Source organism: Streptomyces sp. NPDC021019, assembly GCF_044333295.1.
Classification (GTDB): domain Bacteria; phylum Actinomycetota; class Actinomycetes; order Streptomycetales; family Streptomycetaceae; genus Streptomyces.
On the sequence record NZ_JBIRQR010000001.1, the window covers coordinates 2,079,965 to 2,137,635 of the forward strand.

A 57,671-nucleotide genomic window follows, 5' to 3' on the forward strand; every position below is an offset into this window, starting at 1 on the left:
GGTCAGGGCCTCGCGCCCGACGAAGTCGCCCTCCTTCTCGAACTTCACGACCCGGCCCAGACCCGCGTCGAACGGGGTGAGCGCGGTCGTCAGCTCGTGCCCGTACAGCGGCATGCCCGCCTCCAGGCGCAGCGTGTCCCGGCAGGAGAGCCCGCAGGGGATCAGGCCGTGCGGGGCGCCGGCCTCGGTCAGCGCCCGCCACAGCTGCTCGGCGTGCTCGGGCGCCACGAAGAGTTCGAAGCCGTCCTCGCCGGTGTAGCCGGTACGGGCGATGAGCGCCGGAACCCCGGCGACCGTGCCTGGGAGGCCCGCGTAGTACTTCAGCCCGTCCAGGTCGGCGTCGGTGACGGCCTTCATGATGGCGGGCGACTCGGGTCCCTGGACCGCGAGCAGCGCGTACGCGTCCCGGTCGTCGCGCACCTCGGCGTCGAACCCGCCGACCCGGGCGGTCAGCGCGTCCAGGACGACCTGCGCGTTGCCCGCGTTGGCGACGACCATGTACTCGGGGGCCTCGGTCTCGCCCAAGCGGTAGACGATCAGGTCGTCGACGATCCCGCCGTCCTCCTGGACGATCATCGTGTAGCGGGCCCGCCCGTTGCCGATGGTGGCGATGTTGCCCACCAGCGCGTAGCTCAGGAAGGCGGCGGCCTCGGGCCCGGTGACGGTGATCTCGCCCATGTGCGACAGGTCGAAGAGACCGGCCCGGGTGCGTACGGCGTGGTGCTCGTCGCGCTCACTGGCGTACCGCAGGGGCATGTCCCAGCCCGCGAAGTCGGTCATGGTGGCGCCGAGCGAGCGGTGCAGTGCGTCGAGGGCGGTAAGACGGGGGGCAGTGCTCATGGATACGGCTCCAGGGCATGACGACGTCAGGACGAATCCTCCCCATCTGTCATCGGAACCTGAGAGGTTCGCCGATAGCCCCCGACGGGGTATGCCCTGGAGGGCGCCCCGGATCAGGGGGCTCGGCTTGCACCTTGGGTGGAGCCGCGGAACGGCTCGCTTTTCAGATCTGCCTCATCCACGCGGTACGGGGCCTGAGAGATTCAAGGGAGGATCTTGCTCCTTCGGCGCCCGGCTCACACTGTGGCCGGAACTCTCCCGCGCGGATTCGAACGGCCGGTATGCAGTTGGCGGGGTCATCATCGCATGCATGGGGGGAGAGTGGGGGGTCAGGCCCCCGCGCAGGTGAAGACGGCGACGACAGGCCCTAAGCCGCTTGTGCCGCATTGCCTTTTCTTTACACTTCAGGGGCAGGCGTGGGGGACACGACGGCAGGGGGATGGGCGATGACGTTGCAGCGGTCGGCACCGACCGCGGGGGTCGCGCACGGCGCGATGCCCGCACAGCCCGGCGCTCCCGCGCGGGAGCTGCTGCCGGAGGGTGCGCCGGTGGTACGCGACCTGCGCGGGCGCACCGCCTGCGGCCCGTACAGCCTCGACCTCCCCGCCGGTGACGTCGTCGTGGTCTCCGGGCTCCCCGGCAGCGGGAAGTCGACCCTCATCCGGCGGGCCGCACAGGGCCGCGCCATCGACTCCCAGAACACCCGCGACAGCTGGGCCGCCGCCCTGCCCCGCTTACTGCCCTACGCCCTCTACCGCCCCCTGGTCCGCGCCGCGCACTACCTCGGCCTCTGGAACGCCCTGCGCTCCGGTGAATCCGTCGTCGTGCACGACTGCGGCACCCAGACGTGGGTACGCCGCTGGCTCGCCCGGCACGCCGTGAGCCGGGGCCGCACCCTCCATCTGATCCTGCTCGACGTGACGCCCGAGGTGGCACGGCAGGGGCAGCGCGAGCGGGGGCGCGGCGTCTCCGGCTATGCCTTCGCCCGCCACCGGCACGCGGTCGCCCGGCTGCTCCGCGACACCGAGCAGGGGCTGCTGCCCGCCGGCTGCACCTCCGCGGTGCTGCTGGACCGCGAGGCCGCGGGAGCGCTCGACCGGATCTCCTTCACGGCCGCCGAGGCCTCCACCGCCCGCTGACGGTTAAGGTGCTGGCCGGAGCAGAGGCCGCCGGGCGCGGCCGAGGCGGTGGAGAGAGGGCACAGAGGCAGTGGACATTCCGGCACCCGCACCGGCACACCCCCAGCAGGGGTGGCCCGCCAACGAGCTCGAAGAGGTGCTGACGGCCTCGCTCGGCGTCCCCGACGCGGGCGGCCGCCTCGTCGAAGTGCTCGGCCGCAGCTCCGTCTGGGTGCCGCTGCCGAACGGCGGCACCCCCGCCAGCGCGGACCTCGACCTGCCGATGATGGAGATCGACGGCGCGGCCTTCGTCCCCGTCTTCAGCTCCGAGGCCCAGTTCCTCAGCTGCGTCGGCGGCCACATGTCCTTCACCGTCGCCCCCGCCCGCGACTTCGCCCGGGGCCTGCCCCCGCAGGTCGGCATCGCCGTGAATCCGGGCGGCGCGGTCGGCATACCGCTTCCGCCGCCCGCCGTCGCCGAACTCTGCCGGGCCGGCCGTACCGCCCTGGACGGGCCCGCCACCGGCGGCCGGGTCCGGCTGTTCGAGCCGGACTGGCAGCACGACCCGGTCGACTTCCTCACCGCGGTCTCCGAGGAGTTCGAGGCCTCCGCGGTGGTGAGCACCGCACGCAGGGCGTTGGCCAGCATCGAGGGCGGCGACCCGGTCCTCTTCGTCGGCGTCGAGTTCGCCACCTGGGACGGCGCGGGACAGAGCGCGCCCATGGACGCCATCGGCCGCGCGCTCGGCCGGATCCAGGTGCCGTGGCCGGTCAACCTGGTCCTGCTGGATGTGGCGGAGGACCTCGTCGGCGACTGGATGCGGGAGAAGGTGCGTCCGTTCTACCGGCGCGAGGGCCACTGACCCACCGGTACGACGCCCACGGACGACCAGGGTGGGCGGCCGGGCGACGGTGCCGCCGGACCGTGGCGTCAAGTCGGTGTCAGAAGTGGCGCATAAGCTGGTTTGATGGCGTGGTCGCTCCCGTGCGCCCGGGAGCGACGGCGCGAACGCGACGGATCGACACGCGACGGATCGACGAGGGGCGGAACCCAGGGTGAGTGCGTCAGGCACTGCGGCGGCCGGGAAGGTCGAGCACATGCTGCGCCAGGTGACCCCCGGGCGTTACGACGCCTACGAGGCGCTGCTCGCCTCGGTCGCCGAGGGCCGGATCTGGATGCTGCTCTGGCACGGCAGGGCCGGCTCACCGGACGCCCAGTACGGGAACATGGAGATCGACGGCCTGGGCTACGCCCCCTGCGTCACCTCCGCCCAGGAGCTCTCCGCCAGTGGCTGGAACCGGGCCCACGAGCTGGTCACCGGACGCGACATCGCCCGCGCCCTGTTCCCCGACCGCTGGGGCATCTGGCTCAATCCGCACGCCCCCGGCGGCGGCGTCGGCATTCCCTGGCTCGACCTGCGGCGCATCGCCACGGGCCTGGACCGGTTGCCCGCCGGACCGCTCCGGCTCTCCGACCCCGCCATCGAACTCCCCCAGTTCTACGCCCTGCTCACCCAGAACGCCCACCGCACCCCCGCGATCCGCTCCCTGCGCCGCGCCTGGGTGCATCCCGCGGTCGGCGTCCCGTATCTCGCGATCGGCCTCGACCTCTACGACACCGGCCGCGCCTCCGTCGAATCGGTGCGGGAGATGATGCGGCAGTCGGTCGGCGCGGTCCCCGAGGGGCTGCCCGTCTCCACCGTCGCCCTGTCCGACGAGTACGACCCGGTCGGCATGTGGCTGCGCGCGAACGCCCGCCCCTTCTACGACCGCGAGGCCCATGCCCCCGCCGGTCCGCCGCCCCTCGCCGCCCCCGGCTACGGCTACCCGCCCCAGCCCCGCTGAGCCCCGAGGTGACGGCCGGCCGGGCACTCGGCCAGGGCCTCCACCCTTCCCGGACCCCACCTCTGTTCGCGCACTCCGCGCCCTGCGGAACTCCCTGTCGTACACCTGAGCGTGTGAACTGATGAGCGGAAGCGTGAGGGGGAAGCTGTCGCAGCCGTCCGGTCCCTGGATCAGGGCCGAGTGGTCGGGCGCGCCCTCGGCACTCGGTCACGCTCCGTCGAACGCCCCTCGATGTCCGGCTTGTTGACTTCCCCCGTGAGGATGTCCCGGAACTGGGCGGTTTGTTAACTGTCCGGGTCTCGACTAGGTCTCACCGCTATCCGGACTGTTCTCTTGCGGCAGGCACCGTCTGTAGTGTGCGGCCATCAAACCTCACCACATGGCGAACCAGGGGTGGACCCATGCGAATATTCAAGTCCCGGGCTGTCCGGGCGGTCACGACAGCGGTCGCTGTCGCTCTGATCGCCACGGGCTGTTCCAGCGAGCGGGACGAGGGCGGCTCCAAGGGGGGCGACAAGGACACCTTCGTCTTCGCCGGAGCCGGTGACCCCGGTTCCCTCGACCCGGCCCTCGCGAGCGACGGCGAGACGTTCCGCGTCACCCGTCAGGCCTTCGAGGCGCTCCTGGAGCACGAGCCCGGTGGGAGCAAGCTCGTCGGCGGCCTCGCCGAGAAGTGGTCGAGCGATCCGGCCGGCAAGGTCTGGACGTTCAACCTGCGCCAGGGCGTGAAGTTCCACGACGGCGAGGCGTTCAACGCCGCCGCGGTCTGCGCGAACTACGACCACTGGTTCAACTGGAAGGGCACGTACCAGTCCAGCGCGGTCTCCTACTACTGGCAGACCATCATGGGCGGGTTCGCGAAGAACGAGGACGCCGAGGCGCCCAAGCCCAACTACAAGTCCTGCACCGCCAAGGACGACAACACGGCCGTCATCGAGGTGAACGAGCCCTCGGCGAACCTGCCGGGCGGGTTCTCGCTCCAGGCGCTGGCGATCCACTCGCCGAAGGCCATCAAGGAGTACGAGAAGCAGGACGCGAGCGCCAAGGGCGACGCGATCACGTACCCCAAGTACAGCCAGGAGGCCGGCACGGTCGCCGGCACCGGCCCGTACAAGATCACGAAGTGGAACAAGGGGAACAAGGAAGTCTCCCTCACGCGCTTCGACGGCTACTGGGGCGACAAGGCCAAGGTGAAGAACCTGGTCTTCCGCACCATCTCCACCGAGGAGACCCGCCGCCAGGCGCTCCAGGCGGGCGACATCGACGGCTACGACCTGGTCGCGCCGGCCGATGTGACGACGCTGGAGAAGGAGGGTTACGAGGTCCCGACCCGTGACGTCTTCAACATCTTCTACCTCGGCATGAGCCAGTCGGCGAACCCGGCGCTGAAGAAGCCCGAGGTCCGTCAGGCGATCACGCACGCCATCGACCGCGAGAACCTCGTCAACACCCAGCTGCCCGAGGGCGGCAAGGTCGCGACCCAGTTCATGCCCGACACGGTCGCCGGCTACTCGGACAAGGTGAAGACGTACCCGTTCGACACCGCCAAGGCGAAGGACCTCCTCAAGCAGGCCGGTGCGGAGAAGCTCACCATCGACTTCTGCTACCCGACCGAGGTCACCCGTCCCTACATGCCCGCCCCGCAGGACATGTTCGAGCTGATGAAGGCCGACCTGGAGAAGGCCGGCATCACCGTCAAGCCGAAGGCCATGAAGTGGGCCCCGGACTACCTGGACGCCACCGAGGCGGGCTCCTGCGCCCTGCACATGCTCGGCTGGACCGGTGACTTCAACGACGGCTACAACTTCATCGGCACCTGGTTCGCCGGGCCCGACAAGCAGTGGGGCTTCAAGGACCAGAAGGTCTTCGACGCCGTGAACGCCGCTTCCAAGGTCACCGACCCGGCCGCCCGCACCGCGGCGTACCAGAAGGCCAACGAGGCGATCGCGGAGTACGTCCCGGGCGTGCCGATCTCGTCGTCGCCGCCGGCCATCGCGTTCGCCAAGAACGTCAACCCGCCGAAGGTCTCCCCGCTGACACAGGAGAACTTCGCCGAGGTCTCCTTCAAGTAATCGCACACCAGCGGGTCCGCCCGGCCACAGCAACCAGGTGGCCGGGCGGACCCGCATCGACGCACGTGAGAAAGGGGCATGCGGGGTGCTGCGACTCGTCGTCAGAAGACTTCTCCAGCTCATTCCCACCCTGCTCGGCCTGTCGGTCCTGCTGTTCCTCTGGCTGAACCGACTGCCCGGCGGACCCGCCTCAGCGATCCTGGGCGAGCGGGCCACCGAAGCCGAAGTAGCGAGAATCAACAGGGCACTCGGGCTCGACGAGCCGGTCCACGTCCAGTACTGGCGGTTCCTCAAGCGCATCTTCGAGCTCGACCTCGGAACCTCCACCCAGACCGGCCAGCCGGTGTGGGACGAATTCACCCTGCGCTTCCCGGCCACCGTGGAGCTCAGCGTCGCCGCGATCCTGATCGCCGTGGTCGTGGGCATCCCGATGGGCTACCTGGCGGCCAAGCACCGCGGTGGCTGGCTGGACGTCGCCTCCGTCTCCGGATCGCTGCTCGGCATCTGCATCCCGGTCTTCTTCCTGGCCATGCTGCTGCGCGGGATCTTCTCCGTGGAGCTGGGCTGGTTCCCGAGCCAGGGCCGGCTCGACACCGGCATCAACGCCACCGACGTCACCGGATTCGCGGTCCTGGACGGCCTGTTGACAGGCGAGTTCGACGCCAGCTGGGACGCGCTCATGCACCTGGTCCTGCCCGCCGTCGCCCTCGCCTCGATCCCGCTCGCCGTCATCGTCCGGATGACCCGCGCCAGCGTCCTGGAGGTACTCGGCGAGGACTACATCCGCACCGCCGAGTCCAAGGGCCTCGACAAGAAGACCGTCCGCGGGCGCCACGTACTGCGCAACGCCCTGCTGCCCGTGATCACCGCGGTCGGCCTGCTGACCGGCAGCCTGCTCTCCGGTGCGGTGCTCACCGAGTCCGTCTTCGACTTCGGCGGCATCGGCTCCTTCATCCGTACCGCGATCGACGGCCGCGACTACCCGGTCCTCGTCGGGTTCATTCTCTTCATCGCGATGGTGTACGTGCTGATCAACCTGCTGGTCGACCTCGCGTACAGCATCATCGACCCGAGAGTGCGGGTGCACTGACGTGACGATCCTGACCAACAAAGCAGACAAGATCGACCGTCTCGCCGAGCTCACCCAGAGCTCCGAGACCGTCACCGGCACCAGCCTGTGGCGCGAGGCGTTCCGCCGCATGCGCTCCAGCAAGATGGCGATCATCGGCGCGGCGATCATCGCCACGTTCGTTCTCGTCGCCATCGTCGGACCGATGCTGGCCCCGCACGGAGCCACCGCGCAGAACTGGCGCAGCGAGGTCTTCCCCAACCAGGGCAAGTTCATCGGCATGCGCGGCGAGAACTGGTTCGGCCTGGACCACCTGGGCCGCGACATGTTCTCCCGCTGGCTCGTCGGGGCCCGGCAGACGCTGCTCGTCGGTGTCGTCTCCATGCTGATCGGGCTGATCATCGGCGCGCTGGTCGGTGTGGGCTCCGGAGCCGCCGCCACCCTCGGCGGCAAGGTCGGCCAGCGCGTCGACACCGTGATCATGCGTTTCACCGACATCATGCTGTCGCTGCCCTCGCTGCTGCTCGCGGTCTCCATCGCCGCGGTCCTCGGCCAGTCGCTGACCACCGTGATGATCGCCGTGGGTGTCGTCCAGATCCCCATCTTCGCCCGCCTGCTGCGCGGTTCGATGCTGGTCCAGGGCGGCGCGGACTACGTGCTCGCCGCGAAGGCGGTCGGCATCCGGCGCAAGCGGATCGTGCTCACGCAGATCCTGCCGAACTCGCTGAGCCCGGTGATCGTCCAGGCCACGCTGAGCCTGGCCACCGCGATCATCGAGGCCGCGGCCCTCTCCTACCTGGGCCTCGGCAACCCCGACCCGGCCGTTCCCGAGTGGGGCGTGATGCTCTCCCAGGCGCAGCGCTTCTTCGACAACGAGCCGATGATGGCCGCCTACCCGGCCGTCGGGATCATCATCACCGCCCTCGGCTTCACCCTGCTCGGCGAGGCCATGCGCGAAGCCCTCGACCCGAAGTTGCGAGGCTGAAGTCCCATGTCACTGCTCTCCGTTGAGGAACTCAGCGTCACCTTCACCGCCCGCGGCCGCAAGGACGCCACGGCCGTGGACGGTGTCTCCTTCGAGGTCGACCAGGGCCAGGTCGTGGGCCTGGTCGGCGAGTCGGGCTGCGGCAAGTCCGTCACCTCGCTCGCCCTGATGGGGCTGCTGCCCCGCAAGGGCGTGCGCGTCGGCGGCCGTGCCGAGTTCGACGGCCAGAACCTGCTGACCATGAACGAGCGCAAGCTCCGCGACCTGCGCGGCAGCCAGCTGGCGATGATCTTCCAGGATCCGCTCTCCTCGCTGAACCCGGTCGTCCCCATCGGGATCCAGGTCACCGAGATCCTCCAGCGCCACCGCGGGCTGAAGGGCGAGAAGGCCCGCAAGGAAGCCGCGTCCCTGCTCGACCGGGTCGGCATCCCCGACCCGGACCGGCGGCTCAAGGAGTACCCGCACCAGCTCTCCGGCGGTATGCGCCAGCGGGCGCTGATCGCCATGGCGGTCGCCTGCGCGCCCCGGCTGCTGATCGCCGACGAGCCGACGACCGCGCTGGACGTGACCATCCAGGCGCAGATCCTGGAGCTCCTGAAGGAGCTGGTCGACCAGGAGGGCACCGCCCTGCTGATGATCACGCACGACCTCGGCGTCGTCGCCGGCCTCTGCGACGAGGTCAACGTCCTGTACGCGGGACGGGCGGTGGAATCGGCGGGCCGCCGCGAGCTGTTCGCCCACCCCACCCATCCGTACGCGCACGGGCTGCTCGGCTCCATCCCGCGGCTGGACGCGCCGCGCGGCGAGCCGTTGCGCCCGATCCGCGGGTCCATCAACGACAAGATCGCCTGGGCCGACGGCTGCGCGTTCGCACCCCGGTGCGACCACTACACGATGGAGTGCCTCACCGGCACTCCCGAACTGACCGAACCACGCACGGCCGGACACCAGGTGCGCTGCCTCAACCCGGTCCTGCCCGAGGCGGAGGTCCCGGCATGAGCCTTCTCGAACTGGACGGCGTCAAAGTCCACTTCCCGGTCAAGAAGGGCCTCCTCTTCGACCGTACGGTGGGCCACGTCTACGCGGTCGACGGCGTCTCGCTGAGCGTCGAGGCCGGTCAGACGTACGGGCTGGTCGGCGAGTCGGGCTGCGGCAAGACGACGCTCGGCCGTGCGGTCCTGCGGCTGAACGACATCACCGAGGGCGCGGTCGTCTTCGACGGCACCGACCTGGCGAAGCTGCCCTCCGAGGAGATGCGGGCCTTCCGCCGCCGCCTCCAGATGGTCTTCCAGGACCCGCTGGGAAGCCTCAACCCCCGGCAGAACATCGAGTCCATCCTCGCCGAGGGCATGGCAGCCCACGGCATCGGGAAGGACGCGGCGGAGCGCCGGAAGAAGATCGAGTCCATCCTCGCCAAGGTCGGCCTGCCGTCCAACGCGATGTCCCGCTACCCGCACGAGTTCTCCGGCGGCCAGCGCCAGCGCATCGGCATCGCCCGCGCGCTGGTGTTGGAGCCGGACGTGATCATCTGCGACGAGCCGGTCTCCGCGCTGGACGTCTCGGTCCAGGCGCAGGTGATCAACCTGCTGGAGGAGCTCCAGGAGTCCCTCGGCCTGACCTATCTGGTCATCGCGCACGACCTCGCCGTGGTCCGGCACATCTCGGACGTCATCGGGGTGATGTACCTCGGCGGGCTCGTCGAGGAGGCCCCGAGCGACGCGCTGTACGCGGGGCCCCGGCACCCGTACACCAAGGCGCTGATGTCGGCGGTCCCGGTGCCCGACCCCGAGGTCGAGGACCGCCGCGAGCGGATCCTCCTCCACGGTGACCTCCCCTCCCCGGCGAACCCGCCGGCCGGCTGCCGGTTCCACACCCGCTGCCCGTGGGTGCAGGAGACCAAGTGCGCCACGGAGCGCCCGCCGCTGCTGGACACCGGCGACGGGCACAAGGTGGCCTGCCACTTCACGGCCGAGATCGAGGCCGGGACGGTGAAGCAGACCCTGGCCACGGGCATCGAGGCGGTCATCGGCACGGAAGAGGTGGCGGCCGAAGCGGTGGAGACCGCGGAGAGCGAGGCCGGGGTTCCCGCGAAGGAGCCCGCGACCGTACCGGCCCAGGCCGACGCGGAGGCCACCGAGAAGGCCGCGGACACCACGGAGAGGGCTGCGGTCGGCACCGAGAAGGCCGCGGACGCCACGGAACGGACGGAGGGCGGCCCGAAGGCCTAGGGAGCGCCCGGCACCGGCACAATTGCCCGGTGCTCACCGAACTGTTCACGCCCTCCGTCCAGCATGCGCTCGACCTCGTCGGGATCTTCGTCTTCGCGATCTCGGGCGCCCTGCTCGCCGTCCGCAAGAACTTCGACGTCTTCGGCATCGCGGTTCTCGCGGAGGTGACAGCGCTGGGCGGAGGGCTGTTCCGTGACGTGATGATCGGCGCGATCCCACCCGCCGCCTTCACCGACCTCGGCTACTTCACCACCCCGCTGTTCGCCGCCGTCCTGGTCTTCTTCCTCCACCCGCACGTGGAGCGCATCCAGGCCGGCGTCAACGTCTTCGACGCGGCGGGGCTCGGCCTGTTCTGCGTGACCGGCACGGTGAAGGCGTACGAGTACGGCCTCGGGCTCACCGCGTCGGCGGCGCTGGGCCTGGCCACCGCGGTCGGTGGCGGTGTGCTGCGCGACGTGCTGGCCAACGAGGTGCCCTCCCTGTTGCGCTGGGACCGCGACCTGTACGCGGTGCCCGCGATCGTCGGCGCGACCATGGTCGCCCTGTGCATCCGCTTCGACACCCTCAACGCGCTGACCAGCGGAATGGCGGTGATCGCCGCGTTCGCCCTGCGACTGCTGGCGCTGCGCTTCCACTGGCGGGCGCCCCGCGCGTACAACCGCTCCTCCGCCCGCGCCGAGGAGGGCCCGGCGGCCACCTAGGATCTTCCGCGCGGTGATCCGACCCCCATAAAGCTACCGCTCAGTAGTCAGATCCATGTACCGTGCATGCCATGGCACAGGCAGCGACTGAGGCGGCGCAGACCGCACGGGCAACCATCGGCGACAGCGAGTTCGACCGGGACACCGCGGTCACCCTGCGCGAGGACGGGGTCTACGACGCCGAGCTCTCCGCGGGCTGGACCATCATCCACGCCGTCAACGGCGGTTATCTGCTGGCCCTGCTCGGCCGGGCCCTGGGCGAGGCGCTGCCGCACTCCGACCCGTTCTCCGTCTCGGCGCACTACCTCACCGCCTCCGCGCCCGGCCCCGCCGTGATCCGCACCCAGGTCGTCCGCACCGGCCGCACCCTCTCCACGGGCCAGGCCTCCCTCTTCCAGTACGCCGAGGACGGCAGCGAGATCGAGCGCATCCGGGTCCTGGCCACCTACGGAGACCTGGACGCCCTCCCCGACGACGTCCGCACGACGGCCCTGCCGCCGGCCATGCCCGACCGGGCCCGCTGCCTCGGCCCGAGCGACGGCGCGCCGAGGATTCCCGGCAGCTCCGCCATCACCGACCGCCTGGACATCAAGCTCGACCCGGCGACCGTCGGCTGGGCCGTCGGAGCCCCGTCCGGCAAGGGCGAGATGCGCGGCTGGTTCGGCCTGGCCGACGGCCGCGACCCGGACCCGCTGTCGCTGCTGCTGACGGTGGACGCCCTGCCGCCGACCTCGTTCGAGCTGGGCCTGTCCGGCTGGACCCCCACCGTCGAGCTGACCGCCCACATCCGCTGCCGCCCCGCCCCGGGCCCGCTGCGCGTCTCCATCACCACCCGCAACCTCGCGGGCGGCTTCCTGGAGGAGGACGCGGAGGTCTGGGACAGCGCCGACCGTCTCGTCGCCCAGTCCCGCCAGCTGGCCAAGGCGCCGCGCACCGCCTGACGGCCCTTCACTCCCAGACCGCGGACTCCGGATCGACGCCGTGGGCCCCGGCGTTCGCGGCGATCACCTCGCACAGCCAGTCGCCGAGTCCCGGCGCGATCGCGTCGTAGTGCGCGACGTAGCCGGGGTCGGTGGCATACGTCCGGCCGATGCAGACCTGCATGGCGTACGTGCAGTCGAAATACGTCGAGATCTGCGCGCGGTGCCGCTCCGCGAGGGCGTCCGCGACCCTCGACCCGGGAGCCACACCCGTACGGTACGCGGTGGCGAGGTCCGCGTTCAGGGCCTCGACCGCCGCCGCCACGTCCTTCCAGTCCTCGCGGCTCATCCGGGCCGCCCGCTCCGCGTACTGCGCCCACTGCTCCGTGCCGCCCCAGCGCTCCTCGGCCTCCTCGGTCCGGGCGGGCTCCCAGTCGGCCCCGAAGATCTCCACTTGTTCCTCGGGCGTCAGCCGGATCCCCGGCTTCGACTCCAGCAACATGCGGTCCACCGCGCCCACCATCCGCTCCAGCCGGGAGATCCGCTCCGCGAGCTGCCCCCGCTGCCGCCGCAGATGCTCGCGCGCGTCGACCTCCGGGTCGTCCAGGAGGCGCCCGATCGCGGCGAGCGGGATGCCGATCTCCCGGTAGACGAGGACCCGGTGGAGCCGGGCGACGTCGTCGTCCCCGTACACCCGGTACCCGGCCCTCGTACGCCCGCCCGGCCGCACCAGGCCGATCGCGTCCCAATGGTGCAGCGTCTTCACACTGACCCCGACGAGCCCGGCCGTCCGGCCGACGGTCAGGCCGTCGGCGGGCGGTACCTCGGGGCCCCGGTCCTCGCTCCTCATCGGTCCAGTCTCCCGGAACCGGAGTCGGAGGCCCCCGGGCCGGGTCACGCGATGGTCGCGACGCCCGCGTGTCGGAGAACCTCGCGCGCGGGCAGGGCGACGCTCGCGGCGGCGGTCAGCCCGGAGGCCGCGAGGTGGGCGTCGGCGAAGCGCAGCCCGGCCGCGTAGCCGGCGAAGTCCGGCAGCCCGACCGGCTGCTGACCCATCTGGAGGGCGGTGCGGTCGCCGAACACGTACGGGGACAGGTTCTGCATGCCCGCCACGTCGATCCCGGCCGCGACCTTCGCGCAGGCGTCGTCCAGCTCCGCGCCGGACAGCGAGGTCGCCCAGGGGCCCATGGCGCCCTCGCCCGCCAGCTCCCGTACGAAGGCCTCGGCCAGCCCCTCGGCCACGACCTGCTCGCCGACGGTGACCGCCATCGGGTCCCAGTCCACGTTGGCGTAGCGGACGTTGTGGTGCAGCTCGTGGGCGGCGGCGTGCTCGATCTTGGCGAGGCCGGTCGCGGTGGGCCACATCATCAGCAGGATCGCGCCCGGAATACCGCCGATGCCGAAGTAGCCCTGGTTGAGGCGCATCATCGGGTCGTCCGGGTCGCCGAGCACCAGGACCACGTGCACGGTGCCGGCGGTCCGCGCATCGGGCGCCGCCGCGCCCAGCCGCTCCCGCGCGGCGGCGAGGGAATCCTCGATCCGCTGCCACACCCGGGCCTCCCGCATCCGCTCCAGGGCCTCCCGGTGGCGGGAGTCGTCCCGGTCGAGCGGGAACCCGCTGCCCGCGCGGTGCCTCTCGACGAGGTCCCCGACCCCCACCCGGCCCATCACCTCCTGCAACGGGGCGAGCATCTCGCCCAGGGCGCCGGGTCGTTGGGCCACGGGGCGGCGCAGGAGGTCGAGGTGGGCGGAGGCGGTGTCATGGACGACGATCTTCATACCCGGGGACCGTAGGGCCTCCTGTTACGGGAGGGTCAAGCTGTTACCGGAGGGTCGAGCGGCTGTCTCCCGTCCAGCCAGTGCTCGCGGCCGATCGAGACCAGCCGCAGCCGACGCCGGGCCACCCGGACGACCTCCCGCTCGCCCGCCGGACCCGCCTCCAGCAGGGCCGAAGCGGTGATCACCATGTGGTCCACGTAGAGGCCGCCCAGCATCAGCAGGTCCTCCGTGCTCCACCCGGCCGACCCCGGCTCCTCGCGCAGCGCAAGCGCCACCTCCTCCGCGAACCGCAGCAGTTGGGCGGCGATGGCCGTGCGCACCGGTCCCACGCCGCCGTGCTGCTCACGGGCGATGAACCGGAAGTGCGCCGGCTGCGCGCCGACATGACGCGCTATCACCTCCACGCTGCGGTCCAGCCGTTCCTCGCTGTCACCCGTCTCCGCGAGCACCGCGCCGATGAGCCCGTGCAGGCTGCCCAGGGTCTCCTCGACCAGGGCCACGCCGAGCGCGGCGGTGTCCTCGAAGTGCCGGTAGAAGGCCGTCGGGGTGACCCCGGCGGCCCGGGTGACCTCCCGCAGCCCCAGGCTGCTCAGGCTCTGGTGCTCCAGCAGGGCGAGCGCCGCGTCCAGGAGGGACTGGCGCGTCCTGAGCTTCTGGGCCTGGCGGGCTCCGGTGGGGGTGTGACTCATGCCATTCAGTAAACAACCGTTCTCCGGGTCGAGGTAGGGGTCGGGGGTTTAGACTCGAAAGTCAGTGAACACTCGTACTCTGAATGGTTTCCCCGCACCTGCCGAACGGCTCCCGTCGCCGCACAGAGAGGTTCCGCCGTGCTCGTCCTCGTCGCCGCGCTGTTTCTGCTGGGCATCGTCCTCGGGACGGTCGCCCATGTCCCGCTGCCGCTCTCCCTGGCCGCCGCGACCGTGATCGGCTGCTGGCTGCTGATCTTCGCCGTGCGCGAGCGCGCGCCGCGCCGCCCCCGCTGACCCGACTGCCGTACCCGGCCTCGCTCCCGCACCCGCACCCGCACCCGCCGAGCCTGCCGTGCCCCGGACCGATCCGAAGGAGCTCGCACCATGCCCCCCACCGACGTCGCCCACCGCGCGGCCGATGCCGATTCCCAGGCCGGTACCGGCGCCATGACCGATAACCGTGCCGAGACGGGCGTGGCTTCCGCCCCCGCCCCCGTCGCGGGTACGGGTGCCGCCGTCGCCCCCCGGGCCATGGGCCGGGAGGCGGACGGTCTGGCCGTCGCCTCGTTCGTCCTCGGCCTCGTCGGGCTGCTGGTCTTCAACGTCCTGCTCGGGCCGACCGCGATCGTCATGGCCCTGCTGGCCCTGGCCCGCCGCACCAGCCGCCCGGGACGCGCCCGCCTGGGACTCGCCCTGGGCATCGCCGACCTCGCCGTGCTCGCCGTCCTGGTCACCGTCAACGGCACGCTCTCCTGGAGTCTCGGCGGCTGACGCACGACCCCGACGCGGCCCCGCGAGCCGCCCTCCCCCGTACCGGACCGGGCTCCGGGCCGGGCTTCCCGCCGGCCTCCGGGCCGGCCCACCGCGCCCGGGGCCGGGCGTCCGCGGGCGTGCGCGGGGGCCTGCCCGTGACGCGCCCGACATGCGCCCCACCCCGGGCTCGTAGAATCGGCTCCACCATGGCTTACCTCGACCACGCCGCGACCACCCCGATGCTTCCCGAAGCGATCGAGGCGATGACCGCCCAGCTCTCCGCCACCGGCAACGCGTCCTCACTGCACGCCGCCGGACGCCGGGCCCGCCGTACCGTCGAGGAGTCCAGAGAGGCACTCGCCGACGCCCTCGGCGCACGCCCCAGCGAGGTGGTTCTCACCTCCGGGGGGACGGAGGCCGACAACCTCGCGGTGAAGGGCCTCTACTGGTCCCGGCGCGACGCCGACCCCCGCCGCACCCGGGTCCTCGCCGGCCCCGTCGAGCACCACGCCGTCCTGGACGCCGTCGACTGGCTCGCGGAGCACGAGGGAGCGACCGTCGACTACCTCCCGGTCGACCGCCACGGCCGGGTCCACCCCGAAGACCTGCGCGAGGCGATCCTCCGCGACCCCGACGACATCGCGATGATCACCGTGATGTGGGCCAACAACGAGATCGGCACCATCATGCCGGTCCGAGAACTGGCGGCGGTGGCGGCCGAGTTCTCCATCCCCATGCACGCCGACGCGGTCCAGGCCTTCGGCCAGCTGGAGGTCGACTTCGCCCGCTCCGGGCTGGCCGCGATGACGGTCAGCGGGCACAAGATCGGCGGTCCGTTCGGCATCGGCGCGCTGCTGCTGGGCCGCGATCACACCCCCGTGCCCGTCCTGCACGGCGGCGGCCAGGAGCGGCATGTGCGCTCCGGCACCCTGGACGTGCCCGCCGTCGCCTCCTTCGCGGTCGCCGGACGGCTGGCGGCCGAGCGGCGCGAGCAGTTCGCCCGGCGCGTCGGCTCCCTGCGCGACGACCTCGTGGCCGCCGTGCGCCGTGCCGTGCCGGACGCCGTGCTCGGCGGCGACCCGGATCCGGCCGGACGCCTCCCGGCCAACGCCCACTTCAGCTTCCCGGGCTGCGAGGGCGACTCCCTCCTCCTGCTGCTGGACGCCCAGGGCATCGAATGCTCCACCGGCTCCGCCTGCACCGCCGGGATCGCCCAGCCCAGCCACGTCCTGCTCGCCACCGGCACCGATCCGGAGCTGGCCCGGGGCACCCTGCGCTTCTCGCTCGGCCACACCTCGACCGAGGACGACGTGAAGGCGCTGGCCGAGGCGATCGGCCCGGCGGTGGAGCGGGCGAGGACGGCCGGGCTCAGCTGACGGCGGGGCTCAGCCGGACGCCCGTGAGCCGTCGGGCGCCGCTACGCCTTCGCCGACGGCGTCGGGGAAGGGCTGGGCGGTGCCGTCGCGGCCCGGCGCACCAGCTCCAGGTACCGGTCCCAGTCCCAGTGCGGGCCCGGATCCGTGTGGTCGGTTCCCGGCACCTCCACGTGCCCGATGATGTGCTCCCGGTCGACGGGTATGCCGTGCCGCGCGCAGATCGACGCCGTGAGCCGCGCCGAGGACTCGTACATCGCCTTCGTGAGGTCCTTCGGCCGGTCCACGAACCCCTCGTGCTCGATGCCGACGCCGCGCTCGTTGTACGCGCGGTCGCCCGCCTGGTAGGCCACGTCGAGCTCGCGGATCATCTGCACCACCCGCCCGTCCTGCCCCACGATGTAGTGCGTAGCGGCCTGGTGGCCGGGGTCCTGGAACACCCGCACCGCACTGGCGAAGCTGCCCTGGGTGACGTGGATGATCACGCGGTCGATCGTGAAGTCGTCCGGCCGGTCCGCCCGCCGCCAGTTCGCCTCCGACGCGGCCACCCAGGTCGCCCCCGCGTAGTCCAGCTCGCCCGGCTTCCGGGGCTTCTCCACCCCGGGCACCTGCCACCACAGGCGCTTGACCCGGTCGCGCGCGAGCACGGCGGCGGTACCGGCGGCCGCCACCGCACCTCCGCCGATCAGCAGCGCGCGCCGGCTGACGCCGCTCGCCGGCTTCTTCCGCGAAGTCGAGCCCGAAGTCGAGCCCGAAGACTTTCCCGAGGGCTTTCGCGCGCCCCGGGTGCTCCCGTTGTTCCCCATGTGATCGTCAACGCATATCCGCGAGCGTTCGGTTCCCGGCGACCCGTACCCTGGAGGAGCTATGACTCAGACTTCCCAGCGCCCCCTGCGTGTCCTCGCCGCCATGTCGGGCGGCGTGGACTCCGCCGTCGCCGCGGCCCGCGCCGTCGAGGCGGGCCACGACGTGACCGGTGTCCACCTCGCCCTGTCCGCGAATCCCCAGTCCTTCCGGACCGGGGCGCGCGGCTGTTGCACCATCGAGGACTCCCGGGACGCCCGCCGCGCGGCCGACGTCATCGGTATCCCCTTCTACGTCTGGGACCTGGCGGAACGCTTCCGCGAGGACGTCGTCGAGGACTTCGTCGCGGAGTACGAGGCCGGGCGTACCCCCAACCCCTGCCTGCGCTGCAACGAGAAGATCAAGTTCGCCGCGCTGCTCGACAAGGCCCTCGCCCTGGGCTTCGACGCCGTGTGCACCGGCCACTACGCCACCGTCGTGCTCACCGAGGACGGCAGCCGCGAGCTGCACCGTGCCTCCGACATGGCCAAGGACCAGAGCTACGTGCTCGGCGTCCTGGACGAGAAGCAGCTCGCCCACGCCATGTTCCCCCTCGGCGACACCCTCACCACGAAGGACGAGATCCGCGCCGAGGCCGAGCGCCGGGGCCTGGCCGTCGCCAAGAAGCCCGACAGCCACGACATCTGCTTCATCGCCGACGGCGACACCCAGGGCTTCCTGGCGAACCGCCTCGGCGGCCCGGCCGAGGGCGACATCCTCGACGAGTCCGGTGCGAAGCTGGGCACCCACGAGGGCGCTTTCGGCTTCACCATCGGTCAGCGCAAGGGCCTGAAGATCGGCCACCCGGCCCCCGACGGCAAGCCGCGCTACGTCCTCGACATCTCCCCGGTGAACAACACCGTCACCGTCGGCCCCGTCGAGGCCCTCGACGTGACCTCGCTGACCGCCATCAAGCCCCGGTGGTGCGGAACGCCCCCGTCCGGCCCCGGCACGTACACCGCCCAGCTCCGCGCCCACGGCGGCGAGACCGAGGTCACGGCCGAGCTGGTGGACGGCACGGAGCTGAACGTCACCTTCACCGAGCCGGTCCGGGGGGTGGCCCCCGGCCAGGCGGTCGTCCTGTACGACGGCACCCGCGTGGTCGGCTCGGCCACCATCGCCACGACGTCCCGCCGCGAGCGGGCGGCGACGGGCGTCTGACGTCGGGGCCCTCCGGCCGGACCGGCCGGAGGGCGGCCCCGCGGCGGCCGGCGCGCGAGAAGGCCTACGACGCCTGCCGGTACGCGTACACGTCCTTGGCGAAGAACTCCGCCAGCACCGGCGCGAGCACCTGAGGCGCCACCTCGCGCATCTGGCCCGTCAGCGTGCGGTGCCGGCCGCGCGGCAGGGCCTCGGCCAGGGACCGGGTCGCCGCGCGCGCCGGAGGGCTGCTGAAGCCGCCGCAGATCACCAGCGTCCGGGCCGCGACGGCCGCGAACCGCTCGACCGGGACCGACCCGTCGCCCAGCAGGGCGTCGTCGTACGCCAGGGTATGCGCCATCGCCTCCAGCTCCGCCCAGTGCGGGGTGCGCCGCATCCGGGCGGCCGTCTCCTCCGCGACGCCCGTCATCGAGAGGAACAGCTCCACCGCCCCGCCCCGGTCCCCGACCGCCAGCAGCCGGTGCAACCGGGCCGTGCAGCGGGCCTTGAACAGCAGCCCCGACGCGCCCGGCGTATAGGGCGGCTCGTACACGGCGAGCAGCTCTACCGACAGCCCGACGGCGACCGCTTCCAGAGCCAGCGCCCCGCCCGACGACATCCCGAAGACGGACGCGCCCGCCCCGGCGACCCCGACGACGGCGGCCAGATCCTCGACCTCCCGCGCCACGGAACAGCGCCCGACGTCACCGCTGGCGCCCCGGCCCCGGCGGTCGTAGGTGAGCACCGTGAAGCGCGGAGCGAGCAGGGAGGCCAGCGGGGCGTCGGCCGCCGAGGCGCTCAGCGCCCCGCCGACCAGCACCAGCGGCGGGCCGTCGCCCTGGCGTCGGTAGGCGATCGGCGTCCCGTCGGCGGAGAGAATCCTGTCCATGGGAGAGGAGACCGGGGCGGTCCGGCAAACTCATCGCTCCACCCGGAAAAACTTTACGGGCGGGCGTCCGGCAGTCAGCCGGCCACCGTCTCCGCCGCGTAGAAGCAGAAGTGGTCCTTGATCGCGGCGACTTCGGGCTTCGGGTCCGGGTACGCCCAGACGAGATCGGCGGCCCCGGGGCGGGACCAGTAGGAGGCGTCCCCCTTGAACGGGCAGTGGGTGGAGGTGTCCGAGGGGGAGAGCAGGTCGGTGCGGACGTCCTCGGGCGGCAGGTAGTAGCGGGCCGGGCAGCCGGTCTCGCGGAGCACGAGCGGGCGGCGGCTCTCGGCCAGAAGCTGTCCGTCGTGCACCACCCGGACGTGCTCGGTGGCCGGCTCGACGGTGATGCGGTGTCCTCGCGTGGCAGTCATGCCGGTTCCAGCGGCGTACGCGCCCGTATTCTTCCCGCCCCGGCCGCCGTGACCGGAATTCTCCCCGGAACGAGGGAGCGAGCGGGGGAGTGTCCGAGGCGGATCGTACGGTTGGCCCATGAACATCTGCGTCTTTCTCTCCGCCGCCGACCTCGACGACCGCTACACCGTGCCCGCCCGGGAGTTCGCCGAGCTGCTCGGCAGGGGCGGGCACACCCTCGTCTGGGGCGGATCGGAGAGCGGGCTGATGAAGGTCGTCGCGGACGGCGTGCAGGCGGCGGGCGGGCGGCTCGTGGGCGTATCGGTCGACTTCCTCGCCGCGAAGGCCCGCACGAACGCCGACGAGATGGTGATCGCCCGTGACCTCGCGGAGCGCAAGGCGCTGCTCCTGGCGAAGGCCGACGCGGTCGTGATCATGGTCGGTGGGACCGGGACGCTCGACGAGGCCACCGAGATCCTGGAGCTGAAGAAGCACGGCAAGCACACCAAGCCGGTCGTCCTGCTGAACACGGCGGGCTTCTACGACGGCCTGCGCCAGCAGTTCCAGCGCATGGAGGACGAGGGCTTCCTGCCCATCCCGCTGACCGACCTGGTCTTCTTCGCCAAGGACGGCGTCGGCGCGCTCGCCTACCTGGAGGAGTCCGCCGGTCACCAGTGAGGAGTCCGCCGGTCACCGGCGACCAGGTGCGGTCCTAGGATCGCACCATGTCTACCCACCTCATCACCGGCGCCGGTTCCGGCATCGGGGCCGCTGTCGCCCGCCGTCTCCAGGAGCGCGGCGACGACGTCGTCCTGCTCGCCCGCGACGCCGGCCGCGCCAAGGAGTTCGCCGACCGCTACCCGGGCGCGCGCACCCTCGTCGGCGATCTCGGCAACCCCGACCGGCTGTCCTGGGCGTTCGGCCAGCAGCCCATGCCCGAGCGGATCGACACCCTGCTGCACATCGCGGGCGTCGTCGAGCTCGGCGAGGTCGGCGAGCTCACCCCCAAGGCCTGGCACTTCCAGCTCAACGCCAACCTGATCGCCCCCGCCGAGATCACCCGCCTCCTGCTCCCGCAGCTCCGCGTCTCCCAGGGCCAGGTCCTGTTCGTGAACTCCGGGGCGGGGCTCGCCGCCCACGCCGGCTGGAGCGCCTACGCCGCGAGCAAGCACGGCCTCAAGGCGCTCGCCGACTCCCTGCGCCACGAGGAGCACGGCAACGGGGTGCGCGTCACCACCGTCTACCCGGGCCGCACCGCCAGCCCCATGCAGGTCAAGGTGCACCAGCAGGAGGGCAAGGAGTACGACGCGGCCCGCTGGATCGACCCCGAGTCGGTGGCCACCACGATCCTGATGGCGATCGACCTGCCGCGCGACGCCGAGGTCAACGACCTCACCGTCCGCCCCGGCCGCTGACGTCCCGAGGAACTGCTGGCGTCCCGGGGGGCGGGCCTCCCGCCCCGGACCGTAGGCTTCCCGCGTGAGCGAGAAGAGCAAGTTCAGCGGGTGTCCGGCGACCGGCATCGGGTCGATGCCCGGGGGAGACGCGAGGGAGGCGGCGAAGACCGTCACCGGTTCCTTCGCCGACGGGCAGGGCATGCCGTACCTGGCGGAACTGCCCGCGCGCGGGCCGGGCGCCGACATGATCGGCCGGACCATCGGCATGCTCGTCGAGATGTACGGACACGTCGAGCCGAGCGGCTGGCGGATCAGCGACCGGCCCGGCCGCGACACCCGCCGTGCCCGTTCCTGGCTGGGGGAGGACCTGGACGCCCTGGAGGAGTTCACCCAGGGGTACGAAGGCCTGCTCAAGGTCCAGGCCGTCGGCCCCTGGACGCTGGCCGGAGCACTGGAACTGCGCGGCGGCGAGGCCATGCTGGCCGACCCCGGCGCCTGCCGCGACCTGGCCGGCTCCCTGGCCGAGGGGCTCCGCGCCCACCTCGCTGAGGTCCGCCGCCGGATGCCCGGGGCGCAGGTCGTCCTCCAGCTCGACGAACCCTCCCTGACCGCCGTCCTGCTGGGCCGGGTCCGCTCCGCCAGCGGCTACCGCACCTACCGCGCCGTCGACCGCCAGGTCGTCGAGGGAACCCTGCGCGACGTCCTCGCCGCGGCGGGCGAGGACGGCACGACGCTCGTCCACTCCTGCGCCCCCGAGGTGCCGTTCGCGCTGCTGCGCCGGGCCGGGGCCGACGGCATCTCCTTCGACTTCTCCTTGCTCACCGAGCGTGAGGAGGAGGCGATCGGGGAAGCCGTCGAGGGCGGCACCCAGCTCTTCCTCGGTGTGGTGCCCTCCACCGACGCGGCCTCGGAGGGATTGTCGGACCCGGGCGGTAGCGTCATGGGGGTCAGGACGTTGTGGAGCAGGCTGGGGCTGAATCCGGGGACTCTCGCCGAGTCCGTCACGATCACCCCGTCGTGCGGTCTCGCGGGTGCGTCGCCCGCGTACGCCCGCACCGCGCTCGCCCACAGCGCCCGGGCGGCGAGGTCGCTCGCGGACAACCCTGAGTGACGGGGACGACGGGTACACAGGAGGACGGGACGATGGCGGGCGAAGAGCGGGTGGAGCAGGAGAGCTCGGTTCCGGCGGACGTGCGGGAGAAGCACGCGCTGCTGGCCGAGCAGATCGAGGAGCACCGCTTCCGCTACTACGTGAAGGACCAGCCGGTCGTCAGCGACGGCGAGTTCGACCGGCAGCTGCGCTCCCTGGAGGCCCTGGAGGAGGAGCACCCGTCGCTGCGCACCCCGGACTCCCCGACCCAGAAGGTCGCCGGGCCCTATCGCACGGAGTTCACCTCCGTGGTCCACCGCGAACGCATGCTCTCCTTGGACAACGCCTTCGACGACGTGGAGCTGGCCGCCTGGGCGGACCGGGTCGCCAAGGACGTCGGCACCCCCGACCACCACTTCCTGTGCGAGCTCAAGGTCGACGGCCTCGCCGTCAACCTCACCTACGAGCAGGGCCGCCTGACCCGGGCGGCGACCCGCGGCGACGGCCGCACCGGCGAGGACATCACCCCCAACGTCCGGACGATCGCCGAGATCCCGCACCGCCTCCAGGGCGAGAACATCCCCGCGCTCGTCGAGATCCGCGGCGAGGTCTTCTTCCCCATGGAGGACTTCGAGGAGCTGAACGCCCGGCTGGTCGCCGCCGACGACAAGCCCTTCGCCAACCCGCGCAACGCGGCGGCCGGATCACTGCGCCAGAAGGACCCGAAGGTCACGGCCACCCGCCCGCTGCACATGGTGGTGCACGGCATCGGCGCCCACGAGGGCCTGAGCATCGACCGTCTCTCCGCCGCCTATGAGCTGCTCCACGCCTGGGGCCTGCCCACCGCCCAGCACAACAAGGTCGTCGACTCCCTCGCCGGCGTACGGGAGTTCATCGCGTACTACGGCGAGCACCGGCACTCCGTGGAGCACGAGATCGACGGCGTCGTCGTCAAGCTCGACGAGATCCCGCTCCAGGGACGCCTGGGCTCCACCTCGCGCGCCCCGCGCTGGGCCATCGCCTGGAAGTACGCCCCCGAGGAGGTCAACACCAAGCTGGTCAACATCCGCGTCGGCGTCGGACGCACCGGCCGCGTCACCCCGTACGCCCAGGTCGAACCGGTCGAAGTAGCCGGCTCCGAGGTCGAGTTCGCCACCCTGCACAACCAGAACGTGGTCAAGGCCAAGGGCGTCCTCATCGGCGACACCGTCGTCATCCGCAAGGCGGGCGAGGTCATCCCCGAGATCCTCGGCCCCGTCGTCGACCTGCGCGACGGCACCGAGAAGGCCTTCGAGATGCCGACCCACTGCCCCGAGTGCGGGACGGAACTGCGCCCGATGAAGGAGGCCGACATCGACCTCCGCTGCCCCAACGCCCGCACCTGCCCCGCCCAGTTGCGTGAACGCGTCTTCTACCTCGCCGGACGCAAGAGCCTGGACATCGACCACTTCGGTTATGTGGCCGCCGCCGCCCTGACCCGGCCCCTGGAGCCCGCCGAGCCCGTCCTGCGCGACGAGAGCGATCTGTTCTCCCTCACCGTCGACCAACTGCTGCCGATCCGGGCGTACGTGCTGGACCAGGACAGCGGGCTGCCCAAGCGCGACCCGAAGACCGGCGAGGAGAAGATCGCGACGGTCTTCGCCAACCAGCAGGGCGAGCCGAAGAAGAACGCGGTGGCCATGCTGGAAGGCATCGCCGCCGCCAAGGAAGCTCCGCTCGCTCGGATTCTCACCGGGCTCTCCATCCGGCACGTCGGCCCGGTCGCCGCCCAGGAGCTGGCCCGTCAGTTCCGCTCCATCGACCGGATCGACGAGGCGAGCGAGGAGGAGCTGGCCGCCGCCGACGGCGTGGGGCCGACCATCGCGGCCTCGGTCAAGCAGTGGTTCGCCGAGGACTGGCACCGCGAGATCGTGCGCAAGTGGCGCGAGGCCGGGGTGCGGATGGCGGACGAGGACTCCGGGGCGGACGAGGGCCCCCGCCCCCTCGAAGGACTCACCGTCGTCGTCACCGGCACCCTCGCGGGCCACACCCGCGACGGTGCGAAGGAGGCGCTCCAGGCGCTGGGCGCGAAGGTGGCCGGATCGGTGTCGAAGAAGACCGCGTTCGTGGTCGTCGGCGACAACCCCGGCTCCAAGTACGACAAGGCGATGCAGGTGAAGGTGCCCGTGCTGGACGAGGACGGATTCGCGATCCTGCTCGAGCAGGGGCCCGAACGTGCGAAGGAGGCGGCCCTGCCCGCCCCGGAATCCGCGCCCGGCACCGACCCGGAGGACAGCGGGGAGTAACCACCCGCCGGGCCTCCGTTCGCCCACTGTTCTCCGGATCGAGACGCCTTCGAGATGCCGTCCCGGCGTGGCGCGCCAGCCACGGGGAAGGAAACGGGGCAGAGGGGTGAAGAAGGGGCCGCCGTTCCTCGAATGGCCCTGCCGCGCCACCCGTTCGGGTCAATAGCAGATGGTGACGGGTGGTCGGTTCGCATTCGGGCAAGAGCTGTAGAGCGCTGCCCCTGGGAGCCTTCCGCGGCCTACTGTTGAGAGGTGCGCCCGCCGTGCACGGCTGCTCGACGGGGCCGTGGTGCCACGGGAGCGGGCGCCACCGAGGGACATCGGCACCGCCGGCTGTGAGAGGGACGGAATGAAACCGACCGAGAGCGCCGCACCGGTGTCGCGGCTGCAAGGTTTCGTCGGCCTCACGCCCCCCGTGGGCGCCGTCGTCGTGGGCATCGCCGCGGTGCTGCTGGCGGTCGGGTCCTACCGAACCGTTCAACAGGGACACGCGCTCTTCCCGGACGGTGCGGTGGGCTGGTCCCTCGCCGTGCTCACCGGGATCATCGTCGGCCATCTGGTGGCGCTCGGCCGCGACCGGTGGTGGGGCGGCACCGGCTCCGGGGCCGCCCTCACCCTCGCCGTGCTGCTGCTGTTCGGCTGGCTGCCGGCCGTGCTGGTCAGCCTCGCCGTCGTGGTGCTCGTCGGGACCGCCCGCCGACACCGCTGGTGGCAGGGGCTGCTGCACGGCGGGGTGGACATGCTGGGCATCGGCGCGGCGGCCCTCGTGCTGGCCGCGTTCGGCGAGGTTCCCACCGTCGAGGAACCCTGGCGGCCACTCGACTGGGGCATCGCCGCCGTCCCGGAACTGCTCCTGACGGCATCGACGTATCTGCTCGTCACCCGAGTCCTGCTGTGGTACGCCCAGGCCCCGCACAACGGCGGGCTGCCCACCATCGCCCGTACCGCGATGCTGCGACAGGGGCTCGTCGCCGTCGCGCTCCTCGGGCTCGCCCCGCTGATCTGCGCCGTCGCGATGTCCATGCCCGTCCTGCTGCCGCTCTTCGCGGTACCGCTGATCGCCCTCGACTCCACGCTCTGGATCGCCCGCGCCCGCGCCGAGGAGCAGCTGCGCGACCCGCTGACCGGGCTGCCCAACCGTCAGTGGCTGCTGGAGCGGACCTGGTCGGCGCTGGAGGACGCGGAGTCCATCGGCACCCGCTCCGCCCTGGTCCTCATCGACCTGGACCGCTTCCGCGCGGTCAACGACACCCTGGGCCACCTGGCCGGCGACCGGCTCCTGCTGCAGATAGCGGAGCGCCTGCGGCTCGCCCTGCCGCGCGGCGCGGAGGCCGCCCGGCTCGGCGGCGACGAGTTCGCCGTGCTGCTGCCGCACACCGACTCGACCACCAGCGCCCAGCAGGTCGCCCGCCATCTGGTGGCCGAGCTGTCCTCACCGCTCGACCTCGACGGGCTGACCCTCGTCCTGGAGGCCAGCGCCGGGGTCGCCGTCTACCCCGACCACGCCCTGGACGCCGAAGGCCTGCTGCGGCGGGCGGACGTCGCGATGTACCAGGCCAAGCGGGACCGCACGGGCGTGGAGGTCTACGAGTCCAAGCGGGACAGCAACACCCCCGACCGGCTCGGGCTCCTCGGCGACCTTCGCCGGGCGCTGGACGCGGGCGAGGTCGAGCTGCACTACCAGCCCAAGGTCCGCTTCGACGGGCAGGTCGCCGGCCTGGAGGCGCTGGTGCGCTGGGTGCACCCGGAGCGCGGCCGGGTCCCCCCGGACGAGTTCATCGCGATCGCCGAATCCTCCGGTCTGATGCCGCACCTCACGGAGTACGTCCTGGAGACGGCGCTCGCCCAGGTCGCCCGCTGGCGGGCGCAGGGCCTGTTCGTGCCCGTCGCGGTCAACGTCTCCCCGCGCGACGTGCACACTCCCGGCTTCGCGGGGGGCGTCGCGGCCCGTCTCGCCCGCCACGGCGTGCCCGCGGGAGCGCTCCAACTGGAGATCACCGAGCATGTGCTGCTGGAGGACCCGCAGCGCGCCGCCGACACCCTGGCCGGGCTCACCGCGCACGGCGTGAAGATGTCCCTGGACGACTTCGGCACCGGCTACTCCTCCCTGGTCCACCTGCGCAGACTGCCGGTCAGCGAGCTGAAGATCGACCGGTCCTTCGTGGCCCGGCTGGCGGTCGACCACGAGGACGCGGAGATCGTCCGCTGCACCATCGACCTGGCCCACTCGCTCGGTCTGGTCGTCGTCGCCGAGGGCGTCGAGGACGACGAGACGTGGGAGCGGTTGCGGGACCTCAGGTGCGACGCGGTGCAGGGCTGGCTGGTGGCGGCGGCGATGCCGCCGCAGGAGACGACGGCCTGGCTGCGGGCGCGCGGCGAGCACGGCTGGCGCAGGCCCGCCGAGCTGAAGGCCCAGGCGGCGGCCGCCACCGGGTCGGCCACCGGCTCGATGAACGCGTCGCTGAACGGCGTGGCGAACGGCGTGGTGAACGGCGTGGTGAACGGGACGGCGGAGACCGAGAGCTCCTGAGGGCCGCCCCGCTCTGACGCACTCCTCCGGGCCCCGGGCCGCAGCCCCAGGCGCACCCGTTTCCGGCCCCCACCGCCCGGAAAGGCGTAGCTCGATCGGGGCGGGGCACCCGGCCATGACGGACCCCATAGGATTGGGCTCAAAACCACACACCAACCCCTGAGGATCGCTGCATGCCTGGCATCACGCGCGAGGAGGTCGCCCACCTCGCCCGGCTGGCGCGTCTGGAGCTGAAGGGCGAAGAGCTCGATCACTTCGCCGGTCAGCTCGACGACATCATCGGCGCGGTCGCCCGCGTCTCCGAGGTCGCCGACCAAGACGTACCGCCGACCTCCCACCCGCTGCCGCTGACCAACGTCATGCGCGCGGACGAGGTCCGTCCGTCGCTCACCCCCGCGCAGGCGCTCTCCGGCGCCCCGGCCCAGGAGCAGCAGCGTTTCAAGGTGCCGCAGATCCTGGGGGAGGACTAACCGCCATGACGGACATCAGCACCATCATCAAGCTCACCGCGGCCGAGATCGCCGGGAAGATCGCCTCCGGCGAGCTGACCGCCGTCGAGGTCACCGAGGCCCACCTGGCCCGGATCGACGCGGTCGACGAGAAGGTCCACGCCTTCCTGCACATCGACCGCGAGGGCGCCCTCGCCCAGGCCCGTGCCGTGGACGCGAAGCGGGAGGCGGGCGAGAAGCTCGGCCCGCTCGCCGGCGTCCCGCTCGCGCTGAAGGACATCTTCACCACCAAGGACATGCCGACCACCGTCGGTTCCAAGATCCTGGAGGGCTGGGTCCCGCCGTACGACGCCACGCTCACGCGGAAGCTGCGCGCCGCCGACGTCGTCATCCTCGGCAAGACCAACATGGACGAGTTCGCCATGGGGTCCTCCACCGAGAACAGCGCCTACGGCCCCACCGGCAACCCCTGGGACCTCACCCGCATCCCCGGCGGCTCCGGCGGCGGCTCCTCCGCCGCGCTGGCCTCCTACGAGGCTCCGCTCGCCATCGGCACGGACACCGGCGGCTCGATCCGCCAGCCCGCCGCCGTCACCGGCACGGTCGGCGTCAAGCCCACCTACGGCGGCGTCTCCCGCTACGGCATGGTCGCCTTCTCGTCCTCCCTCGACCAGGGCGGGCCCTGTGCCCGTACGGTCCTGGACGCGGCGCTCCTCCACGAGGCCATCGCCGGGCACGACCCGCTGGACTCGACGTCCATCGACGCGCCGGTCCCGCCGGTCGTCGAGGCCGCCCGCAACGGCTCCGTCCAGGGCATGCGCGTCGGCGTCGTCAAGCAGTTCCGCGGCGAGGGCTACCAGGCCGGTGTCCTCCAGCGGTTCGACGAGTCGGTCGAGCTGCTGAAGTCGCTGGGCGCGGACGTCGTCGAGCTGGACTGCCCGTCCTTCGATCTGGCGCTCTCCGCGTACTACCTGATCGCCCCGTCCGAGTGCTCCTCCAACCTGGCCCGCTTCGACGCCATGCGCTACGGCCTGCGGGTCGGCGACGACGGCACGAGGTCGGCCGAGGACGTCACCGCGCTCACCCGCGAGGCGGGCTTCGGCGACGAGGTCAAGCGCCGCGTCATCCTGGGGACGTACGCGCTCAGCTCCGGTTACTACGACGCGTACTACGGCTCCGCCCAGAAGGTCCGCACCCTCATCACCCAGGACTTCGAGAAGGCCTTCGAGCAGGTCGACGTGATCGTCTCCCCGACGACGCCGACCACCGCCTTCCCGATCGGCGAGCGCGCCGACGACCCGATGGCCATGTACCTCGCGGACCTGTGCACCATCCCCACCAACCTGGCCGGCAACTCCGCCATGTCGCTGCCCTGCGGCCTGGCCCCGGAGGACGGTCTGCCGGTCGGACTGCAGATCATCGCCCCCGCCATGAAGGACGACCGGCTCTACAGGGTCGGAGCGGCCGTCGAGGCCGCCTTCGTGGAAAAGTGGGGGCACCCGCTGCTTGAGGAGGCTCCGTCGCTGTGAGTGCCATGGCAAAGAAGGCCAGTAACTTCAAGAAGTCCAGGACCGGGCTGTACGTCTCGCTCGGCAGTACCGCGTTCGGCGCGATCAGCATCGTCAAGCAGGCGAAGCTCGCGCGCGAGGACAACGACGTGCTGCGGCTCGTCGACGCGGCGGTCTCCGCGGCCGCCATCGTCACCGGACTCGCGATCCTCTATCGCGAACTGAAGCGTCTCGGCGACGACGACGTTCTGCTGGGCTGAGAGGGATAAGTTTCACCGTGACTGTCACTGACCTGGTGTCGTACGAGGACGCGCTCGCGTCCTACGACCCCGTCATGGGCCTCGAAGTCCATGTCGAGCTCGGAACGAAGACGAAGATGTTCTGCGGCTGCTCCACGGAGCTGAAGCAGGACGCCAACTCCCAGACCTGCCCGGTCTGTCTCGGACTGCCCGGCGCGCTGCCGGTCGTCAACGAGATCGGCGTGGAGTCGGCCATCAAGATCGGTCTCGCGCTCAACTGCGAGATCGCCGAGTGGTGCCGCTTCGCCCGGAAGAACTACTTCTATCCGGACATGCCGAAGAACTTCCAGACCTCGCAGTACGACGAGCCGATCGCCTTCGACGGCTATCTGGACGTCCAGCTGGAGGACGGCGAGATCTTCCGGGTGCAGATCGAGCGCGCCCACATGGAGGAGGACACCGGCAAGTCGACGCACGTGGGCGGCGCCACCGGCCGTATCCACGGCGCGTCCCACTCCCTGCTCGACTACAACCGGGCCGGCATCCCGCTCATCGAGATCGTCACCAAGCCGATCGAGGGAGCCGGCGCCCGCGCCCCCGAGGTCGCCAAGGCGTACGTCGCCGAGCTCCGCGAGCTGATCAAGGCCCTCGGGGTCTCCGAGGCCCGCATGGAGATGGGCCAGATGCGCTGCGACGTCAACCTGTCGCTGCGCCCGCACGGCCGCGAGGCGTTCGGCACCCGCTCCGAGACGAAGAACGTGAACTCGCTGCGTTCCGTCGAGCGGGCCGCGCGCTTCGAGATCCAGCGGCACGCCGCCGTGCTGTCCTCGGGCGGCACCATCGTGCAGGAGACCCGGCACTTCCACGAGGAGGACGGCTCCACCACGGCCGGCCGCATCAAGGACAACGCCGAGGACTACCGCTACTTCCCCGAGCCGGACCTGGTGCCGGTCGCGCCCGCGCGCGACTGGGTCGAGGAGCTGCGCAAGGGCCTCCCCGAGCTTCCCCGGCTGCGCCGGGCGCGGCTCAAGGAGGAGTGGGGCGTCAACGACCACGACATGCAGTCCATCCTCAACGCGGGCGCGGTCGACCTGATCGTCGCCACGACCGAGGCGGGCGCACCCTCGGACCAGGCCCGCAAGTGGTGGATGGGCGAGCTGGCCCGTAACGCCAACGAGACCGGCCGCGGTCTGGACGAGCTGCCGATCACCCCGGGGCAGGTCGCCCGGGTGGCCGCGCTCGTCGCCGCGGGCGACCTCAACGACAAGCTGGCCCGCCAGGTCATCGAGGGCGTCCTCGCGGGCGAGGGCGACCCGGACACCGTCGTCGAGAAGCGCGGCCTGAAGGTCGTCTCCGACGAGGGCGCGCTGTCCACGGCCGTGGACGAGGCCATCGCGGGCAACGCGGCCATCGCGGACAAGATCCGCGGCGGCAAGGTCGCGGCGGCGGGCGCGCTCGTCGGCGCGGTCATGAAGGCCACCCGCGGCCAGGCGGACGCGGCACGCGTGCGCGAGCTGATCCTGGAGAAGCTCGGCGTCGAGGGCTGATCACGGAATCGTCCCCGAAGGGGCGGTGCGCCCGTACGTACAGGAGTACGTACGGGCGCACCGCCCCTTCGCGTGCTTGGACTTCCGGTACGGCCTCTTGGACGTTCACCACCGGTCCGTGCGCAGTCCTTCCCGACGCCACCCGGGCTGACTAGCTTCCCGGCTGTAACCACCGGAACCAGGAGGCTCTTTTGACCACGGACATGTCACGGCGACGGCTCTTCGCGCTGGGCGGCGGCGCGCTCGGCGCCGCTGCGGCCGGATCGTTCCTGCCGCCGTCGCTCCAGGCCGCCATCGCCGCGCAGCCCGCCCACGCGGGGTCCGGCGGGGGAGGCCTCGGCGCCATCAAGCATGTGGTGATCCTGATGCAGGAGAACCGTTCCTTCGACCACTACTTCGGCACCCTGCGCGGCGTACGCGGCTTCGGCGACCGCAACGCCATCGAGCTGCCCACCGGCACAACGGTGTTCGAACAGCCCGCCGCGGCCGGCTCCACCGTGCTGCCTTTCCCGGTGCGCGGGGCGGCCGAGGCGCAGAAGAAGGACCTCCAGTACATCGGCGCCCTCGACCACTCCTGGAACGGCGGGGCGAAGGCCTGGGGCGGCGGCTGGATGAACGGCTGGATCAGCGCGAAGACCGCGGCGACGATGGCGTACTACGACCGCCGCGACATCCCGCTCCACTACGAGCTGGCCGACACCTTCACCGTCTGCGACGCCTACCACTCCTCGATCCACACCTCCACCAGCCCCAACCGCAACCACCTGTGGAGCGGGAAGACCGGCTTCGAGCCGAACGGGAAGCGGGCCGTCGGCAACGACGCGTACAACGAGGGGACCCACCCCGGCTACGACTGGTCCACCTACGCCGAGCGGCTGGAGAAGGCCGGGCGCAGCTGGCGCACGTACACCGAGTGGGAGAACTTCACCGACAACCAGATCGAGTTCTACGCCACCTTCAAGGCGATCGCCCGCAAGGCGCTGGCCAGGACCGGCGGGCACACCTACATGGAAGCCTTCTACGCCAAGGTCCGGGGCGCGTCCGAGACCGAGCGCACCCGGCTCCTCGGGCTGCTGGAGGAGGGCGTCGCCACCCTCGACCGGCGCGAGCGCAGCCTGTTCGAGCGGGGGCTGCGGCGGGTGCCGACCGGGACGCTGGCGGACGAGTTCGCCAAGGACGTGGCGGCCGGGACGCTCCCCGCGGTCTCCTACCTGGTCCCCTCGGCGATCGACTCGGAGCACCCGAGCGTCTCCTCGCCGGTGCACAGCGCCACCGTCGTCTACAAGATCCTCGACGCGCTCGGCAACCACCCCGACGTGTGGCGGCACACGGCCGTACTGATCAACTACGACGAGAACGACGGCTTCTTCGACCATGTCCCGCCGCCCGTCGCGCCCCCCGAGGTCACCGACGAACAGTGGGAGGGCCGGCCCACCGGTCTCGGCATCCGGGTGCCGCTGCTGGTCGTCTCGCCGTGGACCGTCGGCGGGTACGTCTGCTCCGAGGTCTTCGACCACACCTCCGTCATCCGCTTCCTGGAGCGCTGGACCGGTGTGAGGGAACCCAACATCAGCGACTGGCGGCGGCGCGTCACCGGCGACCTGACGTCCGCCTTCGACTTCACCCGGGCCCGGCGGCAGCCCGCCGTCGAGCAGCCGGGGGCGATCCCGCCGCTGAGCGGACGCTGGCAGCCGAAGCCGCCCGCCGTCCAGCACCTCCCCGCGCAGGAGCCCGGCGCACGCCCGGCGCGCCCCCTGCCGTACCAGCCGGACGCCCGGGCGAGGCGGTCGGGCGACACCCTGCGGGTCGAACTCGCCAACACCGGCCGGTCCTCGGCGCACTTCGCGCTGTACCCGTACGCCGGCGAGTTCCCGGCCCCGCAGCACAAGGACGTCCGGGACACCGCGCACTGGACCGTCCCGCTGACCGGGGAGGCGTACCGCTTCACGGTCACCGGGCCGAACGGATTCCGGCGCGAGTTCGCCGGACCGTCCGACGGGGGAGCGGAGGTCGCCTCCCGCATCGACCACCGCGACCGCGACCTGCACCTCACCCTGCGCAACACCGGCCGCCGGACCCTGACCTTCCTGGTGCGGCCGCTCGGCTACGTCGACGAGGACGACGTACGGGACTGGACCCGCCGCGTCACGGTCAAGCCGGGCCGCAGCCGGGCGCTCGTGCACTCGGCGGCCGACGCCCACGGCTGGTACGACCTCGCCGTCACCGTCGACGGGGAGGACGGCTTCCGGCGGCGGCTCATGGGCCACATCGAGAACGGCCGCGCCAGCGTCTCCGGCTGACCCGGCCCGAGGGCCGCAGGGCTTGGTCCGTCCCGTGCGGGGAACGGACCAAGCCCTGTGACCATGGCCACGAAACGGACAAAGGATCATCATCTGCTGTCAGAGTGGCGGTCGTAAGGTCTTGAGGCGTTTACGGGCAGATAACGTCATCTGTGGGTAAATGTTCACGAACCCACAGGGAGCTCATCCGTTGGCTGCCATCGCTCGCTGGTGCATCGGACACCGCCTCGTCGCCGTCCTCATCTGGCTCGCCGCCCTCGGCGGGACGGCCGCCGCGGCGGGCTTCGCGGGCTCCGCGTACTCCAACGACTACGAGGTCCCCGGCACCGAGTCCGGCCGCGCCACCGAACTCCTCTCCCGCGGCTTCACCGACCTCGGCGGCGACACCGACACCGTCGTGTGGCACACCACCGGCTCCACGGTCCGGGCCGCGGACGTCGAGCGGACCATGACCCGGACGCTCCACGCGATCGAGGAGCTGCCGGGCGTCGGCGCGGTCACCGGCCCCTACGGAGGCACCGGCCCCGGCCAGATCAGCGAGGACGGCCACACCGCGTACGCCACGGTCACCTTCGACCACCCCGCCGACGAGATCCCCGCCTCCCAGGCCCAGTCCCTGGTCGACACCGCGAAGGGAGCCGAGGCCGACGGGCTCCAGGTCGAGCTGGGCGGCACCGCCGTCGCCCTCACCGAAGCGCCCTCCGTCCACCTCGCCGAGGGCATCGGCGTCGTCGTCGCGGCCGTCGTGCTCTTCCTCGCCTTCGGCTCGCTCGCCGCCAGCCTGCTGCCCATCGCCACCGCGCTCGTCTCCGTGGGCACCGCCTACGCGGGCATCGTGCTGCTCGGCCATGCGATGACCGTGGCGGACTTCGCCCCGATGCTCGGCATGCTCATCGGACTCGGTGTGGGCATCGACTACGCCCTCTTCATCGTCACCCGTCACCGCAGAGGCCTCCGGCGCGGGATGTCCGTCGACGAAGCGGCGCAGAACGCCGTCACGACCACCGGGCGTGCCGTCGTCTTCGCCGGGGCCACCGTCTGCATCGCGCTGCTCGGCATGCTGATCCTGCGGCTCGGCTTCCTCAACGGCGTCGCCATCGCCGCCTCGCTCACCGTCGTCCTCACCGTGGTGGCCTCGGTCACCCTGCTGCCCGCGCTGCTCTCCCTCATCGGGATGCGGGCGCTCAGCCGCCGCGAGCGGCGACAGCTCGCCGAACACGGACCGCGGCCCGAACTGCCCACCGGCTTCGCCGCCCGCTGGTCCGCCTTCGTGGAGCGGCATCCCAAGCTCCTCGGCTCCATCGCGGCCGTCGTCATGCTGGTACTCGCCCTGCCGGCCCTCGGCCTCCATCTGGGCACCTCCGACCAGGGCAACAACCCGGCCACCGCCACCACCCGGCAGGCCTACGACCTGATCGCCGACGGGTTCGGGCCCGGCGTCAACGGCCCCCTCACCGTCGCCGCCCAGCTCGACGGCGCGGACGACCGGCTCGCGCTGGACTCGCTGCCCGAGAAGCTGCGCACCACCGAGGGCGTCGCGTCCGTCAGTCCGGTCACGTACAACAGTGCCGGCGACACCGCCTTCCTCACCGTCGTCCCCGACTCGTCCCCCCAGTCGCAGGACACCAGCGAGCTGGTCGACCGGATCAGGGACGACGTGCTGCCGCCGGTGAGGGACAACACCTCGCTGGAGGCCCACGTCGGCGGGGTGACGGCGAGCTACGACGACTTCGCCGAGATCATCGTCGGGAAGTTGCCGCTCTTCGTCGGGGTCGTCATCTCACTCGGCTGTCTCCTCCTCCTCCTGGCGTTCCGCTCCATCGGCATCCCGCTCAAGGCCGCCGTGATGAACGTGGCCGCCGTCGCCTCCTCCTTCGGCGTCGTCGTGGCCGTCTTCCAGTGGGGCTGGGGGAGCGAGCTGCTCGGCCTCGGCAGTGCCGGGCCCATCGAACCCTTCCTCCCCGTGATCATGGTCTCGGTCCTCTTCGGCCTCTCCATGGACTACCAGGTCTTCCTGGTCGGCCGGATGTACGAGGAGTGGCTGGAGACCGGCGACAACCGGCGGGCCGTACGGGTCGGCCTAGCCGAGACCGGCCGGGTCATCAACTCCGCCGCCGTGATCATGATCTCCGTCTTCCTCGCCTTCGTGCTCAGCGGCGACCGGGTCATCGCCATGTTCGGCATCGCGCTGGCCACCGCTGTCGCCCTGGACGCCTTCGTCCTGCGCACCCTGCTGGTGCCCGCCCTGATGCACATGCTCGGCGGGGCGAACTGGTGGCTGCCGGACTGGCTGGAGAGGCGGCTGCCCAGGATCAGCATCGAGCCGCCCGACTGCGTACCGCTCCGTGCGAAGATCCCGGGGACACGCGGCACGGGTGCGGAAGAGGGCGCCGGACCGGTGACGGGCCGCACCGCCGAGAAGGAGCACGATGTTCGCCGTATCCCTGGGTGACGACCGGGCGGAGTTGTGCCCGCTGGAGATCTGGCAGGCCGAGGAGCTCCTCGCCCACATGGACCGGGCCCGGGAACTGGTCGACGCCTGGATCCCGCTCGCCTCGACCGTCACCGACCTGGACTCGGCGCGCGCCCTGCTCCAGCGGTACGCGGAGAAGCAGGCCGCGGACACCGGACGGCTGTACGGCATCCGGCTGGACGGCGTCCTGGTCGGGGCCGTCCTCTTCCGGATCTTCGACGCGGAGTCCGGCAACTGCGAGATCGGCGTGTGGCTGGAGCCCGCCGCCCAGGGCCGCGGCCTGATCACCCGCGCCGCCGAGCGCCTGATCGACTGGGCGGTGCACGAGCGCGGCATGCACCGCGTGGAGTGGGTCGCCTCCGCCGCGAACACCAGGTCGATCGCGGTGGCGAAGCGGCTCGGCATGACCCGGGACGGGGTGCTGCGGCAGAGCCACGTCCACCGGGGCGTACGCCACGACTCCGAGATCTGGTCGGTCCTCGCCCCGGAATGGCGGGCCCGCGCGGGCCGCTGAGCCCCGCCCCGCCCTGAGGAGCCCCCCGCGCGGCCCCGGCGTCAAGCGGGCTCTCATCCGGGGCCCCCTAGCGCGCGGCGAAGGAACACCACCCCCTCCAAGACGACGACCCCGTCCACCACCACCCCGCCCGCCCGGACGACCGACCCCCCTTCGACGAGGCCCGGCACGGCGTCGGCGCGGGCGCGGCGGCCGTCGTCTCCGCCGCCCTCGGCATCGTCGCCCTGCTCACCGCGGGCGCCCCGGCCGGCGGCTGACCCTACTGCTCACCGCCCCGTACGGCACGGGGGCCAAGGGTGTCCGGCAGGCCCGGTCACGATCCGCGGGGCACTCCCTAAGGCGCCCGCCCACCCCTCGGACACCCGAGGGCTCGCCCTAAGGCCCCCACCGCCGCCAAGATGCGGAACTCGCCCGATGCGGTGCCCCCTCCTGGCCGACGACAGTGGACACACAGCGGACACAGGGCCCCGGCCGACCGGCCGGGCACCCCGCCGGTCCGCTGCCACGACCAGGAACCAGGGGCACCCCATGTACGAGTACGAGCTCTACCGCTCCACCTCCGCCGAGCTGATCCGCCGGGCCGACGCCGAGCGCGAGCTCGGCCGGGCCCGCCTCGTCCGCCGGGCCGCCCGCCGCTCCGGACGCGGTGATCCCGGAGGGAAGGTGGTGGAGGGCGACCGCACCCGCTTCGCCCCGGCCGCCTGACGGTGCCCGGGACCGGGAGCACCACCGCACCGGTCACCGGCCCCGCCGACGCCTCCTCCGGATCGGGCGCGGCGGGCCCGGACCGGGCCCGAACCATGATCACCGTCCGCGAAAAGCCTCCCGCGGCCTCGTACGCGTATGCGATGCTCGGCGACGTGGAGACCAGGTCAGTCAGCCCCGTGTTCATCGGGCGCGCCGAGGAGTTCGCCGCGCTCACCGAGGCGCTCGCGCGGGCCGCGTCCGGCGACCCGCAGGCACTGCTGATCGGCGGCGAGGCCGGCGTCGGCAAGACCCGCCTGGTCGAGCGGTTCGTCACGGAGGCCGAACGGCGCGACGCCGTCGTGGCCGTCGGGTCCTGCGTCGAGATCGGGGCCGACGGACTGCCGTTCGCCCCTTTCCCCACCGCCCTGCGCGCCCTGCGCCGTGCCCTGCCCGAGGAGATGGCCGCCGCCTGCGCCGGCCAGGAGGGCGAACTGGCCAGGCTCCTGCCCGAACTGGGCGAGGTCCACCGGGACGCGACCGACGAGCACAGCATCGCCCGCCTCTTCGAACTCACCGTACGGCTGCTGGAGCGGGTCTCCGCCGAACGCGTGGTCGTCCTCGTCCTGGAGGACCTGCACTGGGCGGACGCCTCCACCCGGCACCTGCTCGCCTACCTCTTCCGCACCCTCGGCAGCGGCCGCCTCATGGTCGTCGGCACCTACCGCGCCGACGACATCCACCGCCGCCACCCCCTGCGCCCGCTCCTCGCCGAGCTGGACCGGCTGCGCACCGTCACCCGCGTCGAACTCGACCGGTTCAGCCACGACGAGGTCGGCCGCCAACTCGCCGGCATCCTCGCCGAGACCCCCGCGGCCGCGCTCGTCGACGAGATCTTCGACCGCTCCGACGGCAACGCCTTCTTCGTCGAGGAGCTGGCCCGCTCCCTGGAGTGCTGCGGCGACAGCTCCGGCCTGACCGAATCGCTCCGCGACCTCCTGCTCGTCCGCGTGGAGGCGCTCCCCGAGCACGCCCAGCGGATCGCCAGGCTGGTCGCCGAGGGCGGCTCCTTCGTCGAACACGAACTCCTGGCCACCGTCGCCGGACTCGCCGAGTCCGACCTCGACGAGGCCCTGCGCGCCGCCGTCGGGGCCAACCTGCTGCGACCCGCGCCCGACGACGACGGCTACCGCTTCCGGCACTCCCTGGTCCGCGAGGCCGTCAGCGACGACCTGCTGCCCGGCGAACGCACCCGCGTCAACCGACGGTACGCCGAAGCCCTGGAGGCCGACCCCTCCCTCGTCCGGGACGACGAACGCGCCACCCGCCTCGCCAGCTACTGGTACGCCGCCCACGACGCCGCCAAGGCCCTGCCCGCCGTGCTCCGAGCCGCCGTCGAGGCCCGCCGCCGTTACGCCTACTCCGAGCAACTGAGGCTGCTGGAACGGGCGATGGAGCTCTGGGACGACGTACCCGACGCGGTACGTGCCACCCTGCGACCCTTCGACTTCGCGGAGGTCTACCCGGGCTCCGGCCGCGACCCGGAGAACACGCCGCTGCGCTACCTGGACCTGATGGCCGAGGCCACCGTCGCCGCCCACTTCGGCGGTGACCGCAAGCGCGCCCTGGCCATCTCCAAGAAGGCCATGCGGGTCCTGGCCGCCGAGGCCGACCCGCTGCGCGAGGCCTGGTTCCTGGTGCAGCGCAGCCGCCTGGTGCAGGGGCTCGACAAGGGGGACGGCTGGGAGGAGCTGGCCACCGCGCAGGAGCTGGTGCGCGGACTACCGCCGTCGCCCGTGCAGGCCGACGTCCTGACCAATGTGGCCAGTTGGCGGGCGCTGCACCAGCCCGGTCCGCAGGCGCTCGCCGACAGCGACCGCGCCGTGGAGTACGCCCGGCTCGTCGGCGACGAGTACATCGAGCTGCACGCCCGCCTCACCCGGGGCTGGCTGACCGCGGACGCGGGCGGCGTCGAGGACGGCCTCGCCGAGATGTACGCCGTCCGGGACCGCGCCGAGAAGCTGCACCTGATCAACCTCCTCGGCCGGGTCAGCGTCAACCTGCCCTCCTCGCTCGAAGCGATGGGCCGCTCGCTGGAGGCCGTCGCCGCCGCCGACCACGGCATCGAGATCTGCCACAGCCGCGGCCTGGCCGACTCCGGGGCCTGGGTGTACGCCAACCAGGCACAGTCCCTGTTCTCCCTGGGGCACTGGACCCAGAGCGAGACCGCCGCCGCGTCCTCCGCCCGCCTGGCGCTGGGGCCCAAGTCGAAAGGTCTCGCCGCCCTCCGCCGTACCGAACTGGCCGTCGCACGCGGGGACCTCGCGGAGGGGGAGGAGCTGCTCGCCCTGGTCCGTAAGCACTTCGGGCAGCGCGACCCGCAGCACCAGCACCTGATCGACCCCGTCCGGCACGGGATGGTGCTGGCCGCCTCCCAGGGCAGGCTCGCCGAGGCACGGGCCGCGTTCGAGGAGCTGGCCCGGCCCGGCTTCCCGCCCGGCACCCAGCGCTACGCCCTGCCGCTGCTCCAGACCGCCGCCATGATCGAGGCGGACGCCCGCGGACTGCCCGCCGCCGAACCGGACCGCCCGGAGCTGCTGGCCCTGATCCGCCGGTGCGTGAAGAACCTCCCGATGCTCGTCCCCGTATGGGTGGCCTACGGCGTCTTCATCGAGGCGGAGGTGGCCCGTGCGGAGGGCACGGACACCCCCGGACACTGGGCACGCGCCGCCGACGCCTTCGGCCCGCTGTGCCGCCCGTACCAACTGGCCCAGATCCACCGCCGCTGGGCCGAATCCCTGCTCATCGCCCCCGGCGACCGGTCCGCCGCGACGGCCCTGCTGCACCGCGCCCACGAGGCCGCGCACCGGCTCGGCGCCCGCCCGCTCGCCGAGGCCGTCGAACAGCTGGCGGCCCGCGCCCGCATCACCCTGGACGGCTCCGGCACGGCATCCGGCCCCGACGCCGGGATCCACCCGGCCGTCCTGACCGCCGAACCTGCCGGAGGCAGCCCGGGGCAGCCGGGCGAGGAGCAGGACCCCGCCATCGCCGCCGTGGCGTCCTTCGGGCTGACCCCGCGCGAGCAGGACGTGCACCGCCTGGTCGCGGCCGGGCACACCAACCGCAGGATCGCCGAGGAGCTGTTCATCTCCCCGAAGACCGCGAGCGTGCACGTCTCCAACATCCTGGCCAAGCTCGGTGTCGCCAGCCGCGGCGAGGCGGCCGCCCTCGCCCACCGCCTCCGCCTCTACCCGGCCGCGTAGGCCCTGGTCACGTCCTTACGTCCCGGGCTCATCGTCCGCGCGACGCTCGGGCCCGCTCACCGGCCTCCCGGGTCTCGGCCGGTCCAGGACGGCGTCCTGCTCGGGCGCGGACGGGAGCATGCGGCCGTTCCGCGCCCCGGCGGCGCCGTCCGGGGCCGTGCCGGCAGCGGTTTCCGGGGCCGGAGCACGGACGGTCACCTTCCCGGAGGTCAGGTCTATCGGCCCCCGGTTCGGATCGCCGATGCCGAGATCCACCCGGCTCAGCTCCAGCCGCTTCCGCTCGTCCGAGGTGTGCTTGCGCCCCGGGGCGAACAGCTCCTCGAAGAAATTGAACACGGGCCGTGCTCCCTCCGACATGCCGCACGTGCGGTCGGCTACTCCACCTCCACCTGAAGGACCCTGTCGTCCCCGGGCTTCCGCGTTCCCCGTCCGTCCGTGTTGCTGGTGACCAGCCACAGGCGGTCGCTCCCCGCACTCACCACCGTGCGCAGGCGGCCGTGCTTCTCCTCCAGGAACGACTGGGGGTCGGCATAAGGTTCCTCCGCCTTCTCGCCGGACAGCGGAATGCGCCAGAGACGCTCGCCGCGCAGCCCGGCCATCCAGATCGAGCCCTCCGCGTACGCGATCCCGCTGGGGGAGGCCTCGGAGGTCTTCCACTGGGCCACCGGGTCGATGAACCCGTCCTCGCCCTCCCGGCCCTCGACCTCGGGCCAGCCGTAGTTCCCTCCGGGCTCGACCAGATTCAGCTCGTCCCAGGTGTTCTGGCCGAACTCGGCGGCCCACAGCCGCTTCTCCGCGTCCCAGGCGAGCCCCTGCACATTGCGGTGCCCGTACGAATACACCACCGAGTCCGCCTCCGGATTGCCGTGCACCGGCTCCCCGTCCGGGGTCATCCGCAGGATCTTCCCCGCCAGCGACTCCTTGTCCTGGGCCAGCCCGGTGTCCCCGGTCTCGCCGGTGCCCGCGTACAGCATCCTGTCCGGGCCGAAGGCGATCCGGCCCCCGTTGTGGATGCTGCCCTTGGGGATGCCCCGCAGGATGGTGTCCGGGGCCCCCAGCTGCTGTCCCGCCGGACGGCTCTCGTCGTAACTCATGCGGGCGATCCGGTTGTCGGACGTGGTGGTGAAGTAGGCGTACACCATCTGGTCCGCGCCGAACGTGGAGGAGACGGCGAGCCCCAGCAGCCCGCCCTCGCCCGCCGGGGACACCCCGGGCACCGAGCCCAGCAGCGTCTGCTTCCCGCTCTCGCCGTCGACCCGGTGGACCGTGCCCTCGTCGCGCGAGGAGACCAGCAGGTCACCGCCCGGCAGCGCGGCCAGGCCCCAGGGCGACTTCAGGCCCTCGGTCAGCGTCGAGACCACCTTCGCCGCGCCCTTCGCCGGCGGCGGATCGGCCGAGCGGCTCGGGGAGGCCGCGGGAGCGGAGCCCCCCGAGGCGCTCGGGGAACCGGCGGGCTGCCCGGACGGTCCCCCGTCCCCGTCGCCGGAACACCCGGCGGTCAGCAGCAGCGCGGCCGACGCCAGCACGGCCACCACCCCCCTGCGCATCGCCGGGGACTGCACAGGTCCGAACAGAGCACCACGCACGGAACCGATCCTTTCGACGGTTGCCCGACTACTTGCTCCCACACCTTGTTCCTACAGCTCGGCCGGCCCAGGAGTTCCCCACGCGCCCATTCTGCCGCCGGCCGCCGGACGGCGCCCCTCCCCTCGACCACCGCTCCATGACGCTCAGTCCCACGACTCGCGGGCGGCGGGCAGGCCGTCGATCTCCGCCACGTCCCGGTCGTCCAGGACCACCCGCGCCGCCCCGGCGTTCTCCACCGCCCACCGCTCCCGCTTCGTCCCCGGCACCGGCACCACGTGCGGACCCTGGCGCAGCACCCACGCCAGCGCCACCTGGGCCACGGTCGCCCCGCGCCGCTCCGCGACCCGCCGCAGACCGGCCACCACCGGCTGGTTCGCCGCCATCACCTCCGCCGTGAACCGCGGATGCCGGGCCCGCAGATCCTCCGGCTCGAACCCCTGGCCCGGCTTCAGCGTCCCGGTCAGATAGCCGCTGCCCAGCGGCATCGCGGCCAGCAGCCCGACCCCGCGCGCCACACACCACGGCAGCAGCTCCGCCAGCGCCTCGCGCGACCACACCGACAGCTCCGCCTCGACGGCGCTCACCGGGAAGACCTGCTGGATCCGCTCCAACTGCCGGATCGTTCCCTCATGCGGTCCCGCACCCGACCGGCGCGGGGCCCGCGCCCCCACGGCGCACAGCCCGAGCGAGCGCACCTTGCCCGCGGTCACCAGCTCCGCCATCGCACCCCAGGTCTCCTCCACCGGCACCTCGGGGTCGGCCCGGTGCAGCTGGTACAGGTCGATCACATCGGTCTGGAGCCGTCGCAGCGAGGCGTCACAGGCCCGTCGGACATACCCGGGCCGGCCGTTGGCGACGATGTGCTGATCGCCCACCAGAAGCCCGCACTTGGTGGAGACGAACGCCTCCCGGCGGCGCCCCTTCAACGCCCGCCCCACCAGCAGCTCGTTGGTGAACGGGCCGTACATGTCCGCGGTGTCGAGCAGCCGGACGCCCGCGTCCAGCGCAGCGTGCACCGTCCGCATCGAACGGTCTCCGAGCCGCTGCGACGCGGTGTAACCCCAGCTCATCGGCATGCAGCCGAGACCGACCGCACCCACGGCAAGCCCCGCCGCCCCGATAGTCCTGCTCTCCAACTCCCCGAACCCTTTCCTGGACGAGCCGTTCCGCCCCCGTCCGCCGCGGTCCACGGGCGGCTCTCGCCGGAGACGGCGCGAGAGCGCGGTCCCGGACCCGGGCGGTCACGCCCGCCCGATCCACGACCCAGGTCCCTGTCGGGGGAGTTCGGTGAGTGATTGACGGAGGCGTTCGGGCGATGTGACGATACGCCGATGCCCGGCCCACACGCACGGACGGCTGCTCGCGGTGGTGACTTCACCGCTGCCGTGGTCGCCCGCCGCGCGGCGGAGGGCCCTTCTGCGGGGGGTTGCCGGGATCGACCTGCTGCCGGGCGGCTGTGACCTGTCCGGCCTGCGTGATGCGCCGGCGACGGACGTCGGGCACCGGGTGTTCGCGGCCGCGGCCCGGCCGCCGTTCCCGCGGCGCGGGAGGCGGGCCGTGCACGCGAACCGCCTCCAGCGGCTGGGCCGCCCGGGCTGTCCCGGCTCGACGACGTGCTCCTGGAGTACCAGCTCGCCCGGGTGACGCACTGCCGCGCCCGGCGGCCAAGCTCGACCCGCTGGAGCGGCCCCGTTTGTGCGGCCTGCCGGGGCGGGCACCGAGATGCTCCCCTGCCACCGCACCACGCACCACCGCGCCACCATGCGCAACCGCCTCGACCGGGTCTCCCGCCTCACCGACCGCTCCCTGCTCCGGCCGACGGGACGTCGCCGCCCTGTACGCCGGGGTGCGGGCGGGCCCTCGGACCGTGACCGCGCTGACCGCCGCTCGCGCGAGGGCTCCGGGCATATTCCTGGAGTGCTCGCACATCTGTCGCATAGCCTCCTGACCATGACTGCGACGACTCACGACGTGTGGCTGCCCTACCGGGCCGAGGAGATCGACGGCCTGCCCGAGGACCTCAACTACCTTTTCTGGGACGGTGAACCGGACTACCCGGGAGACCCGGCCGACTGTGCCTACTACGTCGTCCCCTACCTGAAGGGCCCCGAGGTCGCGGTGCGCCCGCTCGCCTCGATGAGCGCCGTCCGGGTGGTGCAGACGCTCTCCGCGGGCATCGACCATGTGGAGCCGGGCCTCGGAGTGCTTCCCGCCGGCGTACGCCTCTGCAACGCCCAGGGGGTGCACGAGGCGTCCACCGCCGAGCTGACGCTCGCCCTGGTCCTCGCGTCCCTGCGCGGGCTCCCGGGATTCGTCCACGGCCAGGACAAGGAGGAGTGGCGGTCCGGTTTCTACCCGGCGCTCGCCGACAAGTCCGTCCTCATCGTGGGGTACGGATCCATCGGCTCGGCCATCGAGGACCGGCTCGCCCCCTTCGAGTGCGCGCGGGTGGCGCGCGTCGCGCGCTCCGCGCGGGCCACCGCACGCGGTCCCGTACAGACGCTCGACGATCTGCCCGCCCTGCTGCCCGAGGCCGACGTCGTTATCCTCTCCACTCCGCTGAACCCGTCCACGCAGGGGCTGGTGGGCGCCGACTTCCTCGCCGCGATGCCCGACGGGGCCCTCCTCGTCAACGTCGCCCGCGGCGGAGTCGTCGACACCAAGGCGCTGCTGTCCGAACTCGAGTCCGGACGGCTGCGGGCCGCACTCGATGTGACCGACCCGGAACCCCTGCCCGAGGGCCATCCTCTCTGGCATGCTCCGAATGTCTTGATCACGCCTCACGTGGGCGGCAGCACCTCGGCCTTCGCACCGCGTGCCAAGCGGCTGCTGGCCGCACAGCTCACCCGGTTCGCCGCCGGAGAGCCGTTGCGCAACGTCGTGACCACCACCGGCTGACCCCGCGGTAGCGGCCACGCTACGGGGCGGACCGGATGCACGCAGTGCCGCTCACCTCGCATTTCGTCACGGAGCGTAGAGAATCTATGGCCCTGAGTGACGGATCTGGTGTATCGTCCGATCCGGGGGGCTGCGCCGTGGAAGGGACGGCGCGGGGGGAGCACCGGAACGCGAGGGGGCGACGGGCGATGTGCTGGCCATGGAAAGACGATCCGACGCGGACGAGCGGACGGTTGCGGCCGCCCGCGCCGATGGAGCACAGCACCCGCCGGTGGCCGGATTCCTGCCCCGGACCGGCAACGCCGGAGCCGCCGCGGACGGGCCGGGGCGAGCGGCGCCGGGAAGCCCCCGCGAAGAGCTGGGCACCTCGACGCCGCGGACCTCGGGGCCCGGCTCCTCGGTGCCGTACGCCGAGGGGCCGGGCGCTGGGGAGCACCTGCCCGGTGGGCCCAGGGCGGGGAGCCCTCCGGTGAGCGCGCTGGGGACCCTGCTCGCCCCGCGGTCGGCCACCGGCACCACGGGTCTGCGGTCCCGGATCCTGCTCGGTGTCGTCTGCGCCGGATATTCGGTGGGCGCCGCCGTCGGCTGGGGCTCTCCGCAGGTCGCCGTCATCATGGGGGACTTCGGTCTCGCCGCGGCGGCCCTGGTCGCCGCCGTCTCCTGCTTCCTCTACGCACGGGCGGTCAGGGGCCGACTGCGCCCCGCCTGGCTGCTGTTCTCGCTCTCCTCCGCCATGGCGGCCTGCGGAAACGCCGTCTGGGGCTGGTACGAGGTGATCCTCGGCGTCGCCGTGCCCACCCCCTCCCTCGCCGACGTCTTCTTCCTCTGCTTCGCGCCGCCCGCCATCGTCGGACTGCTCGTGCTCGCCAAACGGCCCGTCACCCGCGCGGGCTGGGTGTGCCTGGCCCTGGACGCCTGGCTTATCGGCGGCTCCCTGCTGACGCTCGCCTGGAGCCTCGCCCTCGCGCACACCGCGCACCTGGCGGGGGTCCAGGACACCAGCGTCGCGTCCGCGGCCCTCTCGCTGGCCTACCCGCTGCTCGACATCGTGCTCGTGTCGATGGTGCTCGCCCTGCACTTCCGCCGGGCCGGCGTGAACCGCTCCGCGGTGAACACCGCCATCGCCGCCCTGGCGCTCACGGTGCTGAGCGACGCGGTGTTCACCTCGCCGCTGCTGCGCTCCACCTACCACTCGGGCCAACTCCTCGACGCCGGCTGGTTCGCCGGGTCGCTGCTCCTCGCCTACGCCCCCTGGGGCGCCCGCCGCGTGGTCCGGCCGTCCGCCCGCCCCGGCCCCCCGCGAGCCATCGCCAGCCGCCCGATCGCCGGCTCGCTGGCCGCGCTGACCCCCTATCTCGCCGCCGCCGTCTGCACCCTGGGCATCCTGTACAACGTGGTCGACGGCCGCCGGGTGGACCGTGTCGTCATCTTCACCGGCTGCACCGTCGTCCTGGCGCTGGTCGTCCGGCAGGGCATCATGCTCCTCGACAACATCTCCCTCACCCAGGAGCTGGCCCAGAAGGAGAACCACTTCCGCTCCCTGGTGCAGGGTTCCAGCGACGTCATCATGATCGCCGCGCCGAACGGCACCCTGCGCTACGTCAGCCCCGCCGCCGCCGGGGTCTACGGGCGTGCGGCGGAGGGTCTCGTCGGCTCCGAGCTGTCCTCGATCATCCACCCCGACGATCTCGGCCGGTTCGTCCACGAGGTGCGACGCTTCCTGGCCGCACCGCCGCACGAGGAGCCCACCACCCGCATCGAGTGCCGCTTCCGCTCCGGCACGGGCGACTGGCTCCACGTCGAGTCCACCGTCAACCGCCATCAGGGCGGCCTCCTCCTCAACAGCCGGGACGTCACCGAACGGGTCAGGCTCCAGGCCCAGTTGCAGCACAACGCCGAGCACGACCCGCTCACCGACCTGCCCAACAGGGCCCTGTTCACCGCCCGGGTCCGACAGGCGCTCGGCGGCCGCCGCTCGGGCGACCCCGGCACCGCCGTCCTCTTCATCGACCTCGACGGCTTCAAGGCGGTCAACGACACCATCGGCCACCAGGCGGGCGACGAACTCCTCGTCCAGGCCGGCCGTCGCCTCCAGGACTCCGTCCGGGCCGGCGACACCGCGGCGAGGCTCGGCGGCGACGAGTTCGCCGCGCTCATCGTGGGCGACGGCACCCGCGACCAGGGCGCCCGGGAGTACCAGGTCCACGAGATCGCCGACCGGCTGCGCCTCACCCTCTCCCAGCCCTACCGCATCGGCGCCAGCGAGGTCCGGGTGGCCGCCTCCATCGGCGTGGCCTTCGCCGAGCCCGGCATCAGCCCCACCGACCTCATGCGCAACGCGGATCTCGCGATGTACCGCGCCAAGGCCGGCGGCAAGGACCGGGTCGAGCTGTACGCCCCGCAGATGCAGGCCGACGTCGTACGCCGCTCCGAGCTGGCCACCCGGCTGCGCACCGCCCTGCGCGAGGGCGAGTTCGCCCTGCTCCACCAGCCCGTCGTCCACCTCGCCAGCGGGTCCGTCGCGGCCGTCGCCGCCCAGGCCCGCTGGCGTTCCGCCCAGGGCATCCTGTTCACCCCCGCCGAGTTCCTCCGGGTCTCCGGCGACGACGACCGCACCGCCGAGCTCGGCCGCTGGCTCCTGGAGGAGGCGGTGGCCCAGGCCGCCGACCGGGCCAGGGCCGGGCACCCCGTCACCGTCTCCGTCCGGCTCTCCGCCGCCCGGCTGCTGGAGGCGGCCTCGCCCCCCGGCTCCATCGAGGCGTTGCTGACCCGCCACGGTCTGCCCTCGGGCGCCCTGATGGTCGAGGTCGCCGACAGCGACCCGCGCGTCTCCTTCGACGCCCTGGAGCAGCGCCTCGTGGCCCTGCGCCGCCTCGGTGTACGGATCGCGCTCGACGGCTTCGGCAGCGGCTTCGCGGCGATCAACGCGCTGCGCCGGCTCCCCATCGACGTACTGAAACTCGACCGGAACCTGGTCGAGGGCGTGGTCGAATCGGCCAGGCTCCACAAGATCACCAGCGGCCTCCTGCGGATCGCCTGCGACCTCGGCCTCCAGTCCGTCGCCGACGGCGTCGACGTCCCCGAGCAGGTCCTCGCCCTGCGCGCCATGGGGTGCACCCACGGCCAGGGGATGGCCTTCTCCGGCCCGCTCGACGAGTACCGGCTGCGACGCGCCCTGGTCCGCGGGGAGTTCCCCGTACCGGGCATCCCGAGCCCCCGGCCGGTGATGGCGGGCGGCTCGATCCCCCTGCTCACCGGATCACATGCTGAGACGCCCGTCCCACCCACTTGACACGTCATGCGTGCCGGAGAGAGGGTCAATGCCATGCGCACCCGAATTCTCGTACTTGGAAAGCGCGTCGGCTGAAGCAGAGTCACTCCACGACACTCTGCGACCGCACCCGGCGCGCTCCCCTCGCTTGCCTCACGGCACGAGGGGTTTTTTGTTGCACTGACGCCGCTCAAACCGCTGCAAAACACCCGCGAAAACCCTCAGCTTCGAGAAGAGAATGCCGATGACCGAGCAGGCCACCGGGGCCCACCACCCGCAGCCGCGCGCCCGTAACGGCGGACAGCCGTCCGTCACCGTTGAGCACGTCACGGGCGCGCAGTCCCTCATCCGTTCTCTCGAGGAAGTCGGCGCCGACACGGTATTCGGCATTCCCGGCGGCGCGATCCTCCCCGCCTACGACCCGATGATGGACTCCACCCGGGTCCGTCACGTCCTGGTCCGCCACGAGCAGGGCGCCGGACACGCCGCCACCGGGTACGCGCAGGCCACCGGCAAGGTCGGCGTCTGCATGGCCACCTCGGGCCCCGGCGCCACCAACCTGGTCACCCCGATCGCCGACGCGCACATGGACTCCGTGCCGCTCGTCGCGATCACCGGCCAGGTCGCCGCCAAGGCGATCGGCACCGACGCCTTCCAGGAAGCCGACATCTGCGGCATCACGATGCCGATCACCAAGCACAACTTCCTGGTCACCAAGGCCGAGGACATCCCGCACACCATCGCCGAGGCCTTCCACATCGCCTCCACCGGCCGCCCCGGACCGGTCCTCGTCGACATCGCCAAGGACGCCCTCCAGGCGAAGACCACCTTCAGCTGGCCGCCCACCCAGGACCTGCCCGGCTACCGCCCGGTGACCAAGCCGCACGCCAAGCAGATCCGCGAGGCCGCGAAGCTGATCACCCAGGCCAAGCGCCCCGTGCTGTACGTCGGCGGCGGCGTCATGAAGGCCGGTGCCACCGCCGAGCTGAAGGTCCTCGCGGAGCTGACCGGAGCGCCCGTCACCACCACCCTGATGGCGCTCGGATCCTTCCCCGACAGCCACCCGCTGCACGTGGGAATGCCGGGCATGCACGGTGCGGTCACCGCCGTCACCGCGCTGCAGAAGGCCGACCTGATCGTCGCCCTCGGCGCCCGCTTCGACGACCGCGTCACGGGCAAGCTGGACAGCTTCGCCCCGTACGCCAAGATCGTCCACGCCGACATCGACCCGGCCGAGATCGGCAAGAACCGCACCGCCGACGTGCCCATCGTCGGCGATGCCCGCGAGGTCCTGGCCGACCTGGTCCAGGCCGTCCAGGCCGAGCACACCGAGGGCAACACCGGTGACTACACCGCGTGGTGGAAGGACCTCAACCGCTGGCGCGAGACCTACCCGCTCGGCTACGACCTGCCCGAGGACGGCAGCCTCTCCCCGCAGCAGGTCATCCAGCGCATCGGCGAGCTCGCCCCCGAGGGCACGATCTTCGCGGCGGGCGTCGGCCAGCACCAGATGTGGGCCTCCCACTTCATCGACTACGAGCAGCCCGCCACCTGGCTCAACAGCGGCGGCGCCGGAACGATGGGGTACGCGGTCCCGGCCGCCATGGGCGCGAAGGCCGGCATGCCCGACCGCACGGTCTGGGCCATCGACGGCGACGGCTGCTTCCAGATGACCAACCAGGAACTGACCACCTGCGCGCTCAACAACATCCCGATCAAGGTCGCCGTCATCAACAACGGCGCGCTCGGGATGGTCCGCCAGTGGCAGACCCTCTTCTACAACCAGCGCTACTCCAACACCGTGCTGCACTCCGGCGCGGACACGGACGGCGTCCCGGCCAAGGGCACCCGCGTCCCGGACTTCGTCAAGCTGTCCGAGGCCATGGGCTGCTACGCCATCCGCTGCGAGGACCCGGCCGACCTGGACAAGGTCATCGAAGAGGCCAACTCCATCAACGACCGTCCCGTCGTCATCGACTTCATCGTCCACGAGGACGCCATGGTCTGGCCGATGGTCGCGGCGGGCACCTCCAACGACGAGGTCCAGGCCGCCCGCGGCGTCCGCCCCGACTTCGGCGACAACGAAGACGACTGAGAGACAGAGAGAGAACGACTCCATGTCCGAAAAGCACACGCTCTCCGTCCTGGTCGAGAACAAGCCCGGTGTCCTCGCCCGGATCACCGCCCTGTTCTCCCGCCGCGGCTTCAACATCGACTCGCTCGCGGTCGGCACCACCGAGCACCCCGACATCTCCCGCATCACCATCGTCGTGAATGTCGAGGGCCTGCCCCTGGAACAGGTCACCAAGCAGCTCAACAAGCTGGTCAACGTCCTGAAGATCGTCGAACTCGAGCCCGCCGCCGCGATCCAGCGGGAGCTCGTCCTGGTGAAGGTCCGCGCCGACAGCGAGACCCGCTCCCAGATCGTCGAGATCGTCCAGCTGTTCCGCGCCAAGACCGTCGACGTCTCCCCGGAGGCCGTCACGATCGAGGCGACCGGAGGGGCCGACAAGCTGGAGGCGATGCTCAAGATGCTGGAGCAGTACGGCATCAAGGAGCTCGTCCAGTCCGGCACCATCGCCATAGGGCGCGGCGCGCGCTCGATCACGGACCGGTCCCTGCGCGCCCTCGACCGCTCCGCCTGACCGGCGGCGGGACGCGCCCGCGCCGCTCGCATGGCGAGACCCGATCACGTACACGACGCCCCCGCCGTACGGTGGGACGCAACACCTGCACACCAAGGAGAAGACCCAGTGGCCGAGCTGTTCTACGACGACGATGCCGACCTGTCCATCATCCAGGGCCGCAAGGTCGCGGTTCTCGGATACGGCAGCCAGGGCCACGCCCACGCGCTGTCGCTCCGTGACTCCGGCGTCGACGTCCGCGTCGGTCTGCACGAGGGCTCGAAGTCCAAGGCCAAGGCCGAGGAGCAGGGCCTGCGCGTGGTGACCCCGGCCGAGGCCGCCGCCGAGGCCGACGTCATCATGATCCTCGTCCCGGACCCGATCCAGGCCCAGGTCTACGAGGAGTCCGTCAAGGACAACCTCAAGGACGGCGACGCGCTGTTCTTCGGCCACGGCCTGAACATCCGCTTCGGCTTCATCAAGCCGCCGGCCGGCGTCGACGTCTGCATGGTCGCCCCCAAGGGCCCCGGCCACCTGGTCCGCCGTCAGTACGAGGAGGGCCGCGGCGTTCCCTGCATCGTGGCGGTCGAGCAGGACGCCTCGGGCAAGGGCCTGGAGCTGGCTCTCTCGTACGCCAAGGGCATCGGCGGCACCCGCGCCGGCGTCATCAAGACGACCTTCACCGAGGAGACCGAGACCGACCTGTTCGGTGAGCAGGCCGTCCTCTGCGGTGGCACCGCCGCCCTGGTCAAGGCCGGTTTCGAGACGCTGACCGAGGCCGGTTACCAGCCCGAGATCGCGTACTTCGAGTGCCTGCACGAGCTGAAGCTCATCGTCGACCTCATGTACGAGGGCGGCCTGGAGAAGATGCGCTGGTCCATCTCGGAGACGGCCGAGTGGGGCGACTACGTCACCGGACCGCGCATCATCACGGCCGACACCAAGGCCGAGATGAAGAAGGTCCTCACCGAGATCCAGGACGGCACCTTCGCCAAAGCCTGGATGGCGGAGTACCACAACGGTCTGCCCAAGTACAACGAGTACAAGAAGGCCGACAGCGACCACCTGCTGGAGACCACGGGCCGTGAGCTGCGCAAGCTCATGAGCTGGGTGAACGACGAAGAGGCCTAGGCCTCGGGGGAGCGGGGCGGGTCCTTCGCGGACCCGCCCCGCTCCGCGGTGAAACCGGAGAGGCCGCTCCGTACGGGGGTACCGGAGGGGCAGTTCCGTACGGGTGTACACCACGTCCACCCTCGTGCGGGTGATCCTTCCACCGGGGCGCGGTACGAGGCGCGTCGCATGACTACACTTCTCAACAGATACACGCGTCAGGGCCCACAGTGTCGTGCGTCTTCCACGCGGCTAGCCCCTCCACCGCCTGCGGCCGTCGGGACGGCCGTCCGCACTGGACTTGTGAGGACTCACGTGAGCTCGAAACCTGTCGTACTCATCGCTGAAGAGCTGTCGCCCGCCACGGTCGACGCCCTGGGTCCGGATTTCGAGATCCGGCACTGCAACGGCGCGGACCGCGCCGAGCTTCTCCCCGCGATCGTCGACGTCGACGCCATCCTGGTGCGCTCCGCCACCAAGGTCGACACCGAGGCCATCGCCGCCGCCAAGAAGCTCCGGGTCGTGGCCCGCGCCGGCGTCGGTCTGGACAACGTCGACGTCTCCTCGGCCACCAAGGCCGGCGTGATGGTCGTCAACGCCCCCACCTCCAACATCGTCACCGCGGCCGAGCTGGCCTGCGGTCTGCTGGTGGCCACCGCGCGCAACATCCCGCAGGCCAACACCGCGCTCAAGAACGGTGAGTGGAAGCGCTCCAAGTACACCGGGGTCGAGCTCAGCGAGAAGGTCCTCGGCGTCGTGGGCCTCGGCCGCATCGGCGTCCTGGTGGCCCAGCGCATGTCGGCCTTCGGCATGAAGATCGTCGCCTACGACCCCTACGTCCAGCCGGCCCGCGCCGCGCAGATGGGCGTCAAGCTCCTCAGCCTGGACGAGCTGCTGGAGGTCGCCGACTTCATCACGGTGCACCTGCCCAAGACCCCCGAGACCCTCGGTCTCATCGGTGACGAGGCGCTGCACAAGGTGAAGCCCTCGGTGCGCATCGTCAACGCCGCGCGCGGCGGGATCGTCGACGAGGAGGCCCTGGCCTCCGCGCTGAAGGAGGGCCGCGTCGCGGGCGCCGGCCTCGACGTGTACGCGAAGGAGCCCTGCACCGACTCCCCGCTGTTCCAGTTCGACCAGGTCGTCTGCACCCCGCACCTCGGCGCCTCCACCGACGAGGCGCAGGAGAAGGCGGGCATCGCGGTCGCCAAGTCCGTCCGCCTCGCCCTGGCCGGCGAGCTGGTCCCGGACGCGGTCAACGTCCAGGGCGGCGTCATCGCCGAGGACGTACGCCCCGGCCTGCCGCTCGCCGAGAAGCTCGGCCGGATCTTCACCGCGCTCGCGGGTGAGGTCGCGGCCCGGCTCGACGTCGAGGTGTACGGCGAGATCACCCAGCACGACGTCAAGGTGCTGGAGCTCTCCGCGCTCAAGGGCGTCTTCGAGGACGTCGTCGACGAGACCGTCTCCTACGTGAACGCCCCGCTGTTCGCGCAGGAGCGCGGGGTGGAGGTCCGCCTCACCACCAGCTCCGAATCGCCCGACCACCGCAACGTGGTCACCGTGCGCGGCACGCTCTCCGACGGCCAGGAGGTCGCGGTCTCCGGCACGCTGGCCGGCCCGAAGAACCTCCAGAAGATCGTCGCCATCGGTGAGCACGACGTCGATCTGGCGCTCGCCGACCATATGGTCGTCCTGCGCTACCAGGACCGTCCCGGTGTGGTGGGCGCGGTCGGCAAGATCCTCGGCGAGGCCGGGCTGAACATCGCGGGCATGCAGGTGTCCCGGGCCGCCGTCGGCGGCGAGGCGCTCGTCGTCCTCACCGTCGACGACACCGTCCCGCAGCCGGTGCTGACCGAGATCGCCGAGGAGATCGGCGCGTCCTCGGCCCGCTCGGTGAACCTCACCGACTGACGCGGACACATCGGTACGCCTCACCGGCTGAGCGCGGAAGCGTCGACGAGGCCCACCGGCTGACGCGGGGGCACAGCCGCACGACCCCGCTCCGTACCCGGTAGCAGGCCCGCTCGTCCCGTACGAGTGGCCCGCTGCCGGGTACGTTGCTCTACCGCGTCCCGGTCAACCCGTCGAGGTGGGCCCGGGGTTGGGTCCTGGGGCCCACGACGGGAGCGGGCCCCGCCCCTAGGGTGACCGGTTGTCATGTCACTCATGGGCGCCGGGGGTCGGATCACGTATGTCTGCTGTCGGTGGCATACCCGTAGCGGGAGGCCCGGCTCCGGCCGCCGCCCCGCGGCGTGAACTCCCGCGCCCGCTCGTCCTGGTCCGCGTGCTGCTCCTCGTGCTGTTCGGGGCGACGGTGCTGGGGGCGGTCGGCCTGTCCGGCTCGGCCCTCGCCGCGGACGCGATGGGCGCCGAGGTGCTCGGCATCCTGCTGTACGCCTCCGCGCCCGGGGTGCTCGCGGCGCTGCTGGCCCGGCACGTACGGACCGGCGGCACCCGGGTGCGGTGGGGCATCGTCGCTGTCCAGGTCTGGCTGATCCTCGGCGGCCTCGCCAACCTCGGGGACGGGTCGCCGGACGGACTGACCCAGCTGGTCCTGCCGGTCCTCATCCTCCTCCTGACCAGCCGCGCGGGGAGCCGGACGTGGTTCCGGCTGCCGCCCGGCGAACGGGGGCAGCCGCCGCGGTTCTCGCTCCCGCACATGATCACCTGGAAGCGGGACCGGGGGCAGACCGCCCTGGAGTACCTGGGCCTGGTCCTGATCGTCGTCGCGCTGATCGGGGCCCTGACGGTGGGCGGCCTCGGCGGCCGGATCACCGAGGGTCTCCAGTCCGCGATCTGCTCGCTGACCGGCAGCTCCTGCCCGGTCTCCCCGGGCAGCGGCTCCGTCGAGGCGGGCGACCGCCCGGGCGGCGGTACGGACGCAGGTACGGACGGGGGAGCCGACGGAGGCACGGACGCAGGAGCCGGCGGCAGCACGTCGGGGAGCGCGGACGGCGGCGCCGACGGCGGTTCGACGACCACGGGTGGAGTCACCGGCGGGTCCACGGAGGGGGCCACCGGCGGTACGGGAGCCACCGGCTCCACCGGAGGTACCGACGGCTCGGGCGGATCCGAGGGTTCGGGCGGATCCGAGGGTTCGGGCGGATCCGAGGGTTCGGGCGGACCCGATAGTTCGGGCGGACCAGAGAGCTCGGGCGGACCCGATAGTTCGGGCGGATCCGAGGGCTCGACCGCGACCGGCGGCGGCACGGGAGGCCCCGATGACACCGGCCGCCCCGGCACCGGCGAGGACACCTTCCCCGACGACGACGAGGAGCCCGAGGCCGCCCACGACGTACAGGCGTCCGACGACGGTGAAGGCGAGGGAGGCGGCGAGCAGGCCGAGGAGCAGGAGGACTGCGGCGGCTGGGGCTTCTTCGGCTGCGCCTGGGACCGTACGACGCAGGTCGTCAAGGGCCTCGTGGTCGACGGGCTCTGGGGCGACATCACCGGGATCATCGACCTGTTCAAGCCGGAGACCTGGTCGGGCCTCGCCGACTACGGCAAGCAGCTCGGCGACCAATGGGTGAAGGACTCCTCGGGCGCGGGCGACAAGTGGGCGGACGGCGACTACCTGGGCGCGGTGCTGGACTGGGGCGAGGCGTCCGTCAACACCGTGGTCACGGTCGGCGACGACGTGTTCGTCGGGGACGAGGTCCGCGAGCGCTGGAACAACGGCGAGAAGACCCGGGCCGTCACCGACGTGATCTGGAACGTCGGCTCGATCTTCATCCCCGGCTACAACGTCGGGAAGGTCGTCGGCAAGGTCGGCAAGCTCGGTGCGCTGGGCAAGGTCGCCGGAGCCGTGGCGAGGGCCGCCGACGACGCGGGGGCGGCGGCCCGCAGGGCCCGCAAGGCGGCCGAGGCCGGCGACCTCGACGGCGTACGGAAGGCGGCGAAGGAGGCCGACGACGCGGCGGACACCGCCGAGGACGCGGCCCGCCGCACCGGCTGCGTCATCGCCTCGGGCCCGCCGCGCGTGCCGTACGGCGGGGGAGGGGCCACCGGAGTCCCCGGCGCGGGCACCGGAGTGCTGGCGGGCGGCTCCCCGGACCGGATCGTCCTCGGAGACGGCGGGTGCGACGAGGCGGCCAAGGCTGCCGCCGCCCAGGCGCGGGCAGCCGAGCGGGCCGCCCATCTGGAGCGGAAGAGGCTGGAGGAGCCCGAGCGGGCGCGCAAGGCCGAGATGGACAAGAAGAAGTACCCGCAGGCGCAGCGCAACGACACCTCCGACCCGCGCAACTACAACCCGCCGTCCTGGGCCGACGACCTCAGGGACCGTACGCTCGGGGACGCCGACGCGGGCGACGGCTACTGGGCGAGCCGGGACCGCAACCCCGCCCCCAACTGGAAGAACGAGTCCTGGCTGCGCTACCAGGAGCAGGTGACCGGTACCAACCGGGGCCAGGAGTACGTCGTGCCGCACCCCCGGGAGGGCAAGCCGGCGGTGGAGTACGACGGCTGGGACTCCTCCCGGCAGACGTTCCTGGAGGCCAAGAACGGTTACGGCAGCTATCTGTCCAAGTCCGACAGCGGGGCCCTCACCCCCTCGGGCAAGGACAAGTTCGTCACCGAGGCCCGCGCCCAGGTGGAGGCGTCCGGTGGCCGGAGCGTGGAGTGGCACTTCTCCGACCCGGAGGTGGCCAAGGCCGCCCGCAGGGCGTTCCGGGACGAAGGGCTGCCGGTCAAGGTGGTCCACAGCCCGTCGAAGCCCAACGACAGCACCAGGAAACCGGGGGCGTTCGACGAGTAGGCCGCGCCGGGACGCAAGCGGTCCTCGTCCTGGGGGCGCCTTGTAGCCTGCACGCGTGGTGACCCGGCCGCCGTCCGGCCGGGTCACCGCGCGCTGTGGGCCGGCCGACGGAGGAGAGACGAGCATGCGACGTGTAGTGCGGGGCTTCTGGGGTCCCCGGCCGGAGCCGGCCGAGGAGCTTGCCGACCGGTGGCTGCGGACCCTCGACGGGTTCGCCGAGCTGGTCCCGCAGGCGGCCGACGCCTGGAGCCAGGTCCACGGGAACGGCCCCGCCACCGCGTTCACCCCCGACGGGGAAGCCCTGCTCGGCGCGGTCCGCACCGCCCGGAGCGCGGCCGACTGGTCGGACCTCACCGGCACCGGGCTGCGGCTCGTCGGCACCGGGGCGCGCGGCTGGGAGGCCGAGGTCAGCGGAGTGGCCGGCGGGGCGCCGGAGTTCCTCCTCCAGTCGCTCGCGATCATCCTGCACGCCCCGGACGAGGCCGTGGTCCCCGAGGAGGCGCTCCTGTCGCTCGTCGCCCGGGTGTGGGAACCGGACTTCGGCGATGTGAGCGACGACGACGTGCTGGACGCGCTGGAGGACGACGCCGGGTACTCCGTCGGCGACCCGGTCGTGGGCCGGACCGGCTATCTCTCCCCGGCCCGCGCCGCCCTCGTTCCCGACGGCCTGGAGGTGGTCCGTGAACCCCAGCCAGGCGGCGGGGAGTTGCTGAGCATCGCGGCCCCGGGCGACAGTGCGGGCGTGGTGCGGGTGTACCAGCGGCTGCGTGAGGCGGGTGCGTTGGCTCCGCTGCCCCGCCCGATGGACCGGGCGGTCCTGTGAGTTCCCGGGCAGGCGAGGAGTTCGACGCGGAGCGCGCGGCGGCCGAGGTGACCGAGCTCCTCGCCGCCCCCGTACCGGCCACCGGCCCCACCGTCGTCGAGGGCGACCCGGACACCGGCGAGTGGACGGTCACCGTCGGGGAGGGCTTCCGGATCGTGCCGCTGTGGGAGGGCCGTTCCCTCACCGGTGTGTACGCCCCCGAGTGGAACGAAGCCGTGGAGGCCGCCGAGGGCCATCTGGAGTCGCTGGCAAGGGAGTCGGGTGCGCGCTGGGGCCCGCACCGGCCGGTGCGGCTGCACGTGGCGCTGCTGCGGTGGGAGGCCGGGGCGTCCGTGGAGCCGTTGTTCGAGGCGCTGTTCACCGCGGACCTGTACGGAGACCTGGTGGTCTGGGGTCCTCTCGCCCCCGACGGCCGGTGGATCGCCCTGACCGTGGGGCACAGCGACGGGGACGCGCCGCTGGTGCTGGCCGCCCTGGTCAGCGACCGCCCGATCATCGAACCGGACGACGGGGACAGCCCGTTGTGAGGACCGGCCGGAACACGCCGGAGGCGTCCGGGACCGTCGGCGGGGTCCTCCGGCACGGGCGGTCCTGTGATGGAGTGGGCCCATGAAGCTGCTTCCCCTGTTTCTCCGACGGCCGATCGAAGCGGTGTACGAGCGCCGGCTCGCCGCCACCCTGGTGGGCCTGCCGCGC

48 protein-coding genes and 1 riboswitch (2 of these 49 running past the window's edge) are annotated in these 57,671 nt (G+C 72.1%); of the genes, 38 read left to right on the plus strand and 10 right to left on the minus strand.

Features of this window, described 5'->3' with window-relative positions; translation table 11 throughout:
* Positions 1-840, minus strand: partial view of a glycine cleavage system aminomethyltransferase GcvT gene (gcvT, locus tag ACH4RG_RS09595; protein WP_397924184.1) — the 5' portion only. It extends 285 nt beyond the left edge of the window; 840 of the gene's 1,125 nt are visible here — the first part of the coding sequence; its start codon is at positions 838-840; the stop codon falls past the left edge of the window.
* Between the two features lie 173 nt (positions 841-1,013).
* Positions 1,014-1,111: riboswitch (glycine riboswitch) on the minus strand.
* Positions 1,112-1,286: 175 nt separating this feature from the next.
* Between gcvT and ACH4RG_RS09600 the strand changes: the two genes are divergently transcribed.
* The 10 genes from ACH4RG_RS09600 (at position 1,287) to ACH4RG_RS09645 (ending at position 11,798) form a co-directional block, all read left to right on the plus strand.
* Positions 1,287-1,979, plus strand: a complete 693-nt coding sequence (locus ACH4RG_RS09600; RefSeq protein WP_397924182.1) for an AAA family ATPase — start codon at positions 1,287-1,289, stop codon at positions 1,977-1,979.
* Between the two features lie 70 nt (positions 1,980-2,049).
* Entirely contained in the window at positions 2,050-2,820 is a 771-nt protein-coding gene (locus ACH4RG_RS09605) for an enhanced serine sensitivity protein SseB (RefSeq protein WP_397924180.1), read from the plus strand.
* Positions 2,821-3,013: 193 nt separating this feature from the next.
* A complete protein-coding gene (locus ACH4RG_RS09610; protein WP_398539325.1) occupies positions 3,014-3,802 on the plus strand; it encodes an enhanced serine sensitivity protein SseB C-terminal domain-containing protein in 789 nt (262 codons plus the stop codon).
* Positions 3,803-4,203: 401 nt separating this feature from the next.
* On the plus strand, positions 4,204-5,874 hold the full coding sequence (locus tag ACH4RG_RS09615; RefSeq protein WP_397928829.1) for an ABC transporter substrate-binding protein: 1,671 nt from the start codon (positions 4,204-4,206) through the stop codon (positions 5,872-5,874).
* An 85-nt stretch (positions 5,875-5,959) separates the two neighbouring features.
* The gene (locus ACH4RG_RS09620) at positions 5,960-6,964 is read left to right on the plus strand and encodes an ABC transporter permease (RefSeq protein ID WP_018959983.1); all 1,005 of its coding nucleotides are present in this window, start codon (positions 5,960-5,962) and stop codon (positions 6,962-6,964) included.
* A gap of 1 nt (position 6,965) precedes the next feature.
* Positions 6,966-7,928, plus strand: coding sequence for an ABC transporter permease (locus tag ACH4RG_RS09625; protein WP_397924174.1), 963 nt, complete (start codon positions 6,966-6,968; stop codon positions 7,926-7,928).
* 6 nt (positions 7,929-7,934) lie between these two features.
* Positions 7,935-8,927: an ABC transporter ATP-binding protein gene (locus tag ACH4RG_RS09630; protein WP_398539326.1), complete on the plus strand. Its 993-nt coding sequence runs from the start codon at positions 7,935-7,937 to the stop codon at positions 8,925-8,927.
* Positions 8,924-10,156 carry an ABC transporter ATP-binding protein gene (locus ACH4RG_RS09635; RefSeq protein WP_397924170.1) on the plus strand — a complete coding sequence of 411 codons (1,233 nt, stop codon included), beginning with the start codon at positions 8,924-8,926 and terminating at the stop codon, positions 10,154-10,156. Before ACH4RG_RS09630 ends, ACH4RG_RS09635 begins: the two co-directional genes overlap by 4 nt.
* Positions 10,157-10,185: 29 nt before the next feature.
* Positions 10,186-10,857, plus strand: coding sequence for a trimeric intracellular cation channel family protein (locus ACH4RG_RS09640; protein WP_398539327.1), 672 nt, complete (start codon positions 10,186-10,188; stop codon positions 10,855-10,857).
* A gap of 71 nt (positions 10,858-10,928) precedes the next feature.
* The gene (locus ACH4RG_RS09645; RefSeq protein WP_397924166.1) at positions 10,929-11,798 is read left to right on the plus strand and encodes a thioesterase family protein; all 870 of its coding nucleotides are present in this window, start codon (positions 10,929-10,931) and stop codon (positions 11,796-11,798) included.
* A gap of 7 nt (positions 11,799-11,805) precedes the next feature.
* Here ACH4RG_RS09645 and ACH4RG_RS09650 read toward each other — a convergent pair whose 3' ends face one another.
* From ACH4RG_RS09650 to ACH4RG_RS09660, 3 genes are read right to left on the minus strand one after another with little or no spacing between them, the layout of a single operon-like run.
* Complete coding sequence (locus ACH4RG_RS09650) at positions 11,806-12,627, minus strand: MerR family transcriptional regulator (protein WP_397924164.1); 822 nt, start codon at positions 12,625-12,627, stop codon at positions 11,806-11,808.
* Positions 12,628-12,671: 44 nt separating this feature from the next.
* Positions 12,672-13,556 carry a DUF2268 domain-containing protein gene (locus ACH4RG_RS09655; RefSeq protein WP_397928827.1) on the minus strand — a complete coding sequence of 295 codons (885 nt, stop codon included), beginning with the start codon at positions 13,554-13,556 and terminating at the stop codon, positions 12,672-12,674.
* Positions 13,557-13,591: 35 nt separating this feature from the next.
* The gene (locus tag ACH4RG_RS09660) at positions 13,592-14,245 is read right to left on the minus strand and encodes a TetR family transcriptional regulator (RefSeq protein WP_397924160.1); all 654 of its coding nucleotides are present in this window, start codon (positions 14,243-14,245) and stop codon (positions 13,592-13,594) included.
* A gap of 138 nt (positions 14,246-14,383) precedes the next feature.
* Here ACH4RG_RS09660 and ACH4RG_RS09665 point away from each other — a divergent pair, with 138 nt between their 5' ends.
* The 3 genes from ACH4RG_RS09665 to ACH4RG_RS09675 all read left to right on the plus strand — a co-directional run bounded on the left by ACH4RG_RS09665 (position 14,384) and on the right by ACH4RG_RS09675 (position 16,374).
* Positions 14,384-14,539, plus strand: coding sequence for a hypothetical protein (locus tag ACH4RG_RS09665; protein WP_397924158.1), 156 nt, complete (start codon positions 14,384-14,386; stop codon positions 14,537-14,539).
* A gap of 90 nt (positions 14,540-14,629) precedes the next feature.
* The gene (locus ACH4RG_RS09670; RefSeq protein WP_397924156.1) at positions 14,630-15,016 is read left to right on the plus strand and encodes a hypothetical protein; all 387 of its coding nucleotides are present in this window, start codon (positions 14,630-14,632) and stop codon (positions 15,014-15,016) included.
* Between the two features lie 188 nt (positions 15,017-15,204).
* Entirely contained in the window at positions 15,205-16,374 is a 1,170-nt protein-coding gene (locus ACH4RG_RS09675; RefSeq protein ID WP_397924154.1) for a cysteine desulfurase family protein, read from the plus strand.
* A 41-nt stretch (positions 16,375-16,415) separates the two neighbouring features.
* On the opposite strand, the gene ACH4RG_RS09680 is transcribed toward ACH4RG_RS09675, so the two are convergent.
* A complete protein-coding gene (locus tag ACH4RG_RS09680; protein WP_397924152.1) occupies positions 16,416-17,177 on the minus strand; it encodes an N-acetylmuramoyl-L-alanine amidase in 762 nt (253 codons plus the stop codon).
* A gap of 61 nt (positions 17,178-17,238) precedes the next feature.
* Between ACH4RG_RS09680 and mnmA the strand changes: the two genes are divergently transcribed.
* Positions 17,239-18,375, plus strand: a complete 1,137-nt coding sequence (gene mnmA / locus ACH4RG_RS09685; protein ID WP_397924150.1) for a tRNA 2-thiouridine(34) synthase MnmA — start codon at positions 17,239-17,241, stop codon at positions 18,373-18,375.
* A 64-nt stretch (positions 18,376-18,439) separates the two neighbouring features.
* Here mnmA and ACH4RG_RS09690 read toward each other — a convergent pair whose 3' ends face one another.
* Positions 18,440-19,243, minus strand: a complete 804-nt coding sequence (locus ACH4RG_RS09690; RefSeq protein WP_398539328.1) for an alpha/beta fold hydrolase — start codon at positions 19,241-19,243, stop codon at positions 18,440-18,442.
* 74 nt (positions 19,244-19,317) lie between these two features.
* Positions 19,318-19,653, minus strand: coding sequence for a DUF427 domain-containing protein (locus tag ACH4RG_RS09695; RefSeq protein ID WP_397924146.1), 336 nt, complete (start codon positions 19,651-19,653; stop codon positions 19,318-19,320).
* 118 nt (positions 19,654-19,771) lie between these two features.
* On the opposite strand from ACH4RG_RS09695, the gene ACH4RG_RS09700 reads away from it, so the two are divergent.
* The 14 genes from ACH4RG_RS09700 (at position 19,772) to ACH4RG_RS09765 (ending at position 39,912) form a co-directional block, all read left to right on the plus strand.
* Entirely contained in the window at positions 19,772-20,311 is a 540-nt protein-coding gene (locus ACH4RG_RS09700; RefSeq protein ID WP_397924144.1) for a TIGR00730 family Rossman fold protein, read from the plus strand.
* 47 nt (positions 20,312-20,358) lie between these two features.
* Complete coding sequence (locus ACH4RG_RS09705) at positions 20,359-21,048, plus strand: SDR family oxidoreductase (protein WP_361870616.1); 690 nt, start codon at positions 20,359-20,361, stop codon at positions 21,046-21,048.
* Positions 21,049-21,112: 64 nt separating this feature from the next.
* Positions 21,113-22,141 (plus strand): methionine synthase, encoded by a 1,029-nt coding sequence (locus tag ACH4RG_RS09710; RefSeq protein WP_397924140.1) that lies wholly within the window; start codon positions 21,113-21,115, stop codon positions 22,139-22,141.
* Between the two features lie 32 nt (positions 22,142-22,173).
* On the plus strand, positions 22,174-24,405 hold the full coding sequence (gene ligA / locus ACH4RG_RS09715) for an NAD-dependent DNA ligase LigA (RefSeq protein ID WP_397924138.1): 2,232 nt from the start codon (positions 22,174-22,176) through the stop codon (positions 24,403-24,405).
* A 349-nt stretch (positions 24,406-24,754) separates the two neighbouring features.
* Positions 24,755-26,935, plus strand: coding sequence for a putative bifunctional diguanylate cyclase/phosphodiesterase (locus ACH4RG_RS09720; protein WP_398539329.1), 2,181 nt, complete (start codon positions 24,755-24,757; stop codon positions 26,933-26,935).
* 173 nt (positions 26,936-27,108) lie between these two features.
* A complete protein-coding gene (gene gatC / locus ACH4RG_RS09725) occupies positions 27,109-27,405 on the plus strand; it encodes an Asp-tRNA(Asn)/Glu-tRNA(Gln) amidotransferase subunit GatC (RefSeq protein ID WP_003966094.1) in 297 nt (98 codons plus the stop codon).
* 5 nt (positions 27,406-27,410) lie between these two features.
* Complete coding sequence (gene gatA / locus ACH4RG_RS09730; protein ID WP_397924134.1) at positions 27,411-28,913, plus strand: Asp-tRNA(Asn)/Glu-tRNA(Gln) amidotransferase subunit GatA; 1,503 nt, start codon at positions 27,411-27,413, stop codon at positions 28,911-28,913.
* Positions 28,914-28,918: 5 nt separating this feature from the next.
* Positions 28,919-29,152 (plus strand): hypothetical protein, encoded by a 234-nt coding sequence (locus tag ACH4RG_RS09735; protein WP_397924321.1) that lies wholly within the window; start codon positions 28,919-28,921, stop codon positions 29,150-29,152.
* 17 nt (positions 29,153-29,169) lie between these two features.
* On the plus strand, positions 29,170-30,678 hold the full coding sequence (gatB, locus tag ACH4RG_RS09740; RefSeq protein WP_397924132.1) for an Asp-tRNA(Asn)/Glu-tRNA(Gln) amidotransferase subunit GatB: 1,509 nt from the start codon (positions 29,170-29,172) through the stop codon (positions 30,676-30,678).
* Between the two features lie 191 nt (positions 30,679-30,869).
* Positions 30,870-32,978: a phosphocholine-specific phospholipase C gene (locus tag ACH4RG_RS09745; RefSeq protein ID WP_397924130.1), complete on the plus strand. Its 2,109-nt coding sequence runs from the start codon at positions 30,870-30,872 to the stop codon at positions 32,976-32,978.
* 190 nt (positions 32,979-33,168) lie between these two features.
* Entirely contained in the window at positions 33,169-35,430 is a 2,262-nt protein-coding gene (locus ACH4RG_RS09750; RefSeq protein ID WP_398539330.1) for an MMPL family transporter, read from the plus strand.
* Complete coding sequence (locus ACH4RG_RS09755) at positions 35,408-35,965, plus strand: GNAT family N-acetyltransferase (RefSeq protein WP_397924126.1); 558 nt, start codon at positions 35,408-35,410, stop codon at positions 35,963-35,965. The genes ACH4RG_RS09750 and ACH4RG_RS09755 overlap by 23 nt, the downstream gene beginning before the upstream one ends.
* Before the next feature lie 528 nt (positions 35,966-36,493).
* On the plus strand, positions 36,494-36,670 hold the full coding sequence (locus ACH4RG_RS09760; protein WP_397924124.1) for a hypothetical protein: 177 nt from the start codon (positions 36,494-36,496) through the stop codon (positions 36,668-36,670).
* Between the two features lie 95 nt (positions 36,671-36,765).
* Complete coding sequence (locus ACH4RG_RS09765; RefSeq protein WP_397924319.1) at positions 36,766-39,912, plus strand: AAA family ATPase; 3,147 nt, start codon at positions 36,766-36,768, stop codon at positions 39,910-39,912.
* Between the two features lie 15 nt (positions 39,913-39,927).
* Here the strand turns inward: ACH4RG_RS09765 and ACH4RG_RS09770 are convergent, their stop codons facing one another.
* The 3 genes from ACH4RG_RS09770 to ACH4RG_RS09780 all read right to left on the minus strand — a co-directional run bounded on the left by ACH4RG_RS09770 (position 39,928) and on the right by ACH4RG_RS09780 (position 42,599).
* Positions 39,928-40,248 carry a DUF6191 domain-containing protein gene (locus ACH4RG_RS09770; protein WP_397928817.1) on the minus strand — a complete coding sequence of 107 codons (321 nt, stop codon included), beginning with the start codon at positions 40,246-40,248 and terminating at the stop codon, positions 39,928-39,930.
* A 38-nt stretch (positions 40,249-40,286) separates the two neighbouring features.
* Complete coding sequence (locus ACH4RG_RS09775) at positions 40,287-41,498, minus strand: PQQ-dependent sugar dehydrogenase (RefSeq protein ID WP_398539331.1); 1,212 nt, start codon at positions 41,496-41,498, stop codon at positions 40,287-40,289.
* 144 nt (positions 41,499-41,642) lie between these two features.
* On the minus strand, positions 41,643-42,599 hold the full coding sequence (locus ACH4RG_RS09780) for an aldo/keto reductase (protein ID WP_397924317.1): 957 nt from the start codon (positions 42,597-42,599) through the stop codon (positions 41,643-41,645).
* An 850-nt stretch (positions 42,600-43,449) separates the two neighbouring features.
* Here ACH4RG_RS09780 and ACH4RG_RS09785 point away from each other — a divergent pair.
* The 10 genes from ACH4RG_RS09785 to ACH4RG_RS09830 form a co-directional block, all read left to right on the plus strand.
* On the plus strand, positions 43,450-44,397 hold the full coding sequence (locus ACH4RG_RS09785; RefSeq protein ID WP_397924118.1) for a 2-hydroxyacid dehydrogenase: 948 nt from the start codon (positions 43,450-43,452) through the stop codon (positions 44,395-44,397).
* A 469-nt stretch (positions 44,398-44,866) separates the two neighbouring features.
* Entirely contained in the window at positions 44,867-47,689 is a 2,823-nt protein-coding gene (locus ACH4RG_RS09790) for a putative bifunctional diguanylate cyclase/phosphodiesterase (protein WP_397924316.1), read from the plus strand.
* 217 nt (positions 47,690-47,906) lie between these two features.
* The gene (locus ACH4RG_RS09795; RefSeq protein WP_397924116.1) at positions 47,907-49,763 is read left to right on the plus strand and encodes an acetolactate synthase large subunit; all 1,857 of its coding nucleotides are present in this window, start codon (positions 47,907-47,909) and stop codon (positions 49,761-49,763) included.
* 22 nt (positions 49,764-49,785) lie between these two features.
* Complete coding sequence (gene ilvN, locus ACH4RG_RS09800) at positions 49,786-50,313, plus strand: acetolactate synthase small subunit (protein ID WP_003966072.1); 528 nt, start codon at positions 49,786-49,788, stop codon at positions 50,311-50,313.
* A gap of 108 nt (positions 50,314-50,421) precedes the next feature.
* Positions 50,422-51,423 carry a ketol-acid reductoisomerase gene (gene ilvC, locus ACH4RG_RS09805; RefSeq protein WP_215104806.1) on the plus strand — a complete coding sequence of 334 codons (1,002 nt, stop codon included), beginning with the start codon at positions 50,422-50,424 and terminating at the stop codon, positions 51,421-51,423.
* A 294-nt stretch (positions 51,424-51,717) separates the two neighbouring features.
* Positions 51,718-53,310 carry a phosphoglycerate dehydrogenase gene (serA, locus tag ACH4RG_RS09810; RefSeq protein WP_397928812.1) on the plus strand — a complete coding sequence of 531 codons (1,593 nt, stop codon included), beginning with the start codon at positions 51,718-51,720 and terminating at the stop codon, positions 53,308-53,310.
* Positions 53,311-53,590: 280 nt separating this feature from the next.
* Positions 53,591-56,152, plus strand: a complete 2,562-nt coding sequence (locus ACH4RG_RS09815; RefSeq protein ID WP_398539332.1) for a Tox-REase-5 domain-containing protein — start codon at positions 53,591-53,593, stop codon at positions 56,150-56,152.
* Positions 56,153-56,276: 124 nt separating this feature from the next.
* Entirely contained in the window at positions 56,277-56,975 is a 699-nt protein-coding gene (locus tag ACH4RG_RS09820; RefSeq protein ID WP_397924110.1) for a hypothetical protein, read from the plus strand.
* A complete protein-coding gene (locus ACH4RG_RS09825; RefSeq protein WP_397924108.1) occupies positions 56,972-57,502 on the plus strand; it encodes a hypothetical protein in 531 nt (176 codons plus the stop codon). The genes ACH4RG_RS09820 and ACH4RG_RS09825 overlap by 4 nt, the downstream gene beginning before the upstream one ends.
* Positions 57,503-57,584: 82 nt before the next feature.
* Positions 57,585-57,671: the start of an isoprenyl transferase gene (locus ACH4RG_RS09830; protein ID WP_398539333.1), read on the plus strand. 696 nt of this gene lie beyond the right edge of the window; only the first 87 of its 783 coding nucleotides appear in the window; its start codon is at positions 57,585-57,587; the stop codon falls past the right edge of the window.

Bases quoted from the DNA above. Each gene is read 5' to 3' on its own strand.
- ACH4RG_RS09600 (WP_397924182.1), top strand. From the start codon at position 1,287: ATGACGTTGCAGCGGTCGGCACCGACCGCGGGGGTCGCGCACGGCGCG.
- ACH4RG_RS09615 (WP_397928829.1), top strand. From the start codon at position 4,204: ATGCGAATATTCAAGTCCCGGGCTGTCCGGGCGGTCACGACAGCGGTC.
- ACH4RG_RS09630 (WP_398539326.1), top strand. From the start codon at position 7,935: ATGTCACTGCTCTCCGTTGAGGAACTCAGCGTCACCTTCACCGCCCGC.
- ACH4RG_RS09635 (WP_397924170.1), top strand. From the start codon at position 8,924: ATGAGCCTTCTCGAACTGGACGGCGTCAAAGTCCACTTCCCGGTCAAG.
- ACH4RG_RS09645 (WP_397924166.1), top strand. From the start codon at position 10,929: ATGGCACAGGCAGCGACTGAGGCGGCGCAGACCGCACGGGCAACCATC.
- ACH4RG_RS09650 (WP_397924164.1), bottom strand. From the start codon at position 12,627: ATGAGGAGCGAGGACCGGGGCCCCGAGGTACCGCCCGCCGACGGCCTG.
- ACH4RG_RS09655 (WP_397928827.1), bottom strand. From the start codon at position 13,556: ATGAAGATCGTCGTCCATGACACCGCCTCCGCCCACCTCGACCTCCTG.
- ACH4RG_RS09660 (WP_397924160.1), bottom strand. From the start codon at position 14,245: ATGAGTCACACCCCCACCGGAGCCCGCCAGGCCCAGAAGCTCAGGACG.
- ACH4RG_RS09670 (WP_397924156.1), top strand. From the start codon at position 14,630: ATGCCCCCCACCGACGTCGCCCACCGCGCGGCCGATGCCGATTCCCAG.
- ACH4RG_RS09675 (WP_397924154.1), top strand. From the start codon at position 15,205: ATGGCTTACCTCGACCACGCCGCGACCACCCCGATGCTTCCCGAAGCG.
- ACH4RG_RS09680 (WP_397924152.1), bottom strand. From the start codon at position 17,177: ATGGGGAACAACGGGAGCACCCGGGGCGCGCGAAAGCCCTCGGGAAAG.
- mnmA (WP_397924150.1), top strand. From the start codon at position 17,239: ATGACTCAGACTTCCCAGCGCCCCCTGCGTGTCCTCGCCGCCATGTCG.
- ACH4RG_RS09690 (WP_398539328.1), bottom strand. From the start codon at position 19,243: ATGGACAGGATTCTCTCCGCCGACGGGACGCCGATCGCCTACCGACGC.
- ACH4RG_RS09695 (WP_397924146.1), bottom strand. From the start codon at position 19,653: ATGACTGCCACGCGAGGACACCGCATCACCGTCGAGCCGGCCACCGAG.
- ACH4RG_RS09700 (WP_397924144.1), top strand. From the start codon at position 19,772: ATGAACATCTGCGTCTTTCTCTCCGCCGCCGACCTCGACGACCGCTAC.
- ACH4RG_RS09705 (WP_361870616.1), top strand. From the start codon at position 20,359: ATGTCTACCCACCTCATCACCGGCGCCGGTTCCGGCATCGGGGCCGCT.
- ligA (WP_397924138.1), top strand. From the start codon at position 22,174: ATGGCGGGCGAAGAGCGGGTGGAGCAGGAGAGCTCGGTTCCGGCGGAC.
- ACH4RG_RS09720 (WP_398539329.1), top strand. From the start codon at position 24,755: ATGAAACCGACCGAGAGCGCCGCACCGGTGTCGCGGCTGCAAGGTTTC.
- gatC (WP_003966094.1), top strand. From the start codon at position 27,109: ATGCCTGGCATCACGCGCGAGGAGGTCGCCCACCTCGCCCGGCTGGCG.
- gatA (WP_397924134.1), top strand. From the start codon at position 27,411: ATGACGGACATCAGCACCATCATCAAGCTCACCGCGGCCGAGATCGCC.
- ACH4RG_RS09735 (WP_397924321.1), top strand. From the start codon at position 28,919: ATGGCAAAGAAGGCCAGTAACTTCAAGAAGTCCAGGACCGGGCTGTAC.
- ACH4RG_RS09755 (WP_397924126.1), top strand. From the start codon at position 35,408: ATGTTCGCCGTATCCCTGGGTGACGACCGGGCGGAGTTGTGCCCGCTG.
- ACH4RG_RS09760 (WP_397924124.1), top strand. From the start codon at position 36,494: ATGTACGAGTACGAGCTCTACCGCTCCACCTCCGCCGAGCTGATCCGC.
- ACH4RG_RS09765 (WP_397924319.1), top strand. From the start codon at position 36,766: ATGATCACCGTCCGCGAAAAGCCTCCCGCGGCCTCGTACGCGTATGCG.
- ACH4RG_RS09785 (WP_397924118.1), top strand. From the start codon at position 43,450: ATGACTGCGACGACTCACGACGTGTGGCTGCCCTACCGGGCCGAGGAG.
- ACH4RG_RS09795 (WP_397924116.1), top strand. From the start codon at position 47,907: ATGCCGATGACCGAGCAGGCCACCGGGGCCCACCACCCGCAGCCGCGC.
- ilvN (WP_003966072.1), top strand. From the start codon at position 49,786: ATGTCCGAAAAGCACACGCTCTCCGTCCTGGTCGAGAACAAGCCCGGT.
- ACH4RG_RS09815 (WP_398539332.1), top strand. From the start codon at position 53,591: ATGTCTGCTGTCGGTGGCATACCCGTAGCGGGAGGCCCGGCTCCGGCC.
- ACH4RG_RS09820 (WP_397924110.1), top strand. From the start codon at position 56,277: ATGCGACGTGTAGTGCGGGGCTTCTGGGGTCCCCGGCCGGAGCCGGCC.